Origin of the sequence: uncultured Fibrobacter sp., assembly GCF_900316465.1 — a bacterium.
Lineage (GTDB): Bacteria > Fibrobacterota > Fibrobacteria > Fibrobacterales > Fibrobacteraceae > Fibrobacter.
Map to the genome: position 1 here is coordinate 1 of NZ_ONDD01000014.1, position 57671 is coordinate 57671.

General features: G+C 52.2%; 47 protein-coding genes, 1 tRNA gene and 1 pseudogene (1 of these 49 running past the window's edge). 16 read left to right on the top strand and 33 right to left on the bottom strand.

Going from position 1 to position 57671, the window contains the following annotated elements:
- From QZN53_RS06765 to QZN53_RS06775, 3 genes are all read right to left on the bottom strand, one after another.
- On the bottom strand, positions 1 to 428 hold a 428-nt coding region (locus QZN53_RS06765; protein WP_163438200.1), incomplete at its 3' end, for a hypothetical protein.
- Positions 421 to 1506, bottom strand: a complete 1086-nt coding sequence (locus tag QZN53_RS06770) for a hypothetical protein (RefSeq protein WP_163438202.1) — start codon at positions 1504 to 1506, stop codon at positions 421 to 423. The genes QZN53_RS06770 and QZN53_RS06765, both read right to left, overlap by 8 nt.
- Entirely contained in the window at positions 1503 to 3257 is a 1755-nt protein-coding gene (locus QZN53_RS06775) for a type II and III secretion system protein (RefSeq protein ID WP_294652159.1), read from the bottom strand. Before QZN53_RS06775 ends, QZN53_RS06770 begins: the two co-directional genes overlap by 4 nt.
- A 249-nt stretch (positions 3258 to 3506) precedes the next feature.
- On the opposite strand from QZN53_RS06775, the gene metK reads away from it, so the two are divergent.
- Positions 3507 to 4697: a methionine adenosyltransferase gene (gene metK / locus QZN53_RS06780; protein ID WP_163438204.1), complete on the top strand. Its 1191-nt coding sequence runs from the start codon at positions 3507 to 3509 to the stop codon at positions 4695 to 4697.
- Positions 4698 to 4804: 107 nt separating this feature from the next.
- Here the strand turns inward: metK and QZN53_RS06785 are convergent, their stop codons facing one another.
- The 5 genes from QZN53_RS06785 to QZN53_RS06805 all read right to left on the bottom strand — a co-directional run bounded on the left by QZN53_RS06785 (position 4805) and on the right by QZN53_RS06805 (position 13286).
- The gene (locus QZN53_RS06785; RefSeq protein ID WP_163438206.1) at positions 4805 to 6541 is read right to left on the bottom strand and encodes a carbohydrate-binding protein; all 1737 of its coding nucleotides are present in this window, start codon (positions 6539 to 6541) and stop codon (positions 4805 to 4807) included.
- 123 nt (positions 6542 to 6664) lie between these two features.
- Entirely contained in the window at positions 6665 to 7531 is an 867-nt protein-coding gene (locus QZN53_RS06790) for a hypothetical protein (protein ID WP_163438208.1), read from the bottom strand.
- Positions 7532 to 7533: 2 nt separating this feature from the next.
- A complete protein-coding gene (locus tag QZN53_RS06795) occupies positions 7534 to 11637 on the bottom strand; it encodes a C25 family cysteine peptidase (protein ID WP_294652162.1) in 4104 nt (1367 codons plus the stop codon).
- A gap of 39 nt (positions 11638 to 11676) precedes the next feature.
- Positions 11677 to 12552, bottom strand: a complete 876-nt coding sequence (locus QZN53_RS06800) for a hypothetical protein (RefSeq protein WP_163438210.1) — start codon at positions 12550 to 12552, stop codon at positions 11677 to 11679.
- An 8-nt stretch (positions 12553 to 12560) separates the two neighbouring features.
- The gene (locus tag QZN53_RS06805; RefSeq protein ID WP_294652164.1) at positions 12561 to 13286 is read right to left on the bottom strand and encodes a hypothetical protein; all 726 of its coding nucleotides are present in this window, start codon (positions 13284 to 13286) and stop codon (positions 12561 to 12563) included.
- 21 nt (positions 13287 to 13307) lie between these two features.
- Between QZN53_RS06805 and QZN53_RS06810 the strand changes: the two genes are divergently transcribed.
- The gene (locus tag QZN53_RS06810; protein WP_088628157.1) at positions 13308 to 13799 is read left to right on the top strand and encodes a peptide chain release factor-like protein; all 492 of its coding nucleotides are present in this window, start codon (positions 13308 to 13310) and stop codon (positions 13797 to 13799) included.
- A gap of 141 nt (positions 13800 to 13940) precedes the next feature.
- Positions 13941 to 15179, top strand: coding sequence for a lamin tail domain-containing protein (locus QZN53_RS06815; RefSeq protein ID WP_163438214.1), 1239 nt, complete (start codon positions 13941 to 13943; stop codon positions 15177 to 15179).
- Here the strand turns inward: QZN53_RS06815 and QZN53_RS06820 are convergent.
- On the bottom strand, positions 15176 to 15631 hold the full coding sequence (locus tag QZN53_RS06820; RefSeq protein WP_163438216.1) for a hypothetical protein: 456 nt from the start codon (positions 15629 to 15631) through the stop codon (positions 15176 to 15178). The two genes, QZN53_RS06815 and QZN53_RS06820, sit on opposite strands and share 4 nt — an antisense overlap.
- Before the next feature lie 100 nt (positions 15632 to 15731).
- Here QZN53_RS06820 and typA point away from each other — a divergent pair, with 100 nt between their 5' ends.
- Positions 15732 to 17564 carry a translational GTPase TypA gene (gene typA, locus QZN53_RS06825; protein WP_088628160.1) on the top strand — a complete coding sequence of 611 codons (1833 nt, stop codon included), beginning with the start codon at positions 15732 to 15734 and terminating at the stop codon, positions 17562 to 17564.
- Positions 17565 to 17994: 430 nt separating this feature from the next.
- Here the strand turns inward: typA and QZN53_RS06830 are convergent, their stop codons facing one another.
- The 8 genes from QZN53_RS06830 to radC form a co-directional block, all read right to left on the bottom strand.
- The gene (locus tag QZN53_RS06830) at positions 17995 to 18738 is read right to left on the bottom strand and encodes a hydroxymethylpyrimidine/phosphomethylpyrimidine kinase (protein WP_163438217.1); all 744 of its coding nucleotides are present in this window, start codon (positions 18736 to 18738) and stop codon (positions 17995 to 17997) included.
- Positions 18739 to 18751: 13 nt separating this feature from the next.
- Positions 18752 to 20059, bottom strand: a complete 1308-nt coding sequence (locus QZN53_RS06835) for an MgtC/SapB family protein (RefSeq protein ID WP_163438219.1) — start codon at positions 20057 to 20059, stop codon at positions 18752 to 18754.
- A 70-nt stretch (positions 20060 to 20129) separates the two neighbouring features.
- Positions 20130 to 21845: a GGDEF domain-containing protein gene (locus QZN53_RS06840; RefSeq protein ID WP_163438221.1), complete on the bottom strand. Its 1716-nt coding sequence runs from the start codon at positions 21843 to 21845 to the stop codon at positions 20130 to 20132.
- Positions 21846 to 22331, bottom strand: a complete 486-nt coding sequence (locus QZN53_RS06845; protein WP_163438222.1) for a dihydrofolate reductase — start codon at positions 22329 to 22331, stop codon at positions 21846 to 21848.
- 20 nt (positions 22332 to 22351) lie between these two features.
- Positions 22352 to 23164: a thymidylate synthase gene (locus QZN53_RS06850; protein WP_073317779.1), complete on the bottom strand. Its 813-nt coding sequence runs from the start codon at positions 23162 to 23164 to the stop codon at positions 22352 to 22354.
- A gap of 19 nt (positions 23165 to 23183) precedes the next feature.
- The gene (locus QZN53_RS06855; RefSeq protein ID WP_163438224.1) at positions 23184 to 23423 is read right to left on the bottom strand and encodes a hypothetical protein; all 240 of its coding nucleotides are present in this window, start codon (positions 23421 to 23423) and stop codon (positions 23184 to 23186) included.
- 81 nt (positions 23424 to 23504) lie between these two features.
- On the bottom strand, positions 23505 to 26186 hold the full coding sequence (locus QZN53_RS06860) for an OmpA family protein (protein WP_163438226.1): 2682 nt from the start codon (positions 26184 to 26186) through the stop codon (positions 23505 to 23507).
- Positions 26187 to 26349: 163 nt separating this feature from the next.
- On the bottom strand, positions 26350 to 27054 hold the full coding sequence (radC, locus tag QZN53_RS06865) for a DNA repair protein RadC (protein ID WP_294652174.1): 705 nt from the start codon (positions 27052 to 27054) through the stop codon (positions 26350 to 26352).
- 111 nt (positions 27055 to 27165) lie between these two features.
- Here radC and QZN53_RS06870 point away from each other — a divergent pair, with 111 nt between their 5' ends.
- Entirely contained in the window at positions 27166 to 27999 is an 834-nt protein-coding gene (locus tag QZN53_RS06870; protein ID WP_163438228.1) for a S1-like domain-containing RNA-binding protein, read from the top strand.
- Between the two features lie 31 nt (positions 28000 to 28030).
- Here the strand turns inward: QZN53_RS06870 and QZN53_RS06875 are convergent, their stop codons facing one another.
- Positions 28031 to 28762: an OmpA family protein gene (locus tag QZN53_RS06875; RefSeq protein WP_294652176.1), complete on the bottom strand. Its 732-nt coding sequence runs from the start codon at positions 28760 to 28762 to the stop codon at positions 28031 to 28033.
- 85 nt (positions 28763 to 28847) lie between these two features.
- On the opposite strand from QZN53_RS06875, the gene QZN53_RS06880 reads away from it, so the two are divergent.
- The 4 genes from QZN53_RS06880 to QZN53_RS06895 all read left to right on the top strand — a co-directional run bounded on the left by QZN53_RS06880 (position 28848) and on the right by QZN53_RS06895 (position 33978).
- On the top strand, positions 28848 to 29906 hold the full coding sequence (locus QZN53_RS06880) for a hypothetical protein (protein ID WP_163438232.1): 1059 nt from the start codon (positions 28848 to 28850) through the stop codon (positions 29904 to 29906).
- A 48-nt stretch (positions 29907 to 29954) separates the two neighbouring features.
- Positions 29955 to 30905, top strand: a complete 951-nt coding sequence (locus tag QZN53_RS06885; RefSeq protein WP_294652178.1) for a YihY/virulence factor BrkB family protein — start codon at positions 29955 to 29957, stop codon at positions 30903 to 30905.
- Between the two features lie 95 nt (positions 30906 to 31000).
- Complete coding sequence (locus tag QZN53_RS06890; RefSeq protein WP_163438236.1) at positions 31001 to 31582, top strand: hypothetical protein; 582 nt, start codon at positions 31001 to 31003, stop codon at positions 31580 to 31582.
- Positions 31582 to 33978 carry an ABC transporter gene (locus tag QZN53_RS06895; RefSeq protein ID WP_163438238.1) on the top strand — a complete coding sequence of 799 codons (2397 nt, stop codon included), beginning with the start codon at positions 31582 to 31584 and terminating at the stop codon, positions 33976 to 33978. The genes QZN53_RS06890 and QZN53_RS06895 overlap by 1 nt, the downstream gene beginning before the upstream one ends.
- A 20-nt stretch (positions 33979 to 33998) precedes the next feature.
- Here QZN53_RS06895 and QZN53_RS06900 read toward each other — a convergent pair whose 3' ends face one another.
- The 4 genes from QZN53_RS06900 to argJ form a co-directional block, all read right to left on the bottom strand.
- On the bottom strand, positions 33999 to 35015 hold the full coding sequence (locus QZN53_RS06900) for an SDR family oxidoreductase (protein ID WP_163438240.1): 1017 nt from the start codon (positions 35013 to 35015) through the stop codon (positions 33999 to 34001).
- A 179-nt stretch (positions 35016 to 35194) separates the two neighbouring features.
- Positions 35195 to 36370, bottom strand: a complete 1176-nt coding sequence (locus tag QZN53_RS06905) for an iron-containing alcohol dehydrogenase (RefSeq protein ID WP_163438242.1) — start codon at positions 36368 to 36370, stop codon at positions 35195 to 35197.
- Between the two features lie 96 nt (positions 36371 to 36466).
- A complete protein-coding gene (locus QZN53_RS06910; RefSeq protein WP_163438244.1) occupies positions 36467 to 37003 on the bottom strand; it encodes a hypothetical protein in 537 nt (178 codons plus the stop codon).
- A gap of 375 nt (positions 37004 to 37378) precedes the next feature.
- Positions 37379 to 38596 carry a bifunctional glutamate N-acetyltransferase/amino-acid acetyltransferase ArgJ gene (gene argJ / locus QZN53_RS06915; protein ID WP_073317811.1) on the bottom strand — a complete coding sequence of 406 codons (1218 nt, stop codon included), beginning with the start codon at positions 38594 to 38596 and terminating at the stop codon, positions 37379 to 37381.
- A gap of 100 nt (positions 38597 to 38696) precedes the next feature.
- On the opposite strand from argJ, the gene greA reads away from it, so the two are divergent.
- Together greA and holA are read left to right on the top strand one after the other, a co-directional pair.
- A complete protein-coding gene (greA, locus tag QZN53_RS06920) occupies positions 38697 to 39161 on the top strand; it encodes a transcription elongation factor GreA (protein WP_163438246.1) in 465 nt (154 codons plus the stop codon).
- A 3-nt stretch (positions 39162 to 39164) separates the two neighbouring features.
- Positions 39165 to 40142, top strand: coding sequence for a DNA polymerase III subunit delta (gene holA / locus QZN53_RS06925; RefSeq protein ID WP_088628179.1), 978 nt, complete (start codon positions 39165 to 39167; stop codon positions 40140 to 40142).
- A gap of 86 nt (positions 40143 to 40228) precedes the next feature.
- Here holA and QZN53_RS06930 read toward each other — a convergent pair whose 3' ends face one another.
- The 9 genes from QZN53_RS06930 to pyrR form a co-directional block, all read right to left on the bottom strand.
- Positions 40229 to 41737 carry a secretin N-terminal domain-containing protein gene (locus tag QZN53_RS06930; protein ID WP_294652243.1) on the bottom strand — a complete coding sequence of 503 codons (1509 nt, stop codon included), beginning with the start codon at positions 41735 to 41737 and terminating at the stop codon, positions 40229 to 40231.
- A gap of 5 nt (positions 41738 to 41742) precedes the next feature.
- Positions 41743 to 43653 (bottom strand): hypothetical protein, encoded by a 1911-nt coding sequence (locus tag QZN53_RS06935; RefSeq protein ID WP_294652183.1) that lies wholly within the window; start codon positions 43651 to 43653, stop codon positions 41743 to 41745.
- Positions 43650 to 44249: a type 4a pilus biogenesis protein PilO gene (locus tag QZN53_RS06940; RefSeq protein ID WP_163438248.1), complete on the bottom strand. Its 600-nt coding sequence runs from the start codon at positions 44247 to 44249 to the stop codon at positions 43650 to 43652. The genes QZN53_RS06935 and QZN53_RS06940 overlap by 4 nt, the downstream gene beginning before the upstream one ends.
- Positions 44242 to 44865: a PilN domain-containing protein gene (locus QZN53_RS06945; protein ID WP_163438250.1), complete on the bottom strand. Its 624-nt coding sequence runs from the start codon at positions 44863 to 44865 to the stop codon at positions 44242 to 44244. Before QZN53_RS06945 ends, QZN53_RS06940 begins: the two co-directional genes overlap by 8 nt.
- Positions 44865 to 46010, bottom strand: coding sequence for a pilus assembly protein PilM (gene pilM / locus QZN53_RS06950; protein ID WP_163438252.1), 1146 nt, complete (start codon positions 46008 to 46010; stop codon positions 44865 to 44867). Before pilM ends, QZN53_RS06945 begins: the two co-directional genes overlap by 1 nt.
- A gap of 98 nt (positions 46011 to 46108) precedes the next feature.
- Complete coding sequence (locus QZN53_RS06955; protein WP_163438254.1) at positions 46109 to 47170, bottom strand: PilZ domain-containing protein; 1062 nt, start codon at positions 47168 to 47170, stop codon at positions 46109 to 46111.
- Between the two features lie 21 nt (positions 47171 to 47191).
- Positions 47192 to 48478 carry a dihydroorotase family protein gene (locus QZN53_RS06960; protein WP_163438256.1) on the bottom strand — a complete coding sequence of 429 codons (1287 nt, stop codon included), beginning with the start codon at positions 48476 to 48478 and terminating at the stop codon, positions 47192 to 47194.
- Positions 48465 to 49424, bottom strand: a complete 960-nt coding sequence (locus tag QZN53_RS06965) for an aspartate carbamoyltransferase catalytic subunit (protein WP_163438258.1) — start codon at positions 49422 to 49424, stop codon at positions 48465 to 48467. Before QZN53_RS06965 ends, QZN53_RS06960 begins: the two co-directional genes overlap by 14 nt.
- Before the next feature lies 1 nt (position 49425).
- Complete coding sequence (gene pyrR, locus QZN53_RS06970) at positions 49426 to 49986, bottom strand: bifunctional pyr operon transcriptional regulator/uracil phosphoribosyltransferase PyrR (RefSeq protein WP_163438260.1); 561 nt, start codon at positions 49984 to 49986, stop codon at positions 49426 to 49428.
- Between the two features lie 179 nt (positions 49987 to 50165).
- Between pyrR and QZN53_RS06975 the strand changes: the two genes are divergently transcribed.
- The 4 genes from QZN53_RS06975 (at position 50166) to mqnE (ending at position 54064) form a co-directional block, all read left to right on the top strand.
- Entirely contained in the window at positions 50166 to 50711 is a 546-nt protein-coding gene (locus QZN53_RS06975) for a peptidylprolyl isomerase (protein ID WP_073055679.1), read from the top strand.
- A gap of 87 nt (positions 50712 to 50798) precedes the next feature.
- Positions 50799 to 50871: transfer RNA gene (locus QZN53_RS06980), tRNA-Ala, on the top strand.
- Positions 50872 to 50982: 111 nt separating this feature from the next.
- Positions 50983 to 53022 (top strand): M23 family metallopeptidase, encoded by a 2040-nt coding sequence (locus QZN53_RS06985; RefSeq protein ID WP_294652191.1) that lies wholly within the window; start codon positions 50983 to 50985, stop codon positions 53020 to 53022.
- A gap of 1 nt (position 53023) precedes the next feature.
- The gene (gene mqnE, locus QZN53_RS06990) at positions 53024 to 54064 is read left to right on the top strand and encodes an aminofutalosine synthase MqnE (RefSeq protein ID WP_163438262.1); all 1041 of its coding nucleotides are present in this window, start codon (positions 53024 to 53026) and stop codon (positions 54062 to 54064) included.
- A 134-nt stretch (positions 54065 to 54198) separates the two neighbouring features.
- On the opposite strand, the gene ettA is transcribed toward mqnE, so the two are convergent.
- Positions 54199 to 55893 carry an energy-dependent translational throttle protein EttA gene (gene ettA, locus QZN53_RS06995; protein WP_163438264.1) on the bottom strand — a complete coding sequence of 565 codons (1695 nt, stop codon included), beginning with the start codon at positions 55891 to 55893 and terminating at the stop codon, positions 54199 to 54201.
- A gap of 67 nt (positions 55894 to 55960) precedes the next feature.
- On the opposite strand from ettA, the gene QZN53_RS07000 reads away from it, so the two are divergent.
- Positions 55961 to 57040 (top strand): BamA/TamA family outer membrane protein, encoded by a 1080-nt coding sequence (locus tag QZN53_RS07000; protein ID WP_163438267.1) that lies wholly within the window; start codon positions 55961 to 55963, stop codon positions 57038 to 57040.
- An 81-nt stretch (positions 57041 to 57121) separates the two neighbouring features.
- On the opposite strand, the pseudogene htpG reads toward QZN53_RS07000, so the two are convergent.
- Positions 57122 to 57671: pseudogene (htpG, locus tag QZN53_RS07005) on the bottom strand (molecular chaperone HtpG) (it continues 1324 nt past the right edge of the window).

Consider the following 57671-nt stretch of genomic DNA (forward strand, 5'->3'; position numbering starts at 1 on the left):
CGGTTGCCCGACTTGATTTCAAGCTGGAGCGGGGGCTTGACCAGCATGATTTCTTGATTCAGCCGTTGCTTGAAGCCCTCATAAATTTCGCGCCGGAGCTTGGCGGACTTGAGCATGTTGCAGGCGCTATCGCAGGCAATTCCTGCCAGCACATGAACGCTCCGGCTAGAATCTACCGCCGCAGACAAATCGGCCCACGGGCCATGCCGCGAGCGCTTGACTTTCGGGAGTTTGAAATAGTCCTCAGGGAAGCCCTCCAGGTGCGCAATCAAAGCAGATTCCGCATCATAAATCTGCTGTTGCATTTGCGCTCGCCGCAAGGCCACTCGTCGCAGGCCTCCAGGCGTTTGCAAAAGCGAGGTCAGCAATAGCGTCACCGCCAAAAGGATCCCTAACACAAGCGGCAAAACGGCACCACGCTTACTCATGAGCGCCCACCTTTTTCACGATGCTAGAATCACCGCAGGTCAAAGTAATTTGGTCGCGCCCGATTGCCCGAACCTCAAACGAGCCCAAGGAATCTCCGACCAAAATTTCTTTAGACTCCCCCGCCATCGCAATCACAGCCAGCTCTTCGCCCACGACTCCCTTCAAGAAAATCTCCGGCAAAAGGCACTGGGGTTTCCGCACCTGCGGAACACTAGATTCCGACACATCCATTACCTCGTTCCAATCCGGCGAAACCTCCAGCAACGAAATTTCTGGCATTGACAATTCCGGCGGCATCACATCTTTCAAAATCGAAGGATGAGCCGGATTCCAAATTTTCCCAAGCAATAACGCAAACGCAAGTATCGCTAGCCAAAAAAGCCTGTGACCAAGCAATGCGCTAGCAAATTCTGCGAATTCCTTCGTCTCATTCACTTCGGGCTTTCGCAAGTCACGCCCTCGCCAAAAGGAATCTCGCGAAGCCCGCTTGAATAACGCCTGCGAAAAATCGCCTTGCAGCGGAATTTCTTCAAAATGATTCGCCCGCGAAAACAGCGCATCGCTTTCTAAAAAACGCCGGAACCGCGACAACGCCAAATCCAATTTTGCACGCGGTCCCACATCGTCTTCGGACCAGTGACACAAACGGCCTTCAAAGAATACAAGCACAAAAAGCCGACCTTCTGCGTGAGCATAGCACAAATAATTTCCGGCGTTATCGCTTTCGGGCAACGCGCGAATTATTTGGTCTGCCGCCGCCGAAAGCCAAATCTGTTCAGGCAGGACACGCCGACCGTTTTTTTCAATAGGATTTTCCACCAGCGCCACCAAGAATCTGGAGCGCCGTCCATCAGCAAAATTGAAAGAGACCAAGTGCCAAATCCGGTAAAAGCCACCGCTTTCCTGCAGGCGCATACACGTACGCGGGAACTCTTTTTCAAACAATCGCTCAAGTTCAGCTTGCGCCGGGATTTCATCAAACGTCGTCGTACATTCCCATGTCAAGAACTTTGCCTCTACAGGAACCACACGCGCAAAGCTCCATTTTCTAAACATCGTCGTCATATTCAAAATCATAGTCCCGCCTTTACCACATGTGGTGTAATGAAAATTGCCAGTTCATTTTCTTCTTCCTCTTCGGAGGTGTAGCTGAACAAGCGCCCGATTACAGGGATACTCCCGAGGAATGGCACCGCCGACCGCACCTCGGATTTACTCTTACGAATCAGGCCTCCCAAGCAAAGTGTTTCGCCATCTTTCAGCACCACCATCGTCTTCAAGTTTCGCGTACTGATGTCGCGGGGGCCATCGCCGGAGCTACGCCCCGCCGACTTAATTTCAGGCGAGACGTCCAACGTAATCCGGCCCTCTTGCGTAACCGACGGCGTAAGTTCTAGCGAAATGCCATCGTTAAAGGAGCGGTAGTCTGTTATCGGGTAACCGTCGGCAGACACTTGGCTTACCAAGTAGTAGACGGTGTTTGTCACATTGAGCTCCGCCTTATTGCCGTTGAGCGTGGTCAAGCGCGGGCGCGCGAGCACCTCGGCCTGATTATTTTCTTCGAGCGAGGCTAGCTCCAGTTCAAAGCGGTCGGGCAAGAGCCCGATTTTACCGAAGGCGCCCGCCACCGAAAAGTCCTTGTCCATAAAATCGAAGTAGCCTCGCGCGCCAAGATCGCGTTCCGCGGTCTTACGCGTGGCACCGCTATGCAGCCCGATTTCAAAGCCACGCCCGCGCTTAAATTCTACCACAATGCAAGAGAGTGTCACCTGCAACGCCGGAATATCAATCTGCTTGAGCAAGTCTACCGCCATCTGGATTTCAAAATGCGAACCGCCCAGCAGCAGTGCATTCTGTTCTTTAATCTCGGTCGCTACAAAGTTCGGGCTGGGCGCAAACTTGCCCAAGTATGCAAGCGCCCGCTCGCTATGAACATGCCGCAGCGGGTAAAGTTTGCTCGCCGAAAGCGCCTTGTGCGTACCGCCCTCGCTCACGTACAAGGTCTTGCCCTCAAGCGCAAAACTGTACCGCCGCCCCTTAAACAGCGACTCAATCAAACAATCAAGCGTCACCGCATGCAACTTAAGTCGCATACTTTCGCGGATATCGCCATACAGCGCCAAGTTCAAATCCGCAACCTCGGCAAGTACGTTCAACGCCTGCGCCAAATCACCATCGTTCACCTCGGCGCTGAACAAGTCTCCATCTCTGAAAATCCGGATTTTATCGTTCGCTTCGCTTGCGGCCTTACTCCCGGCGCTTACCCTCAGGCATCCGCCTTCACGCCAAACCCGAAAACCATGTACAGACATGATCGAGCGAAATGCCGCCTCGGCAGGCATGGAGCGAAGCTCGCCCGTAATGCGGCCTTCAAGCCCAGGTACCGCCAAAATATTCAGGCCCGAATTCAAGGCAAACTCGCGCACGAATTCGCCCACCTCTTTATCCTTCACCGACAGCGAGACAAGCGAATCGCGCAGGGTAAATTCATGCTCGCCGCGCTCCCTCGCACGCCGCACATGGAACACGGATTCCCGCTGCACCAATTCAAGCCCGTGGGCCGAACAGAGCGCCGTCAAGGCTTCCAGCACGCCCACGCCATCTAAATGAAACGTCACCTTCAAATCGAGGGCGTCATCCACCAGCACGGGGGTCTTGTACGCAAGCGAAATCAAGCGCACCACCTCGGCAATTGGCGTGTCTACGAAATCCAGCGACACCGGTTTTTCGGCACGCACAGGAGCAAAACAGAGTAACGCCCCCAAAAGCACAGGGGCAACCAACGCAAAGGCTCGCCTTGCGGGTTCAAACAACAATGTACGGGACAATATTCCCTCGGGAACGGCAATAACCCTGCCCGGGATATAAAAAAGATTCCCAATTTGGCGAATCGACGCAAAGATACAAAAATAATCGCAAAAAGAACAAATTGGTCGCGACAAAGCTATTTGGAGTTGTCAGAGTTTATGCATTTTTGTACATTTATGCATAGAAAAACACAAACCCGTTTTTTCAGCGCTTGGGAATGCTCAAAAACGCGACATTCTTTTTGGTGCTGAAAACATTAAGGAGCCTACATGGCACATTATCTCTTTACTTCTGAATCGGTGTCCAAGGGACACCCGGACAAAGTTTGCGACCAGATTTCTGACGCTATCCTCGACGCCTGCCTTGCGCAGGACCCGAATAGCCGCGTCGCTTGCGAAACGCTCGTGAACACGGGCCTCGTCGTGATTTCCGGCGAAATCACCACCAAGGCAGTGATTGACTACCAGCAGATTGCACGCAAGACCATCAAGGGTATCGGCTACGTGAATCCGGAACTCGCCTTCGACTACAAGGGCTGCTCCGTGCTCGTCGCTATGGACAAGCAGTCTCCGGACATCGCTCAGGGCGTGGACGCCAAGGCCGCAGACGGTAAGGAAGATGACAAGCAGGGTGCCGGTGACCAGGGCATGATGTTCGGTTACGCCGTCAACGAAACCAAGGAACTGATGCCGCTCCCGATTAGCCTCGCCCACAAGCTCATGGAAGAAATCCAGAACCTCCGCGAAAAGGGCAAGATCAAGTGGCTCCGCCCGGACGCCAAGTCCCAGGTGACTGTTGAATATGACGAAAACGACAAGCCGGTCCGCGTGGACACAGTCGTTATTTCTACCCAGCACGACGAATTCGTGAACGGCAAGGAACTCAAGCATGCCACGATCGAAAAGGAAATCATCGAAAAGCTCATTAAAAAGGTGATTCCGGCCAAGTTGCTCGACAAGAAGACCCGTTACCTCGTGAACCCGACCGGCAAGTTCGTGGTCGGTGGCCCGCACGGTGACTGCGGCCTCACCGGTCGTAAGATTATCGTCGACACCTACGGCGGCATGGGCCGTCATGGTGGTGGCGCATTCAGCGGTAAGGACCCGTCCAAGGTCGACCGCAGTGCCGCTTACGCCGCTCGCTATGTGGCAAAGAACATCGTGGCTGCTGGCCTCGCCTACCGTTGCGAAGTCCAGCTCGCTTACGCTATCGGTTACTCCAAGCCGGTGTCTGTTCTCGTGAACACCTTCGGCACGGGTAAGATCAGCGACCGCGAAATCGAAGCCATTGTCGCCAAGACCTTCGACCTCTCTCCGGCCGGCATCGTGAAGATGCTTGACCTGAAGAAGCCGGGCTACCAGTCTACCGCCGCTCTCGGCCACTTCGGCCGCACGGGCGCACGCTTCACTTGGGAAAAGACCGACAAGGCCGCCACGCTCAAGAAGCTCGCCAAGATTTAGGCTGCGGAGGTTTAGCAACCGCTAAACGGCGCAGGCCTAGCGCAAGATATAAAAACGGCCCCGAGATTTTCGGGGCTGTTTCTTTTACATGCCGAAGCGATTCGCGTTTATTTCACTGCGGTAAAGTAGCTTCTGCTTACGCCCGGAGCGGTAACGCGTACCAGGTACACGCCCGCGGGGAGGCCTGCGGTCAGTTCACGCGTGTTACGGAGCATCGACTGCGAGACATTTTCCGTTTTACGGACAAACTTTCCGTCGGTCGCATAGACACTCACGGTGTATGCACCTTGCTGGAGCGACAAGCCCGAAAGCATCGGGATGGCCGTCTTGGATGTATCGCCCAAACTCGTGTCGCGGACAGTCGTATCCTTCTTCGAGGTATCCGGCGAAACCACCTGCGCCTTCACAAGCGTTACATCGAACTGGTCGATATTCGGGCCGTCATTGCCGCCGACGGTTGCGAACTTAACCGCATTTTCGCCCGCGGCAAGACTCACGAGAACTTCCTGCGTATTCCAGGTCGTCCACGCCCCCGTCGCCTTGAACGACGCGGTCGCGGTGTCGAGGCCCGCACTTACAGCAAGACTGCGCGCCTCGCCAGAGCCGTTAGCGAAATCGATTTCGAACTTATACTGGCCCGCGGTATCCACTTTCACGGGCACGACCACGTTTCCGCCCTTGTCAAAGTTCACGTATCCGTCACCGTGAAAGCCCGAGTTGCTGCTTTCAGAAACGCCGCCCGTAATGGAGCCCTTTTCTGCCTGATACTGCTTATCGGGAGTCGGAGGCGGCGGTTCCACATAGTCCGCATCACATTCCGTAGGGCTCTTGAGGGTCGCTCCCGCATTCACCTTCACGGCGGCCTCCACCTCGCTTGCCGGCAGCATGAATCCCGTGTAGTCGTAGGGCGGCGTAAACGACGTTCCCGTGCCTTTCGTATTGCCGGAGCAGTTCGTAAAGATATTGTCGATAACCTCGTTCACGCCGGTGCCGTTCGCATTGCCGGTATAAATCGGGTTCGCCTCGTTGATAAACACGTTCCGCTCGGTGCGCACACGACACATGTGGCCCGCCGAGACGCCCAGCACATCGGTCCCGTTCGTGACGCTCGCATCGCCGGTGAGGAGGTTATTCACCACGTGCACGTTCCCGTAACGGCAGCGCGGTTTGCGCTGGTTTGCGGCCTTCCACCAGTTGAACATGTAGGTCACGTTCAACTTGCCTTCGCTTTCGGGTTCGTTGTCGGAGCTACCGATAAGGTTCGAGAGGTTATGCGTGCTCTTTTTCTTGTAGCCGAAGATGCACCAAGTAAACGTTACGTTGTCTGCACCCTTCACCACGTCGGCGTTGCCGTCCTGGCCGTCCCAGAATTCGCAGTGGTCAATCCAGATGTTCTTGGAGCCGTTGTTTTCGATGGTCAAGTTATCCCACGCCTGTTCGGCATTGCTGCCCGGGCCCTGGATGACGATGTTGCGGATGATGATGTTCGAAGCCTTGCTGATGTGGATGGGGGCCTTGAGAACGGTTCCCGGCCTGAGCCCGATAATCGTCTTGTTGGAGCCGGTGATGTTCAGGCGGTCTCCCGTGCGACCGCTCCAGCCGCTACCGAGCACGCCATCAATGTAGATGACCCGCGGCGAGGAATCCTTCGCGTATTTTTGCAGGTCGGCGAATGTCGTAACTGTAATGGGGGCCACGTTACCGCCGCCCGTCACCTCGAACGCAGTCGACGTACGGCCCGAACGGGTCGCCCAGCCGATGGGCTTACACTGGTCCACCGCGGCGGACGCACAAACCGCGAGCCCGCACAAGACGGCAATAATTTTGGAAGGTACTTCAAACATCCCGCATACTCCTTGCGTCACCAACGCTTTTTTATAAATCTACCCTTTTTTCGCGCAAAAAGGGCGTTCAAGGCATAAAAAAGCTTTTACAAGTTGTCCACGACAACGCTTTTTTTGAAGGCTTTACTTCTTCTTCTTGCCAGCGCCTTTTTTCTTCTTGTCCTTCATTTCGACGCGACGGCTTCCGGAACGCAAGCGTTCCCACGGGCCAAAACTCGAAATCGAAAAGAAGAACACGAAGAACCACACGAGGTATGCCACAAACTGGAGCACGGCATAAGCCCAGTTGCGTTCACCCATGTCAAAAGTCATGGCAGAAACCAAGAGCAAAGAACCGATTACGACCGGCGCAAGCAACTGCTTGGCGGCTTTCACAAGCGCACCCGCCTGCGGCACGCCTTCGCTCAAGTGTTTGCCCGCAACCACGGCAAATGCCATAGCGCAAGCAAAGGCGAATGCAGAATGCACACCCCACATGAAGCTTGCCGCGGCATCGAACTTTGAAGAAATCACTTCAAGGATTCCGCTCAAGAACAGCCAAGAAAGCACAAACGGGAACAGCGCGCAAGCGACCGAAAGTTTCACGAAAATGAACATGACAACCGCCACCAGCGCAAGGATTCCAAACATCGGGAGCGGCATGCTTTCGGCACCGCCCAGCACATACAAGGCCGCAAACGAAAGCACGGCAGAAACAGCCGAGGCAATACCCGCACGCACGCCGCCAAATACCACGAACATCACCACGCAGGCAATGCTTGCAACGCCAATGTAGCGGGCCGATTCCCACAATGCCTTTGCAGATTCCGTTTCAGCAAGCCACATTCCGAGAGCTTCAGAAGAGCCCAGCGGCAAAGAAACAATTTCTTGCCAGCCAGTCGCCACAAATGAAACAGTCGCAATCACCATGACCACCAAAGCGATCAAACGAAAACGCAACATCAATTCCAAAAAAGTCTGAACTTTACCAGGCTTTTCACGCAAATCCATAATTACCTCGAAATCAATAATTTCTGTTTTTTAGTCCAAGTTTTCTTGCCAAACTTGTCGTTAGCAGACACGGTGCTGCGCACCACATAGTGATACAGACCGTTTGCAAGCAGGCGCCCGTGATTGTCGTGGCCGTTCCAGTGCGTAACGCCCGAAACTGCATTCTTGATCACGCGAACCAGTTTGCCATTCTGGTTGTAGATAAAGATATCGACCTTGCTGTCGCGATCTACAGCCAAATTCTTGAAGTAGAAGGTGGTGCCTTTTTTGCCCATCGGGTTCGGCACGTTGAACACGTCGGCAAGGCCAGATTCCATGTCGTCCGTAATTTCAAGATTCAAAGACTTGATTGCAAAGTTATCCAAAACGTCTTTTGCAAACACCTTGAATTCGTACTTGCCTGCAGGATACTGTTCCGCGCTAAAGTTCATGCGCAACTTGGCACGCTTAGAAGTCTGTTCCAAATAGGGCCACGGGTGGAACGGTTCCTGCACACCCACGATTTCAAACGAAATACCTTCATCAGCCTGTTCCCTAAAGTCAAGCGCCGTAGAATCTTCCACAATCACCTGCAAGCATGCGGGCGACTGCAGCTTGACAGTTTCGCCGTCGGCAAAATCGGTAGCCAAACCTCCTGCATAGCAGGATTGAATCTGAATCGTAGGCGGAACCGTGTCATTCAAGGAATCGGCGTAGTTCGAAACTCCGCTAATGACCAAATTTCTGAGCCACTCACGGCCAACAGCACTTGCATTCGAGGAATAAGCCCAAGCGCTGAATTCTGCCGTCGTATCGCCAATCGAAATCTTACGCGGCGTCACAAAATCAGTTGCAAAGCGTCCGCCCCTCACAGGCACCTTTTCGGAATAAATCAAACCACCATCGTAGAACACGTTAATGGTATCATCTTGCACCTGAAGGTCCATTACCTTGCTCGTGCGGCCTTCACGAAGAATCAAGTCCACATAGCCATCGTCAATACCTTCGACAGAACCCGAAATTTTAACGTGATCAAGTGCCTTGATAGAATCAATCGGATTATCCAGCGTGAGCTTGAATTCGCCACTCGGCATACGAATCACCGGTTCACCCAAAAGAATGTAACGTTCATTATTGTAACGCTGGCGGTCATAATTCATGCTCACGGCCCTCTTGGTCTTCAAGAATGCCCCACCAAGAGTTTCACCATGTTCGCGCAAGGAATTCAACAACAAGTTCGTACCGAAATTGGAATTGTACTCGGCAAAGGTTTCGCGAGTCGCACCAATCGACGCAATAGAACCTGCACCAGCCTTAATCAAGAATTCTTCAGAAAGGGAGCGGGCATTGCCTTCGTCAAAGCGGCCCACCGTGCAAGAGAACGAGCCTAGAATCGTGTAACGACCCTTGTTTGAAAGCTTCGGAATGTAGCTAGGCTTGAGCAGGCCTTCGCTTGCCCAGTCCGTCTTGGAACCATGCCCAAAATAAGTGGTAAACAAAGCTCCCTGATTCAAGATATTCAAGAAGTCTTCGGCAGCGTCCTTCTTCTGGCCCGATGCATCTTCAGTGTAATCAAGCAAGTAGACCTTTCTAAAGTTCCAGCGTTCATTCTTGTGGGCTGCCACACTGTCAATAGCACGCACCAAGTTTTCTTGGTACATGGTATGCTTGGTCACGTCATTCATGCCGCTATTTTTGGCATCGTCTGCCGCATGCAACAAAGTCGCACGCCAGTCGGAATAGTCCATGACGCCTTTCTTTTCGTAGTCCTTGACCTTTTCGATGTAGCTTGCGAATTCAGCCTCTGTCGCCACCGGAAGTCGACCGACTGCGACATCCAAATCATACGTACCGTACTGGACGACTTCACCAGAGTCAAGAACACCAAAGAAGTCTTCAATCACGGCATCTTCTTTTTCGAACGGAGGCATCAGCGGGACGCCATACTTCTTGTTGATATCGCGGTAATCAAAGTGACCTGCGCCCACAAGCAATACATAGCGGAAATTCGGGCACACGGAATAAACGTAGGCAATGTAGTTACGGATTGCCACAGGCGACATACGGCCCGCCGTATAGCGGTTGTAAATGTCTTCCACAACTACGACCGAAGTCGCAAACGTTGCAACAGCAGATCCGTCATTGCGGAATTCGGCAAGCTTTTTCGCCTGATTCACGAATTCGGCCGGCGTAATAATCAGGTATTCGAGTTTGGAATTTGGCTTCGAAAGATCCTTGAGTACACCGTCGCCATAGTTGGCAATGCCCTCAATCTTCAAGCCCGGGCGGAATACATTTTCTTTAACGGCAATGTAGCGCACGTCTTCACCAAGGGTAATACTGTCTTTGGCAACGCCACCGGCAGCCGAAAGGAATCCGACCGGGCGCATGTTCGAGAACTTGAGCACCTTGGTATTTGCAGGAACAGGAACATTGATAATGCCCGAAACAGCACCACCTGGCAACAGCCATTCGGCAGAATCAACAACAGGCGTCCACTGGTACGCAACGGAATAGCCGTCAAAACGGTCGTACTGTCTTTCAGCCGGCAACATTTCAAGCACATACTGGTTATTGTTTTCGACAAGACCAGGATTGTCCATGCGGAAGTTACCACCCGGCAAAAGTTCCATTTCTGCATTATCTACGCGCAGGCCATTGACTTCGAAAGCAAAGTTAATGGAATCCATGCGTCGACTGTAAGAACTATCCGAAAGGGTCAGGTTTGCACGCTGGTCGCGGTCCACCACAGCAGCACTCGCCCACACGGAGCGATGCGGGAAGAACGTCACCGCCGCATATTGCTTGCCGCCCGGAACAAGGCCCGGCAACTGCTTGGTCGATTTCATTTCAAGTTCAGAAGACGGAACCGTCATCGTTTCCAAACGGCTATGCCACAACCAGTACCATTCCTTACCGGTCGCCTTTTCCCAGTCGAGTTCCTTACCGAAGTAAGTATCGCGCAAGTCTGCATCCTTTTCGGCGCGCGCATAGCGCAACCAGGTTACATCCTTGCCATTGCCGGCAGGTGTCGCCACCGTCTGGTTAAAGCGCATTCCCTTACCGTTCTGCTTGTAGCCCAGCAAGAAATTCTGGTAGAACGAATACGGGGAATAAGAATGGTAGTAGTCCATCTTGCCATTTGCAAAGAACGGATCTTCGCGGTCGCAACGTTTCCAGAAACCGCTTCCGTAACCGATAAACACAATGGTGTCACCACTGTTAAACAGGTTGTCAGGCGCGCTGCTTGCAGAGCCGTATTCCGAAGACGGCGTATGGTCGCGAATTTCGATGGGAATTTCAAAAATCTGGTTCGGAAGGCGGTCGCTCACACCGGGAGCCATGTCGGCAAGCGTATCGGGCGACGCACCATAAAGGCGGATCCATTCCACCGGAATGCCATCCAAATCCTTGGGGTTGGGCAAGGCATTGCGAATTGCAGTATAGCTTACCGCATACAAACCGTCTTCACTGTTGGTCGACACATTTTGGTCGCCCACGCGGAATTTCGCAACAAATGTCGGCAAGTCACCGTCTGACGCCTCGGAACGCAGGGCCTTAATGGCCTTCGCCTTCGAAATACCAAAACGCGAAGCCGCCACCGGGTTCTGCACTCTAGAAAGGGCGCGCTGACCCGGATTGACTCCGTTTATAGAACCATTAAATTGAACCTTTAAGCGGAAATCCTTGCGCAGCGACACCGACGAACCGTTCTTAACATAAAGCGGCACGCGAATATTGGTCATCCAAAGTCCATCGCGCAGCACAGGTTCAGAAACACTAATCGAATAAATCCAAGCGGAATCCGTTCGAATATCGCGATGTTCGGCACACAAGGGTGCTCCCAGCGGAACAGTCTTGGTATCGCTTACAGAAACAGTCGGTTTCTTATTGGCGGGCAATGCAACCCAATAATGCCTAAAAGGCATATCGTGCTTTTCCAAGAAGGTCGCATTTTCGGGCTTGAATTTTGCCCCAGGCAAACCGGTGGAATCACAAGGATGAATACTAGATTCAAAGACAGTGTCATCCAGAACGTAACGCGTCCTGGAATCTTCGACCACGCGGGCAAACGAGCAGATTGCCCCCAGGGCCACAAAAAGGGTAATAAGTACTTTAGGCTTCACAATCCTAAAATAGCAAATAACGAATGCCCAGATTACAGATTATTTGCGAATTTCTAATTCCGAATAGCCATTTCCATTCGTTCGGAATTCAATAGATTCTCCGGCAGGCGTTGTCGCCTTGAAAAGCCTAAAGAACGAGGGTGCCACGCCGCGCATCAGGATCGATTCAAGCTCGGCGCGCTTAATCATGAATTTGGCGTTCCAGGCCGGCATATACCAGTGCCACGGCTGCCAATTGAATACTCCCCTGACCGACTGGACAAAGGCTCTGAGCATCAACGAATATTCGTACTTAAAGTAGTCCTCGTAATCGGTCAAAATCGAATTCTTTTCGGCAGGCTCCTTAGTCGCGTAGTCAGCCACCATGTACAACGGATCTTCGCCCTTCTTTTCGTAAGTAAAGAGCATGCCCGACTGTAAAAGCTTCACTTTCAGGTTATCCTTGTCGCGATGCACAAATTCCTTGTCCGAAACCTGCTTGTAGTCGCGGAAAACCACCTCGGGGTCAAGCACCGGATTAATAGAAAGCGGAACAGGCTTTGCATCAAGCGATGGAACCTCATAGAAGAGTATAGTTTCGCCCTTACCCTTGGGCAGCAACACGGCAACCAACGGCTTAGCGCGTTCGGTAATCACCCACACCATTTCGGGCTTGTTCGTTCCCTTGAGCATCGGGTCCAGAATTCCCATAAGTGCAGGGTCTTTCACGCCATTCACATCCCATTCCATCCAGGTGCCTGTACCACCCACAGAATCGAGCGTTGCAAAAAGGCGTTCACCGCTAAAAGCAGTCTTTGATTCTACCGCGCCCACCACCTTGGCGGAGCCCGCCGTATAAGGCTTACCCTTGGGAGCAGCCCAAAGCGCCGAGTACAAACAAACTAATACAGAAACAAGAATCTTCGAAAAGTTCATCTTCACCACTAGAAGCCAATGGGTTCGCAAAGGGAATCATCGAGCCTCGAATACGTCATGTGGTATTCGCGGTCGAGCCAGTAAAGGGCCAGTTTCTTGTTACTCCAGCTCTTCTTGACAGCCGTGGCTTCAATGCCCTTGGTAATCAGGGGCACCGTTTCGACAAGATCCAGTTTCCAGGACTTGTCATCCCATTCGAAAATCATGATCGGCACTTCGGGGCTCTGTTCCAGGCCAATGCTTCCGCGGTCGTTCTTGATTTTCATGGGGCCCAGTTTCAGCTTGGTAAAGTTATGAATGATTCCTGCCTTGGACATATAGAGCCAAAGCATGCGGTCTTCGGGCACCTGCCACAGGTGTTCGCGTTCATAAAGGCGATACAGCAGAATCGAATAGATTTCGTAGAACTGGCAGGTATCGAGTTCGGCGGGGCCATAGGTCATAGCGTGGCGTTCCAAAGTATCGAGCCAGTATTCCGAAGAATCCGTCAACATGGCGTAAAGGTCGTCGGCCGGCGTATCTTCGCGAATGGCAACCAAAAAGTTCTGGAACATGGATTCGAGCATAGCCTGCTTGTCATATTCGCGGTGTCCCACCTTTTCGTTCTTGATTTCGGCCGATTCGCCAAGAGTTGCATCTACCAAAGATTCATTACGCGGGTCGCCCGGATCTTTTGCTTTCGAAGAGCCCGCACAGGCAGAAAAGAACACGCTTGCCCCAATTGCAAGGGCCATAACAATTGTATTTTTAAGAGTATGCATCGCGATACCTATTTAAAAATGACGCTTGACGAACTGCTCCGCGCTTGTTCCCTCAAGGGGTTCCAAGGCTCTGGCCCTGGCGGACAGCACCGCAACAAGACCAATACCGGAGTTTTGCTCACCTTACGGGATTTTAATTTAGAAATCAAATCGTGCGAAGGAAGGTCCGCCCACGAAAACAAGGTGCATGCATTACACCGAATGCAAATGGCTCTCGCCCTGCAAGTCCGCGAAACCCCGGCAAACCCCGAAATGCCCTTCCCCGGCAGCAACGGGCACCTGCAACCATCCAACCCCCTGTTCCCGCTATTCGTGGCCCACGTTTTTGACATCATGGCCACCAAGAATGGCGACACCAAGGCTGCAGCCGCCGCATTCAACCTGACACCGAGTGCTCTCGTGAAGATTTTGCGCCAAGACAAGGCATGCGCCACCAAGCTACAGGGCAACCGCAAGCAAAACGGCCAGAAAGCTCTAAAACTCTAGGGTTTCCGGCTTTTTCCCATCCGGCAGTTTTGGTTAATAAAGTTTTACAGCAAAAACCCTCAAAAAACAGGGGTTAAATCAGACACTTTTATCAAAAATGGCGTGTTAGTAAATAGGACCACTCAACCAAATGGAGGTATTATGAGTCCTATTAAAACAAAACACGCAAACATCGCCACCGCATTCCTGTGTGCTCTCGCCCTTTGGAACTGCAGCAGCGATACCCACGAAACAAGCGCCGCCATCAGCAAGTCGGGCACGGCATCGGTCGCACTCCGCCTGCAGTACAACACTCCACCCCTGCTCGACAGTCTGGTGCTGGACTGCTACGGCGCCGACACGTTGCACTACGTGCATTCCGCCGACAGTTCGCTCTTTAACATGGACTTGTTCCCCAGCGACAACTGGACGTTCAAGGCCAAGATCTATGCGAACGGCGCCCTCATGCAGATGGGTGAACTCTCGACCAAGCTCGAGGCCGGTGCCGTCGTGGACATTCCCATCCAGATGCACCCCATCGTGGGCTTCGTGGTGGTCGAAGTGCCTATCGGCCTCAGGAACGAAAGCGGTATCGAAAGCGGAACCATGACGCTTGTTTCCGAAGACGAGCGCTACGAAATCCCCATGGAAGAATCCACGGGCAAGCTCCTTTTCAAGAGCGGCATGCTCAAGCTCGGCGTCGAATACGAAGTACAGATTTCCCTGTTCGATGCAGACGGCAACGCCATCTACGACTTGAGCGACAGATTCCTGCTCACCGAAGACAGCCCGGTGCCGGACCTCTCGCTGAATTCGCTCCGCAGCAAAATCGCCGTCTCCGTAAAGCCCGCCGACGAGCGCAACGTATCCATTACGCTCGCCCTCCGTGCCGCATTCCGCAAGCCCAAGGCCGATGACTTGCTGATTACGGAATACTACTCTGCGCCCAACGCCAAGGATAGCACGCAGTATGAATTCGTTGAAATCTACAACGGGAGCATCGACACGCTTATCCTCGACGACTGCACGCTCGGACTCGGGAGCGCCACTAGCATCAAGCGCTACGCCCTCACCGCAAGCGAAATCTTGCCGGGCCAGGTGCTCGTATTAGGCGATGCCGCCTCCGAAAACACTCCCGCCCTCCACATCAATACCGATGGCTGGAGCGCCATGTCCAACAGCAAGGGCGCCGTGGTGCTGCAATGCGACGGAGAAACCCTCGATTCCCTGTACTACGCAAGCGCTCCTGACTCGCTGCATAGCAACGTGGTACCCGCGGTCGGTTCGGGTAAATACAATCAAAGTGGCCAACTGAACGTTGACCACTGGAACATGCGTTCGGATTCCTCGGCGTGGTGCCTTACGACTCCCACTCCGGGCGAACTGAATTTCTGTAATTAAGCGTGAATCTGCGTATTAGCGCGTTCAACGTCAAACAGCCTGCGCAGTAATTCTGTGCGGGCTGGATCGCGTTCTTCAGCAAGAGTCAACGGACCCATGTTCAGGGCCACCAGAATGGAGCCCGGATAGTTGTTTGCGCTCTTGATGAAGTCGCTTGCGGAAACGCCTTCGGTGTAGAAATCGACAACGAAAGTGTCCCAGTCATCGTTTTCCAGCTGTTCCTGGGCTTCGGCCTCGGTTTTTACAGCCTTGATGGTTGCACCCACCAGAAGGTCTGTCAACACGGTCAGGCAAGCTTCGCGATGGGAATCGTCTTCTTCCCAAATCAGGATACGGCGGTCGCTATAATCACGGACCACAGGAGTCTGGGCAAGGGAGTCCTCGGAATCAAACTTCTCGAGGGCGGCTTCGTCCATTTCTTCATCGTCAAAATTGTCGAGTTCTTTTGCCATAGTAGCCCAAATATAGTAAACTTGACCCCAAAACATTGCCATAATCGGCTATAATTTCTAAATTTGCGCGCAAAAATAAACGTCAATCAAAAGAGCCATTATGGATACATCTAAAATCAGAAACGTCGCCATTATCGCCCACGTTGACCACGGTAAGACTACCCTGGTGGACCAGCTCCTCAAGCAGTGCGGAACCTTCCACGAAAACGAAGAAGTGAACGAACGCGTGATGGATAGCGACAACCTGGAACGCGAACGCGGCATCACCATCCTCTCCAAGAACACGAGCGTCATGTACAAGGGCTATCGCGTGAACATCGTCGATACCCCGGGGCACGCCGACTTCGGTGGCCAGGTGGAACGCGTGCTCGGCACGGTGGACGGCGTGATTCTGGTGGTGGACGCCTTCGAAGGCCCCATGGCTCAGACCCGCTTCGTGACCCAGAAGGCCCTTGAAATGGGACTTATTCCTATCGTGGTCGTGAACAAGATCGACCGTGACGGTTGTAACCCGCACGGCGCCCTCGACAAGGTGTTCGACCTGTTCTGCGAACTCGACGCCAACGAACAGCAGCTCGACTTCGACAAGGTGTTCGGTTCTGGCCGTAAGGGCATCTGCAAGGCCGAAATGGAAGACCCCGATGGCGACTTCCACATTTTGATGGACAAGATTATCGAACGTATTCCGGCCCCGAAGGGCGATCCGAATGCAGAACCGCTTCTGCAGATTGCCTCCCTCGAATACTCGGGCTTCCTTGGCCGCTTGGCCGTGGGCCGCGTGCAGCAGGGTACCTTCAAGCCGAACATGACCGTTGCCCAGGCTATGACCGACGGGAAGGTCAAGAACATCCGTATCCAGAAGATTCTGCGCTACGAAGGCCTGACTCCGCAGCCGATCGAAGAAGCCGGTCCGGGCGACATCATCTTGATCGCCGGTCTCGACAACTTCGACATCGGTGATACGCTCTCTTCTACGAACAATCCGGTGCACCTCCCGCGCATCCACATTGACCCGCCGACCATTTCTATGCTCTTCACCGTGAACACCTCGCCCTTGGCCGGTAAGTACGGTGGAAAGTTCATGACGGGTAACCAGCTCCAGGAACGTCTGGAACGCGCCCACATGGCCGACCCCGCCCTCTTGGTCGAAAAGGTCGATGGCGCTTCTACCTTCAAGGTGTCTGGCCGTGGTATTCTCCACTTGACCATCCTCGTCGAAAACATGCGTCGTGAACTTTATGAATTCACCATCGGTTCTCCCCAGGTGATCTTCAAGAACGACGAAAACGGCAAGCTCCTGGAACCGATCGAAGAATTCAAGGTCGAAGTGCCGAGCGAATTCAGCGGCGCCTGCATTCAGGAAATCAACACCCGTAAGGGCGAAATGGTCAACATGACCACCGACGAAAACGACCGCGTCACTCTCGAATACCTCGTTCCGAGCCGTGGCCTTATCGGTATCCGTCCGAAGCTCCTTTCCCTCTCCAAGGGTTACGCCATCAGCCAGTCCATCTTCAAGGACTACGAACCGTACAAGGGCGAAATTCCGGCCCGCGTGAACGGCGTGCTCATCGCAAAGGAACCGGGCGAAGCAGCAAGCTATGCTCTTTCCAACTTAGAAGACCGCGGTTACCTCATCATCGGACCGGGTGCCGAAGTTTATCCGGGCATGATCGTGGGTGAACACAACCGCGACGTCGACATTATCGTGAACGTGACCAAGGGTAAGCACCTTACCAACATGCGTTCCAAGTCTGCCGACGACATGATTCAACTGACTCCGTACCGCCGCCTGACTTTGGAAGAATGCGTCACCTTCATCAACGAAGACGAATGCATCGAAGTCACGCCGGAAGTGCTGCGCCTCCGCAAGACCGAGCTCGACCCGATCAAGCGCAAGCAGCTCTCCAAGCGCCCGGCCGAAGAGGATTAATACTTACTTCATAAAAAATTTAAGGCACTCAACCGAGTGCCTTTTTTGTTTTTATAAAGGGGGAAGCATCCCCCTAATTACAGCCCCGACTCAGCCGGGTCTTCCATTACCCTCACTGCGGGGACACCCCGCAACGCCCCGATAGCTGGCAGCTCACGGCTCCAGAGATATACGAAACTTGAAACCTCCGTTTTTTAGTTGAGTTATGCTCTATGAGTATGAGCTCGTCTCGCTCACATGGATTCGGCCTTCGGCCTCTAATGTTCGCTCAACGACTCATCTTCTTCCGCCTTAGGGCAACACTTCCACTGTCTTGCCGCACCCGATGCAGCACCACCTATGGATATCCCCAAAGTCAATTACTTTAAGGCAACAACTAGGAAAAGCGTTAGCTTTTCCCAATCCGTGAGGCACCTTAAAAGAATCTCGCCTACACCAAGAACCCGAGGCGGCCTTCGCCGGTTTTGAGGTATTCGTTCATGTACTGCTTGGCGATTTCGCAGGCGGTAGGCACATCTTTGCCGAGCGCCACGTTCGCAAGGATTGCAGAGCTGAGCACGCAGCCGGTGCCGTGCTTGCCTTTGCCGGGGAGTCTCGGGCTGATAAACTTGAACTGTTCTTCGTTATACCACAAGGTATCGATCGATTCCTTGCCGCGGGCATGGCCACCCTTCAGGAGTACGGCAAAGTCGCGACCCATCTTGATTTGTCCGCGGGATTCAGCAAGGCCCAAGCCCAGGTACGCAAATTCATCTTGGTTCGGCGTCACCAAGTCAATGGACTTCATAATCGGCAAGAATTTTTCGGCATCACGCATAAAGTGGAACCCTGCGCTCGCGCTTGCAATCGGATCCCACACGATGAAGGCGTCCGGAGACTTTTCGCGGACAAATTCCACAATGCGCTTCAAGGTGCGAGCCTTTTCCACAAGGCCGATTTTCACGAACTTGAACTTATGTTTTTTAAAAAGCGTTTCCAGCTGCGCCTCGATGCGATCCCAGATAACCCAGCCGGGCGCCACGAATTCTTCTTCGTTCTGCTGTGTAAGCGCCGTACAGACAGCCTGGCCGTACACGCCAAAATGCGCCATTGTCTTGATGTCAGACACAAAGCCTGCACCCGCCGAGCCGTCAAAGCCAGCCACTGTCAAAGCGTGAACCAGTTTTTCACCCATACCCTATCCTTTTTTATAAGACCGCGTAATACCCAATCAGGCCAGCCGTTACCAAGCAAATCAGGATTACAGCAGGCAAAATCGGACGACGCATCGCCTTTGCACCCAAGAAAATCACCATGCCACCCTTTGTGATTGTATTGGCGAGGCTAGCAAACAACAACGCCAGCACCAATTCACGAACCGGGAGCCCGGCTTTCAAGTTCATATCAATTACCGAGAACGCCACCGCATCCATTTCGGCGGCGCCTCCCAAAAAACTACAGGCCAACAGCGCGCCGGCGCCCAAATACACGCGTGCCGCATTGGCGATAAACATCACGCAGGTAAAAATCACGCCAAACTTAATCGCCGGCAAAAGCTTGAACGGGTTCGAAAAGTCCGAAGACTTTTGCTTGTGATCGCGGAACTCGCGAATCTTGAGGAACAGTGCATACCCAAGCGCAGGCACCACGGGCAACAACAGCGGCAACGCAAGCGGTTTCGCAAGTGCACCACTCAGGAAAATGCAAATCAGGTATAGGCGCACATACATCACCGCCCAGCTCAGCACAATGCCAAGCGTAAAGTCCGACGCGTAATCCTCATTTTCTCGGCTGCGCCCGGCCAAATTCAAGGTCAAAGCCGTACTGCTGGCAAGGCCACCCAGCAAACCCGTAAGCCAAATGCCTTTGCCCGGGCCCACAAGCTTAATGAGCACATAGCCCACAAAACCGATACCGCTGATAAAAACGACAAAAAGCCAAATCGTGTGCGGGTTCAAGACTTCAAGCCCCGCAGGGCCGTAAGCCTGGTTCGGCAAGAACGGTAAAATCAAAGCCGAAATCACCGCAAACTTGACCGTCGCCAAAATATCTTCTTTCGAAAGTTTTTGCGCAAAAGTATGCAACTGCTCCTTCGCCGAAAGCACCCAGAGAATCACTACCACAATCACGCAAGATTCTAGCAAGCGCCCGTACCAGCAAATGCCTCCGAGCAGGTACACAATCACAACCGCGACGCTTGTGGTAATGCCATCGCCACCGGGCAAATGACCCGCAATAGAATCATCTTGCTTACGGTGACCAATCGCAAAAGACACATGCATAGCCATCAAAAGCATGCCCACGACAACAAATCCGGTAATAAAAGGCGCTACGCCACCCATCTGGTCCGAAAGGAGTGCTGCCATGGCACCCGCCAACCCCACAAGGGTAAACGTACGAACACCGGCCGGATGCCTATCCGACTGGTCATAATAAGTGTGCTCGCGCTGCAGGCCAATAATCAGGCCAATGCCAATCGCAGCCGCCAAACGATAAAACACGTTAAAGTCAAGCATGTCTTTAATATATATTAAAGACTCGTAACGGGAATCAACCTATTTGTGAAAATAAGCAAAAAAGTGAGATTTACAGCCTTGCGAGTTTTGACTTCATCTTCGCCTTCATGGCGTACATGCGTTCGTCAGACAGGTGGTAAACCTTTTCGGCATCGATATGGGTTTCTTCGGCCATGCTAAAGCCGTTCTTCAAGAATTCATGCTTGTAAGCCACGCCGTAGGCCACTTCGAGTGAAATCGGCAAGCCTTCGCTACGTTCTTTCTGCAAGTCGGTCATCTTCTTGACAGCATCGTTCACGTCGGCCACGTGTTCGCTGCGCACAATCGCCAAGAATTCGTCGCCACCCACGCGAATAGCGGTACCCACCCCCGCAAAAGCCTCATTGAAAAGGCCTGCAAAGATTTTAATGAGTTTATCGCCTTCGTTATGGCCATACTTGTCGTTCACAGCCTTCAGGCCATTCATATCGATACTCACAAAAGCGTAGTCGCCAAAGCTCTTGTCCAAAATATCAAAAATCTGCTGGCACTTGGCACGGTTATAAAGCCCCGTCAAGGCATCCAGATAGGCCATCGTAGCGAGCGCCCCCTTTTCGGCGCGGTCTTCTAAAATGTAGACCAAGTAAACGACATAGCTCTGAACTAGCGAGAATACAAAGCCAAGCGTACCCAACGGAATCCAGGACGATTCCAGCAAAGGGTTGTCGATTGCGAGATGGCGGGCAAAATTATAGCGAAGCATGTCCGCTATCACCATCACCACAAAGAACAAGACGCCGCGAGAAAGAATCTTTCCGGACTCGTCCATTTTTTTGTTGTAGAGAATGCCGGAATAGACAAAGTATACCAATCCGGCAAAAACGACCGCATGGAAAAACACCAGCATTTGCGGGTAGAACAGCAATCCAGTAAAATGAAGAACCGAAGAGACAGCCAAGTAAGCGACCTCGTAGGCCACCAGGAACTTCATGACCCAAGTCTTGGCTTGGCTGAGACGCGTCTTCTGCATGTTCCAAAGCAACAGCGTAAACGGGATCGGCGCAAAATAAAGGCAGATATATTCAAGTGTCGTATTGAACGTCAAATTGTATGACACTACCTGGATCAGTTTCGTATAGCACATGGTCCAGGTGCCAAACGTAAACGACAAGAGCCCAATCATCAACAGGCGGAAATAATTGACACCGTAAATGCGCATGACGGCGCCCACCATAACGGCAAGCAACCCAAAAAGAATCAGGAATATTCCGATGACAAGCGCAAAAATATGGCGCGAGGAATAATCGCTCACGGAGTATTCTTCGGGCAAAAGTTCATATTTCGAGAAGGTGATTTTCCGGTTGTCTATTTTTTCGACCAGCACAACCTTCAAGCTTTGATGTTCGCCATGGTTCAAGTGGACATAATGGTAACCGCATCCCGGAAACATGCGATCTTTACCATACTCATAAACGCTTTTGCCGTTTTCAAAAACCTCGACAGCGCTATGCACCGTCCGGAATCTGAAAATCGGGTGCGAAAGCGGGTTCGCAGAAATCCTGCCTTCCAGGATCAACGAATCACCACTCATGAGTTTTTCGGGGAACGTATAGTTCACCAAGGACTCTACCCCGGTCTTTTCGCCCTTGTATGTAACGGTCCAACCTTTATCCAGGCGGACACTTTGCGGAGCGACGCCGTTGTAACGAACGGCAATCAAAAAGACGACAAACAGCAAGATCAAAACGACAGTCGAAACTGACGTGACCCAAAGATATTGCTTATGAATTCTATCCGGTTCTACCAATTAACGCTCCCACACCTCGAACACTGTCGGGTAATCGTTCTTTTCGTCGGCTTCGAATTTTTCTTCGCTTACCTTGTGCCAGCCATCGCCCCATTCAGGGAACAAGACGTCGCCATCGACGTCAGCAAGCACGCGCGTCACATACAGTTTTTGCACCAGGGGCATGGCTTCGCGGTAAACGGCCGCGCCGCCAATAATAAAACATTCTGTTTCGTGGGCGGCGCGAGCAGATTCTATAGCCTGAGAAAGATTGCCGCAGACAACGCAGCCCGGAGCTTCAAAAGCCGGGTTACGTGTGAGCACGTAATTCGTGCGGTTCGGGAGTGGACGTCCGATATCGTCGTAATTCTTGCGGCCAAGCACAATCGAATGCCCGGTCGTAATCGCCTTGAAACGCTTGAGGTCGGCGGACAAATGCCAAGGCAAGTGCCCGTCACGCCCAATCACGTTATTCTGAGAAATCGCGACAATTGCAGAAATCAACATATCTTTGTCCTCCCCTTTGATTACACCGCGATCGGCGCCTTAATAGTCGGCCACGGGTCGTAATCAACCAGTTCAAAATCTTCAAACTTGAATTCGAAAAGGTCCTTGACAGCCGGATTCAGCTTCATGGTCGGCAACTTGCGTGGCGTACGCGTCAGTTGTTCACGGGCCTGTTCAAAATGGTTCGAATACAGGTGCGTATCACCCAGCGTATGAATGAATTCACCCGGTTCATAGTCGCAGACCTGCGCAAGCATCAAGGTCAACAGCGCATAAGACGCAATGTTGAACGGCACCCCGAGGAATGTGTCGGCACTGCGCTGGTACAGCTGGCAACTGAGCTTACGCTTGCCAGAGGCGCCAACACCGCCCACATAGAACTGGAACAGACAGTGGCAAGGCGGCAAAGCCATCTTGTCGACTTCGGCCACGTTCCAGGCGCACACTAGGTGGCGGCGGGAATCGGGATTGTTCTTGAGACTATTCACCAAGTTCTTGATTTGGTCGATGTGTCCACCATCGGGGGTCGGCCAGCTGCGCCACTGGTGTCCATAGACCGGACCCAGGTCGCCATTTTCGTCGGCCCATTCGTCCCAAATGGTCACCTTGTTATCGTGCAAATACTTGATATTCGTATCGCCCTTCAAGAACCACAACAATTCGTGAATAATAGAGCGCAAATGCAGTTTCTTGGTCGTGAGGCACGGGAATCCTTTAGAAAGGTCATAACGGCACTGACGGCCAAAAACGGAGCGCGTTCCTGTACCCGTACGGTCAGAACGATCCACCCCGTTTTCCAAAATATCCTTGAGCAGGTCTAAATATTGTTGCATATAGCCAATTTAATAAAAGTTATTCCCCAAAAATTTCGACGCGCTTGTACTGCTTCACCTTTTTGTCTTCGGTGACCGATTTTTCGCGTAAAAGGGCATTAACGGCCTGCAAAATGAGGTCCTGGGTATGCTTGGGCACGGGCTTTTTGCCGAGGCGCGCCTTCTGCACCATCTTGTGATTCAAATTGGCCGGGAGCATTTCCACGAGGTCGTGATTGGAGGCTTCCAGGGACTGCAAAATTTCGTCGAGTTTAGTCATAATCAAATCTTCTTTTCATAAAATATAAAAAACCTCGACCCACAAAGGGCCGAGGTTCTTGGTTAATGATTTACAGACCGATTACTGCACCAGGTTGCTTTCGCAGCTCGTACCGTCGTTATCCGGCGTTACGAAGTGCATTTCGATACGGCGGTTCATTTCGCGGCCTTCGGCGGTGCTGTTGTCATCCACCGGGCAGCTGGAACCCATACCGATAGCCTTGATGCGATCTTTCTTGACGCCCGCCTTGGTGAGCACCTTCATCACTTCCTTAGCGCGGTTTTCGGAAAGCTTCTGGTTGGTCTTTTCCTTACCCACGTTGTCGGTGTGACCCTGGATCACGATCTTCAGATCCTTGTAGCTGTCTTCTTCGACAAGCTTCTTAGCCACGTTCTGGAGAATCTTCTTGGCGTTGGATTCCAAGGTAGCCTTGCCGCTCTTGAAGGTCACGCCATCGAGCTTTTCGACAGCCTTCTTCGGGCAGCCATGGCCATCGTCACCCGGTTCATCCGGGCAGCGGTCGATTCCAGTACAGACTTCAGCAAATTCCTTCTGGAGCTTCTTGGTGGCAACCCATTCAGAGCAGACGCCGTCCTTATCCGGGTCCGGATCGTCTTCAATCGGGCAGCCCTTGTTCCATTCAGGACCAGCTTCGAGTTCGCAACGGTCGTAGCCGCGGCACATATCCTTGAACTGGTCAAGCATCTTCTGCTTGGTAACCCACGGAGAGCAGAGGGAGTCTCCATCCGGGTCCGGGCTTTCCATCGGGCAGCCCTGAGCAAATGCTTCACCGGCTTCGGTCGGGCACTTGTCAACGCCAGCGCAGATACCATCGTACTGTTCAAGCATGTTCTTTTCGGTGACCCACGGATCGCAGAGGCCATCCTGGTCAGTATCCGGGTTGCCAAGCGGGCAGCCTTCGTTAGTAGCCGGGCCGAGTTCGGTCGGGCACTTATCGATACCCTTACAAGACTTGTCGATGAACCATTCCTTGGCCATGTTCTCGTCTTCAGCAGCCTTTTCGAAGTAGAAGCCCATCTTCTTTTCGGTCACCCACGGGTCGCAGAGGCCGTCATTATCGGCATCCGGATCATCCCAGGCGCAACCCTTATTGGCAGCAGAACCAGCTTCACCCGGGCACATGTCGTAACCCTTACAGATGTCAGCGAATTCGTTCATGGCACCTTCGTCAGTCACCCACGGAGAGCAGAGACCGTCACCATCCGGGTCCGGCTGCTTAGTCGGGCAACCGTTGAATGCCGGAGAACCAGCCTGAGCCGGGCAATCGTCAATGCCTTCGCAAACGTTAGCAAACTTCTTGAGCATCTTCTTCTGAGCAACCCACGGGTCGCAAACGCCGTCGCCATCAGCATCCGGATTGTCAAGCGGGCAACCATCGTCGCCTTCGCCAGCTTCGTTCGGGCACTGGTCAACGCCTTCGCAAACTTCAGCAAATTCAGATTCGAATCCCTTTTCAGCAACCCAGGCATCGCAAACGCCGTCTTCGTCAGCATCCGGATTACCCAGCGGGCAGCCCTGATTCAGACGGTGACCGATATCGTCGGGGCACTTGTCTTCGTCATCCGTAACGCCATCGCCGTCGCGGTCCTGAGCCAGCAGGAATCCGCTCCAGGTGATACCGCCGTAAACGGTGTATTCGGGGTTCACGCGAATGCGGTCAACCCTCACGCCACCCGGACGTTCGCTAGATTCAAGAGCCTGGGCGGTAATGTAGCTGTCGTCGCCCAGGTAGTAAGAAGCACCCATATGCAGGTCAACACCGACCGGCAGGTGGAACACCAAGGCACCCGTCAACTGCTTCATGTCGAGTTTGCCGCTACCATTCTTGATAGAAAGGTTGCAGTTTTCATTAATGAGTATACCGGCTTCATCAAAGATGGGCATGCAGCGTTCAAAGTCATCCAGCTGGATATCCCAATAGTATTCCACGAAGATGGACATGAAGTCCATAAAGTAGATTTCGGCAGCAGCACTCATGAACGGGAGCGACATATAGTCACTGTTCGTGCTGTAGCGGTAACCGCCGTTCAAGTGCAGCAAGAACGGGAATCCGTCGCCGCCATCGAGCTTGCTTGCGTCCATCGTGACAGCAAGACCGCCCTTGACCGTGGTGCTCTTGGTACCGAACGGAAGTGCGGATCCATTAGACTTGTTGATATATTCAGGTTCGCGAATCCAGAGGCCCTGCTTTTCGGCATTGGCCGTACCCATTGCAATACCACCGAACACGGCGATATCGAACACCTGGTCTTCCGGCAGCGGGAAACGAGCCTTCAAGTCAATCTTGAGGTTACCCACATAGCCAACCTTCGTGTTCGGAATGGTTGCCGGACGGTTCATGTCCCTGGAACCCAAAGTCGGGTCAACATAGTAGCCTTCAGCAGACAGCTGATCGTAGTAAACAGGGATTGTCACACCCAAGTCAAAATAATGCCAGATACCGATGGCAAAGCCGATATTAGCGCTTCCGCCTACGAAGTCCGCCACAGCAGCATTTTTCAACGCTCCAGTCGCTTCGACTTCATTCAAGGCACCAAAGCCCGTGGCATCGTCAGCCGGGAACATGTCGTTACCGAAAGTAGCATCACCTAAAAGGGTAAAAACCAGTTTGGAATGACCAAGGGATTGGGCAGACTGGGTCTTATTCACACCAACGAAGCCTTCCTTGTTGATTGTCTGGGGATGTCCTGCAAAGGCGGAAGCCGCCAAGGCCAGGACTAAACCCATAGCTACCTTATTCATAGCATCTCCTTATAGTGGTAAGCTGACCAAACACGGCTTACCGATTTAACTATTGTAAATATAACTTATTAGTTCAAAAATCAACCCAAAAACGTGCATTTTTTTTGAAATTTAATCAATATCACACTTTGCCTGGCTTGTAGCATTTTTGTAAGAAACAGGTTTAAGCAGGGCAAAACGTCTTTTCGAACATGCCGGGGTCCATCCGGCAAATGCTGGTAAGCCCCCCTTTACCCACAATAATATGGTCCAAAACGGGTATTTGGAGCACCCGCCCCGCGGCACAAAGCACCCGGGTAATCGCCATGTCCTCAAGGCTGGGTTCCAGCGAGCCCGAGGGGTGATTATGGGCAAAAACAACCGAAACAGCGCGATCTTCGATAGCCTTGGCAAACGCTTCGCGGGGGTGAACCGGGGTCTTGTTGACAAGGCCCGTGGTCAATTCATGGATCCGAATCACGCAATTGACCGAATTGAGCGTCACAATCACCAAATGCTCCTGCGATTCATATTTGAGGAACGAAAGCCTCGACAAAAGATCTTCGGGCGACACAATCGGGTTAGATTTATCGCTCAGAATGTAACGGCCCGAAAGTTCCAGACAAGCAAGCACCTGCGCCGCCTTCACCTTGCCAAGACCCCGAATTTCGCGAATTTGGGCAAGCGAGGGCACCTGAGTCTGGTTCGAAAGAAAATCCGAAAGGCGCCTCGACAGCTCAAAAACATTGCAATCCTGGTTTCCGCTCCCTAAAATCAGGGCCAGCAGTTCTTCGTTTGTAAGGGCGGCTGCCCCGAACTTTTCAATCTTTTCGCGGGGCAAGTATTTGGAAACCGCTCTGTCATTCAACATCATCACGTTATGGTTCATGAAGTATCCTTTTTTGGAGGGTTATACTCTCTATACGCCAAATTCAGAAAAAATGTCTGATTTTGCCCCTTACTTTTTCTAATTTTGGTTCAAACTGAACGGAAGGTCCCCATGGAATTAGGCAAATACAATCACGCCCGAGTAGAAGAAATCATGCCCCAGGGCTATTACCTGGAACTTGAAACCGGCGGTCGCGTGCTGCTCCCCGGCAAAAAAGAAGAATTCAGCCTCCAAGAAGGCGAAGTGCTAGACGTATTTGTCTACATGGATTCCGAAGACCGCCCCATCGCGACCCTCGACAAGCCTTACGCTACCGTCGGTGAATTTGCCGTGCTCGAAGTCAAGGACGTGAACCGCATCGGCGCTTTCCTGGATTGGGGTCTGAATAAGGACCTGTTCCTCCCCTACAAGCAGCAGCTCGGCGAACTCAGGCGCGGTGACCGCTGCGTCGTGTACATTCTCGAAGACGACAAGAGCAACCGCATTGTGGCCACCGAAAAAATCAAGAGTTTCTTGGACCCCGACACCTCGGAACTCCACCTGGGTCAAAAGGTCCAGCTCGCCGCTTACGAAGTCACCCGCGACCATATCGATTTTCTTGTAGACTACCGCTACACGGGCCGCCTCATGGTCACTCCTAACACGCCACGCATTTACATCGGCGACACCATGGCGGGCTACATCCAGCGCTTTACCGCTGACGGCAAGATTACCCTGAACCTCACTCCCGTGGGCTACAAAGGAATCATGAAGAGCGAAAGCCCCGCCGCAATCATGCAAAAGCTCGAAGAAGCTGGCGGATTCCTGCCCTACGGCGACCACAGCGATCCCGAAGAAATCCGCCGCGAATTCGGCATGTCCAAGAAGACATTCAAGAAGATTCTGGGCACGCTATTCCGCGAAGGTCGTATTGACCTTTCTGACGACGGCTTCCGTAAAATCTAATTAGATTGCCGAGCTTCGCTCGCAATGATGTTTATTTATATTCCACCGGGACTTCGTTGTCGTTTAAGACACAAAGTTCAATGCGGCGGTTTTTCTTGCGACCGGCCTCAGTCGCATTCGAGGCCTTGGGCTGGCTAGAGCCATAACCACTTGCCGAAAGGTGCCCACGGTCAACGCCATGGTCGACCATGTAAAGGAACACCGTGTAGGCGCGCTGTTCTGAAAGCGTCTGGTTAAACTGGTCATCACCTTCGGAGCTGGTATGCCCCTGGATTTCAATACGGGCATCCGGGTTTTTCAATATGCCGGCCACCGCCTTGTCCAAAATCGCCATGGATTCCGGTTCCAGTTCGGCACTGCCTGCCTTAAAGTTCACTCCGGTCAATTCAACACGCGTGTCGTCGAACACCACCGTAAGGCCACCCGTGCTTGCCGTGGGCGAAACATAAGGAGTCGTACCGCATTCAAAGGGGCCCGTCACGCTTTCGCAGTAAATCGTATAAGTATCTTCGCGTGCAATATGGAACGTCACTTCGCCTTCGGAATCGGTCGTAACCGTGAACTTGTTCTTCGGGTTGTTCTGGCCCACGAAAGAAAGCTTCTTATGCGCTTGCGGTACATCCTGTTCGTTGGTGTATGTCACTGTAAGCACAGCATGAGTCTTGTTGGGCAATAAGTCGCGAGCATTTGCAGGCGCAACCAAAAGATTTACACACAAAACAGCGCTAAAAACGGGCAAAATGCCGAAACTGGACAATTTCACGGAATACTCCTCAAAAAGCGGGCCGAAAAATAGAAAAATATTTCTAAATTTGGACACGAAAAACAACACTCTCAAAGGAGCAAACATGAAGTTCGGAAAAATCGCAGCGGCTGCGCTCGCCATGAGCATTTCCGCATTTGCAGCTGACGCCACTGACAACATGACCCTCAAGGGCAATGTTCAGACTCAAGTCACCAAGTCCATCAACGACGAAGACAACAACTTCAGCAGCGGCTGGATTCGTGCCAACATCGGTGGCCAGTACAAGAGCGACAACCTGGACGGAACCATCATGCTCCGCATTTTCGCCCCGGAATTCGGCAACAAAATCAAGGACGGCGACGGCAAGACCACGAGCTATGACAAGATTCTGGCCGACCTCTACTGGGTGAACTACAAGTGGGCACTCAACGACAACAACCTGCTGAACCTGAAAATCGGTCGCTGGAAGACCGACTGGTCTCAGTCTACCCATTTCGGTACCTATGTCGACAAGGACTTGACCAAGCGCGGTCTCTGGATGCGCGATTACAGCCATAACGCTGTTGAACTCGGCTGGACGAACGGTCTCAACCAGTTGAACGCCATGGTTGCCGCCAAGAATGGTACTGCCAACCAGGGTTACGTACGTATCGAAGACGACATGAAGTTCACCTTCCCCCTGGAAGTCAAGGTCGCCTACCGTGCAAACTTGGTCGACGTAGTGCAGAACACCGCCTACATCACCCACCGAGTGGCCGCCTACGCCAGCTATGAATTCCTCCCGATTCTCCGTGCCTACGGTGAATACGCCTGCATTTACACTCAGGATGACGACCTGAATCCTGAAGTTGCCAACTACCTCGCCCCCGAATCCAAGTATTTCCAGCCGGGCATTTACTACCAGCCGTTCTACCTGGGCTTGGATCTTGCCCCGAAGAACAAGTTGGCAAGCACCTTCATCAACCACTTCATGGTGGAATGGGAATACATCAACAAGCGTGACAACCTTTACGGCGCCCCGAAGGGCACCTACGACGACTGGGCATGGACCGTTGCCTATGTCAAGAACGTTGGCAAGTCTAAAATTCAATTCAGCGTCTACAGCGAAAACGAAATGAGCGATGTGGGTCTCGCCTTCCGCCTGACCAGCACCATCAAGTAATTTTTGATTGTAATGCCAAATTGGTTTAAAAATTTTTCTTGGGAGAGAATGTTCGACTATATTGCCGAACGTTCCGTTACCCCCGTGAAGGTCGCGATCATCGCCGGAAAGTCGTTTCTGTACTTCCACGGACTGACCCGCGCGGCCGCACTCACCTACACGACTTTCTTGGCCGTGGTCCCGCTCCTGATTTTGCTGACATCGATTACGCTTGCAGTCGGATTCGGCAATTTCTTCTCGGACTACCTGCCGCACCTACTCAGTTTCTTGGACCTCGACTGGCCCGTCGACCCGATTATCACCATCGTGCAGAACGCCGAACACGTGCCTATCGGCAAGCTCGGGTTCATCGGTGCCATGGGTCTTTTCATCACGTTCATTCTCGCCTTCGGTAGCCTGGAGTCGAACTTTAACGTGGTGTGGGAAAACAAGGTGTCCCGCCCGCTCCATAAGCAGCTTCGAATCTATACCCCGCTCCTGCTTATCTTTGCAGGCATTATCGGTCTCTACGCCGGTTTCGTGAACCACATGCAAAGTGCCCTTTCGGTGATTGTCGTCGATGGCCTGCACTTTGACCCGTCGGTACTCAAGAGACTCATCAACGCGTTCTGGTACTTGACTTTTCACGGCGCATTCCTCTTGGTTATCTTCTTGACCCTGTACGCGCTGCCCGCCAGACCAGACCCCAAGAACTACACCAAGAAAAAGTTGCTTGTCTCTTCAATCGGCATTACCGTTCTCGCATGGATTTGCATTATCATCTACGTAAAGATCCTGATGCTTATCCAGACCATGCTCGTGACCCGTATGTCTATTTTCTACGGTTCGCTCGCCTTTATTCCTCTCATCCTTTTCTTGGTATTCGGCATTTGGACCATCGTTCTCTGCGGCAATTCCGTGGTGTGGACGATTTGCACCTGGCCCGAATCCAAGGACCGTATATGGAACTGGGAAGGAAGCCCTGCCGAAGGTCTGAACATGACCAAGGACCGGTTGTAATTCGGCTTCCGGATTTCAGAATTAAGATAGCGGCAATCTGGCCTAGAGCCATTTGCCGCTTTTTTTTATACATTGTATAAAAAAGGACTTTGCTTATGAAAAAGATTCTATTGCTCATCGTGGCCCTGGTGGCCTTCGCAAACGCAGAACTGCAGAGCGTAAAGTATTCGCCCGAAGAAAAGTCGAACGACGGCCTGAAGGCATTTATCGGCGTGAGCGGTGGTAACGTGCTCGTGGCCGATGATGGCGCCATTTTCGCGAACCTCCGCATCGGTCTGGACATTAACCCCCTGTTCTCCACTGGCGTGTGGGTGTCTAGACTACTGAGCGATGTGCGCAATTATAACGTTGCCGAAAAGCAGATGATTAAGTACATGTCCGTGGGCGGTTTCGTGGAACTGTTCCCGGTGCGCATCAACGACTTTTCCATTTCCGTGCCGATTGAAATCGGTGGCGGCGCCCTCTATGTAATGGAGCCGGACGACGAAGCTTTTGAATCCGAAGACTATTTCTTTACTGCCGACATGGCCGTACATTTCAACTACCGTGTCACGAAGATGCTTGAAGTGTCTATCGGTGGCGGCTACCGCATGTTCAGCGGCATTGAATCCAACAACCTCGAGAACTTGGACTTCTGCACTCCGTTTGGCGAACTGCGCTTTACGATTAGGGAGTAATGCCCGACTTTATTTCCATACGCGGCTGCAGGCTGCACAACCTGAAGAATATCGACGCCCAGTTCCCGCTGGGCAAGATAACGGTGGTATGCGGGCCTTCGGGCTGCGGAAAGTCAACGCTTGTGCTTGATACCCTGCACGGGGAATCCAAGCGCCGCTACTTGGAAACGCTTTCGCCGTTTGCGGCCGAATTGCTGGGCGGCAGGCGCATTATTCCGTTGGATAGCGCCGAAGGTTTGCCCGCAAGCCTTGCCGTGGGCCCGAGCCATGGCGAAACGCCCGCGAAGGCTTACGCATTGAGCATTTCGGAATGCGATTCGACTTTACGCGCCTTGTTTGCGGCGTACGCGAAGCCCGCCTGCCCCATTTGCGGAAAGCCCATGGAAAGCTTGAGCCGCGAAGACATGATTCGCGAGATAGCAAGTCTGCCGCAAGGGAGCAAACTGCAATTTTTTGCAAGAGTTGACGCCGAGAAGCGCGCGAATCTTGATAAGTTGGCAGCGGTATTTCTGGCGCAAGGTTTTACGCGAGCCATGGCAGATGATGTCAGCTATTCGCTTGCCGACTTGACTGAAAACGAAAAGAAGATTGTCCCGAAGGAATTCTTTATTGTCGTGGACCGCGTGATTGTCCGCGAGAACACGCGCACCCGCATTGCCGAAGCAGTCGATGGAGTCTTGAAGCTCACGCACGGCGAATTGATTCTAGACATCAACGGGAGCCGCAAACTTTTCAGCACGGTGCCGCGCTGCCCGGAACATGGAGCGCAGCTTTCGAGACCGCTCGCACCAGAAGACTTGTCGCCGTATTCCCGCACGAGCGTTTGTGAAAAATGTGGCGGCACCGGAATCATCGAAGACGGCGACAACAGCGAAGAATGCCCTGATTGCAAAGGACTTAGACTCAAGCAGAATTTTTTGAATGCGGCGATTGAAAGTAATTCAAGTGAAAATGAGCCGCGTAAAATCCGTACCACTTGGCAAGACATTTTAAGCACGCCTTTCGCGGAACTCGAAAGCCGGCTGCACGCCCTGTTTGACAATCGACTGTCGGCAAAGCAGCAACCCGCATTCCGCACATTGATTGACCGCATCCAGGCGATTGTCGACCTTAACATCGGTTACCTCACAGCAGGGCGTGCAGGCGCCACCCTATCGGGTGGCGAAGTCCAGAGACTTCGTCTTTCGAGCCTCAGCACCGGGCACCTGAACAATCTCTTGATTGTTCTCGACGAACCCGCCAGCGGTTTGCACCAGAGCGATGTCGAAGCCCTCTGGAAAGTTTTAAAGAAGGTGCAGTCCCGCGGCAACACGCTTGTCCTCATCGACCACAATCCCGCCCTCATCAAGAAAGCCGACTGGATCATTGAAATGGGTCCTGGCGCCGGCGAAAAGGGCGGCGAAATATTGTTGCAAGGAACCGCGAAAGAAGTTCTCGGCAATCCGGTATCGCCCACAGGGAATTGGATCCGCTTGCTCGACGAGAAAAGGAGATTCCCGGTCGAGCCGGGAATGACAAAGGGCAAGTCGGGAAAGACATCCGCAAAGAAAGCAGCGACTATCGATGTCGAAGACTTCGCAATGTTCGACATGCAGCCGGTCACCGCACATTTCCCGGTGCAAAAGTTCAGCGTCATCACAGGTCAGAGCGGTAGCGGCAAGTCCACCATTTTCTTCAGGAACCTCGCCCCACGTGCATCCAAGGGCGAATTCGAAAGTCTCGGCATCCAAGCTCTATCGATTCTTTCGACAGGTGATTTCCACGGAAACCGCCGCAGTACCGTCGCCTCGGCCATCAACCTGAACACGATTCTCCGCGACCTTTTCGCGAAGCTCCCCGAAAGCAAGGTCCGCGGCTACACCGCTAGCAAATTCGCGACGCACGCCCCCGGGGGCCGCTGCGAAAACTGCAAGGGCGAAGGCGTTATCCTCGACCCCGCGGGCTACGAAGAGTCCGAATGCCCCGTATGCCTCGGCAGACGCTTCAAAGACGAAATTCTCGAAGTCCGTTTCAAGTCGCTTTCCATTGCCGACATCTATGACCTAGAAGTCGGCGACGCCTACAAATTGTTCATTAATATGAAGCCTTTCGCCGACAAGCTCAAGCCGCTCGTAGACACTGGCCTCGACTACCTGAAACTCGGACAAACCACGTCGCACCTTTCCGGCGGCGAACGCGCCAGGCTCCGCCTTTCCATTGCGCTCGCCCGAGCCAAGGCGCCGAATACGCTTTTCCTTTTCGACGAACCCGCCCGCGGCCTCCATCAAAAAGACATCCAGCATCTACTCAACCTGATTCGCGGCCTCACCGAAGCGGGCCACACCGTCATCGCCATCGAACATGCGCAAGACTTCGTGAACGCCGCCGATTACGTGGTTGAACTTTCGCGCAAGTAACGCGCGATTTATTTTCGATTTTACTTCAGAGATTTCTTCGCGGTTTCCAGCGTTTCAATCACCTTGTCGCACCAGGCGTCGAATTCGGGATCTTCTTTCTGGAATTCCGGATGGGCTAGCACGTTTGCGATAGTGCGGCGGATTCCCTCATCAAAGCGGACTTCGGCGCGAAAATTCGACACGGCACGCTTGAGTTTGGAATTGTCAAACACCACGGAGTTCGCCTTGTCGCCGATGAGGCTCCCAGTCAAATCGTAGTCACTTACATCCGCAAGGAACTGCGAAGACACGTAGTAGGGCTTGAGTTCAACACCCAGCGCATCGGCAACCGCCTTGTAAATCTGGTTCCAAGTGAGCGTTTCGTCACTCGTAATCTGGAACGATTCTCCGATGGCATGGACGTTACCCATCAGGCCCACAAAGCCCCGAGCAAAGTCAGTATTGAAAGTCATTGTCCAGAGGCTGGTGCCGTCGCCGTGAATAATCACGGGCTTGCCTTCGAGCATGCGCTTTGCCACCTGCCAGCTGCCGTTCTTGCCGTGAACACCCAGCGGGATGCTGCGTTCGTCGTAGGTATGGCTCGGGCGCACAATCGTAATGGGGAAACCTTCTTCGCGGTACTTGCGCATTAGGAATTCCTCCCCCGCAATCTTGTTGCGGGAATATTCCCAGTACGGATTCGCGAGAGGCGTGCCCTCGGTAATGCGATAATCCGAAAGCGGTTTCTGGTAAGCGCTCGCAGAACTGATGTACATGAACTGCTTGGTATTTCCCTTGAACAGGCGGTAGTCGCGTTCCAGCGCACTCGGATGAAATACGATGAAGTCGCAGACGACATCGAACTGCATGCCCTTGATTTTTTCAGCAACAGCAGCTTCATCGTAGATATCCGCCTGAATGATTTCAACACCTGCGGGGATGTCTTCTGCAGGGCGATTTCCGCGATTAAGCAGGTACAGTTTCCAACCCTGAGCCACCGCAAGGCGCGTAATCGCCATGCTGATGGTTCCTGTACCGCCGATAAAAAGTGCGTTCATAAGAAAACAAATAGTAATTAGGAATTAAAAAGGAATGTGTGATGTGAAATGTGAGATGACAAATCCAAAATTATTCATTTCACACTTGTACTCTCACTTCGCTCAAGTACCAAATGCTAGGTTCGGCCATGTTCAAGCAAGCTTGACCGCGGCACTCACCTTACGCATTTTTCACATTTTTACAGTTTTGCATGTGCGGCGATGGTGTAAATCGCGGTCACGTCCTTTGCCTTGAGAGGCACGAAACCCCAGCCGTCACCCGGATTCAGCTTTTCAACCAGCTTCGGGATATCTTCTTCTTTTGCGCCGAGTTCAGCAAAGTTGATGGGCATACCGATAGAATGCAAGAAACGGCGGAAAGCCTTGATGCCCTCGAGGGCGGTCGCCTTCGGGTTCTCGAAATTCATCTCGCAACCGAACACGCGGGTGGCCATCTGGGCAAAGCGCATCACGTTGTGGTCCACCACATATTCCATCCAGGCGGGCATAATGACCGCAAGGCCCGCGCCATGGGCGCAGTCGTAAAGCGCCGAAAGTTCATGTTCGATGGCGTGGCTGTTCCAGTCCTGACTGCGCCCGCAGCCCACAACACCGTTGTGGGCTACCGTCCCCGCCCACATGATGTTCGCACGGACCTGGTAGTTGGCGGGGTCGGCAATGGCGCGCGGGCCCTCCTTCACCATCGTTAAAAGCACCGCTTCGCACAGGCGGTCGGTGATTTCCACTTCGAGCGTATTCGTGAAGTAGCGTTCAAACACATGCGCCATGATGTCGGTGATGCCGCAGGCCGTCTGGTAGGCCGGCAACGTGCAAAGGAGTGCCGGATTCTGTACCGCGAACTTCGGGCGAATATGTTCGCTGCTCGCCCCGCGCTTGAGCATGCCGTCTTCCTTGGTAATCACGGAGTCGCCGCTACCTTCGGAACCGGCCGCCGCAATGGTCTGCACCACGCCAATCGGGAGAGCCGCTGCCGCCGAAGCCTTGCCCTCGTAAAAATCCCAAAAATCGCCCTTGTAGGGAACACCCATCGCAATGGCCTTGGAGCTATCAATCGTGGAGCCGCCGCCCACCGCCAAAATAAAATCAATCCCATTTTCGCGGACAATTTCAATACCCTTGTACACGAGCGAATCGTGCGGGTTCGGCTTCACGCCGCCGAGTTCCACATGCGGGATACCAGCCGCATCGAGGCTAGCCTTAACGCGGTCAATCAAGCCCGAACGCACCGCAGAACCCCCACCGTAATGAATCAGCACCTTGGTGCCGCCATACTTTTTCACGAGTTCACCGCATTCATTTTCGCGGTTCATACCAAATACGAATTCTGTGGGGCTGTAAAAGTTGAAATTATCCATGTTTATCCTCTTGTTTCTCCTAAAAATACAAGAAAATCCCGCCAAAAAGCGGGATTTTCACAAGAATTCCGTTCACAAGCGGAACCATTCCCTTTATTACCAGAAATGAACGCCAACTCCCAAATAAACGCGATGATACCATTCTTTTTCGACCGAAGGTTTTTCTTCTGAAGGATTATAGCCTATCGTCTCGATATCGGGAGCGTAATAAATTCCCATATACCGAAATTTCAAAGTCATGTAAGTGGCTCCTTGGAAATCGCCGGGCCTTTTAGACATCCAAAAACGGAAATCCACTTGCAAGCCAGTCGTAAAAAGATCATACCAACCCACAAACGGCTGAAACTTTAGCCACTTGTTTTCATACACATCTATACCGGCTGTAATGAAAAACGCATCCGAGAACTTTCCTCCCACAAACATTGATGGCGTCACAATGAGTCGCGATATCTGTACGGGAACACCAAATAACGTTTCACCAAGCAAAAACGCCTCTATACCAAATCCACCAGTATAAAACTTTTCCTCATAATAATTGCTGAATTGATTATCTTCATACAGGTCAAGTTCTTTATCTTGACCAAGAACAACCACACAAAAACAAAGAATAGCAAGAAAAACATTCCTAACCATACACATTAAATATAAAACAAAAATCCCATAAAAAAAAATCCCCGGCACAAAGCCAGGGAATTTTGAAAGAGCTTTCTTTCTACGCGTTAGAGCCGAGCGCTTGGATTACGTCGTGCCGTGAGCAACAAACGCCTCGTATTGCGATTACATCGCATAAACTGGAGCCTCAACAATAGAAACAAGTAAACTTGTTTCTGCTGTACTCGGCTTAGGTTTATTTAACGAGGCGTGGTTGCGAGATAATCGGCTCCTGTATAAGGATTCTGTTGAGTTTAGCCATCCCGTGAGCCACAAGCGACTCGTCCTAACGAGTCGTGGTGGCGAGAGCGAGGCGATATCACATTCTTGTTTATGCGATAGAGCCGAGCGGTCTTATTAGGTCGTATATTCGGCGTTGATCTTAACGTAGTCGTAGCTCAAGTCGCAAGTGAATGCGCTAGCGCTAGCATGACCGATGTTAAGAACGAGCGTTACTTTGTATTCACGCTGGCGGACTACCGCACGCAGAGCCTTGGTCTGTTCTTCGTCGAGCTGCACCGGGCGGCCGTTAGAAAGCACCTGCACGTCGCCAAAGAAAAGGTCCGTCTGTTCGGCGATCATGTTGCAGCCACTGCTACCTGCGCTGCTCAAAATGCGGCCCCAGTTCGGGTCTTCGCCGAACATAGCGCACTTGGCCAAGTTAGACGTACCAATGAAGCGAGCCATGCGCAAAGCCTCTTCGTGGCTTTCGGCCTTTTCGATGCAAAGTTCAATCAGCTTGGTTGCACCTTCGCCGTCGCGAACGATATCCTTGGCCAGTTCCTTCATCACAAGCATCAGTGCGGCGCGGAATTCGCCCTGTTCGGAGAGCGTTAAATCTTCGTACTTGAGGCCGCTCATGCCGTTAGCCAGGAGAATGCAAGTGTCGTTCGTGCTGGTGTCGCCATCGACCGTAATCGCATTGAAGGAATCGGCGATATCGGCGCGGAATTCAGCAAAGAAATCGATCGGCAAAGCAAGGTCAGTAGTAATAAAGGCAAGCATCGTAGCCATGTTCGGGTGAATCATGCCCGAGCCCTTGCAGGCGCCACCAATCGTCACCACACCCTTTTCGGTCTGGATTTCAACGGCATGGCTCTTGAGCGCAAGGTCAGTCGTGAGGATTGCGCGGCCAAATTCTTCAGAAGCGTCGGCATGGAGCTTTTCGACAAGCTTCGGGATACCGGCTTCAATCTTGTCCATCGGCATCAGGTGGCCGATCACACCGGTGCTGCAAACGAGCACGCTCTTCGGAGTAAGCTTCAAGGCTTCTTCGGTAAGGACAGCCATGCGTTCTGCATCGCGCAAGCCCTGTTCGCCGGTACAGGCGTTTGCGTTACCGCTGTTCACCACAACAGCAGAAGCAAAGTGGGCATGTTCAAGAGCAGCTTTGTCATAAAGCACCGGAGCAGCCTTCACCTTGTTCGTTGTAAACACGGCAAAGCAACGTGCAGCCTTTTCACTCTTCAAAAGAGCCATGTCAGCGTTACCGCTGGCCTTAATGCCTGCACAAATACCAGATGCGGTGAACCCCTTCGGGGAGCAGACGCCGCCTTTTTCCAATACAGTGTACATAGAATCTCCTATTGTTTTTTACCCCCTAAATTATAGCAAAAAAGCGACTATGTTGAACAGCCCCCGCTTCTGCTCCACAAAAAAATTCTAATTTAAGGTCATGGCTAAAACACCCTGTACTAAAGAAACTTACGATAAGATGGTTGAACGTTACACCTTCCTCAAGAAGGTCGAACGTCCCCGTGTTGTAGATGAAATGGAAGAAGCCCGCAAGCAAGGCGACCTGAGCGAAAACGCCGAATACCACGCCGCCAAGGAAATGCTGGCTCATATTGACCTGGAACTTCCCAAACTGGAAGACCAGATTTCCAATGCAATCATCGTTGAATTTGACGCTAACTCCGACACCGTCCGCTTCGGCGCCACCGTCACCGCTAAAAACCTCGCTACCAAGAAGGAAGTGGTCTATCAGCTGGTGAGCCCCGAAGGCGTTGATCCGATGAACGGTAAAATCAGCTTCAAGAGCCCCATGGGTTCCGCTTTCATGGGCAAAAAGAAGGGTGAAATCGTCGAAGTCGTCACCCCCAAGGGCAAGAACCGCTTCGAAATCGTCGACTTCAAGTAAGCTATGATTCTAGCCCTCATCGGCAAAGACCAGTTTTCCAAGGACAAGCAGGTCGACAAGTTCCTGACCGATGCCCTTGGAGACCGCAAGAACGACCCGCTGTCTAAGCAGGTCGTGTATGCCACCGACACGAACATTCCGTCGGTTGCCGGGCTCATTATGGAAAGCTGCGGCGCCGTTTCGATGTTTGCTCCGGAACAGGCGGTGGTCGTCCGCAATGCCGACGCCATGAAGGCCGATGAATCCAAGGCACTCGCCCGCTGGCTTAAAGACGCCCCCGATTGCAAGCTGTTGCTCGATTTTGACGAACTCCGCGCAACTTCGGAACTCTACAAGATTCTGCAAAAAGTCGGCAAAATCGAAAAGTACGAAGAACCCAAGCAGTACAAGATGCAGGAATGGATTGCATCGAACGTACCCGCCCACTTCGGAAAGCCGATCGAGCCCGCCGCCAGCCAGTACCTGGCCGACGCCTTGGGCACCGACACCAAGCTCGTTTGCGAAGAGTTGGAAAAGGTCCTTACCTACGACCCCGACTGTGCCAAGTTCACCTACGATCTCGTGAAGACGATGATTATGCCCCGCCGCGAAATCCCGCCTTACGAAATCCTGAATTTCTTCGGCATGCGAGACGCCGTGGGCTTTACCCGCAAGCTTCACGAATTCCTTTACAACAACAGCAGCAAGAATGCCGACGCCATCAGCCTCGTGAATGCGCTTTACAGCCATTCCATCGACCTGCTGAACTTCATGTCGCTCACCGCCAAGAAGATGAGCGCCGAAGACGCCGCCAAGGCATTAGGCAAGAACTATTTCTTGTTCTGCAAACAGGGCAACGCTGCCGAATGTTGCCGCCGCTGGGGCAAGCCGCTCCTCTGCCGCGTAATTCGCCGTCTTGCCGACCTCAACTACGAATTCAAGAGTTCGAGCTGGACTGTGACAAGTCAGGAACTTGCCCTCGCCGCATTGGTGGTGAGATAGCCCCGAACTTTGAACTAAACAATTCTCTACTATATGAAAAAAGCATCGGCATTGCCGATGCTCTTTTTTAAATGCTGTAAACTAGATTAATTCCAACCGCCTTCATCTTCTTCGATATCCGGAGCGGCCGGAGCATCAGACGATTCAGACTTAGGCTGTTCCTGAGCAGGCTGCGGCTTGGGTTCCACAATCGGAGTTTCACCTTCGCCCGGTTCAGTCGTGGTCTGAGTCTTCTTTGCAGCCGGGGCACCCTTGACATCGGGAGAGGCTTCAGAAAGTTCGACAGAGCCCACATAGTTACGAATGATACGCGGAGTCACGAAGATAATCAGGTCTCGCTTAGTGACAGCCTTACGGCTGTACTTGAAGAGGTTACCGAGCAGCGGGATATCCTTGAGGAACGGAATACCGGATTCACTTTCGGTATTTTCGTTACGGGTAAGACCACCGATCACGACCGTTTCACCGTCAGCCACCACGACCTTGGTCTTGGCTTCCTGAGTACTGATCACCACCTGGCCCTTTTCGTCGTAGCCGTAAGAGTTGTTTTCCGGGTGCAGGTCAAGCAAAATGCGGTTGTCGCCAGAAACGTGCGGAGTCACAGTCAGCTTGATACCGGTTTCCACGAGCTGCGTCGAAGATTCACCACTATCGTCAATCACGCGGATAGACACCTTGTCGCCCATGAACACCTGAGCTTCGGTATTGTCGAGAGTCGAAACCTGCGGAGAAGCGAGCACTTCGGTAGAAGCGTCACCCATGATGTTCGAAATAGCAATCTGCAAGTTGTTATCCAGCAAACTTGCGGTAATAGCAGTCGTAGCATTGCCCACTGCCGGCGAAGCACCGCCATTCGGCAAAGAATGAATTGCAGCACTGGTACGGGTATCGCCCGAGTTGCTACCCGTCGGAGTAGTAACCGTTCCCGGAGTAAGGGTCTGTGTACCCATTCTTGCGGTCCAGTCCACACCGAGTTCGCGAGCACGTTCGCTATTCACGACCACGAGCTTAGCCGTAATCATAATCTGGAGCGTTTCGACATCGAGTTCGGTCAAAGCCTTTTCCATCTGCTCAATCTTGCCATCGGTATCGTACACAATGATCGAGTTCGTGCGTTCCACCGTCGTAATACGGCCGCGGCTAGACTTCATACTTTCGAGCACCTTCACCAATTCTTCAGCCTTGGCATGGTGAACCTGGAAGTTCTTACGGACAAGCGGAGCATTCTGTTCGGCCTGGGCTTCTTCATCGGCAATCTTCTTCTGCTTTGCCTGGTAAGTCGCAGAGCGCTGAATCAAGATGTACTTGTCTTCGATGATCCAAGTCAAGTCGTTCATGCTACAAACGATGTCGAGCGTTTCTTGCCAAGTCTTCTTGGTCACCTTGAGGCTTGTCTTACCCTTGACTTCGGGAGCAAGGATAATGTCCACACCGGCAATCACGGAGACAGAGCTGAACACGGCTTCGAAGTTCATGTCGACGAAACTGAAGTCATACAATTTCTTGTTGGGGGTTTGCACCGAACCTTCGGCAGGAGCGCTCCATGCAGTAGTGAGACCCACCACCAAGAGAAGAACAGTAAGGATTTTTGTCATCTTTTTCACTTTTGACCCCCAAGTTTATCGGGAAGACCCATGGAGTAGCGACGGCTCACCCCGAATTCCTGGATCAGGAAGAGAACGTCAGTTTGTGTGATTTTAAGTACTTTACCGTTGAGAATCTTGTCGCCTTCTTTGACGGTGTACGAAATAGACGGATTCTTGGATTCAACAAGAATGGCTACCGGCACATCCGATTCCCAAATGATACCCACCAGTTCAACCTGGTCAATATTAATACCTTCTTCGACTAGGCCATCGACTTCGACGAACGGGTCGCGACGGCCAAAGGAACTGTAAGTCACGCGATCTTCATAGAGACCATCGAGCTGACTACCAATCTGCTGGGCGTTGGTCGAGAGATTTGTACCACGTTCCTTGTCAACCTGTTTCAGGCGTTCTTCCTGCACAGAAGAAAGTTCATCAAAGAATCCGACGGCGCGACGGTCGACGTAGCCGACCTTGTTGCCGGACTGCACCTTGCGATACAGGCCCTTCATGTCGAGGCTCACGAGACGGTCGCCAAACACAAGGCGCTGCATCACCTGAGAGTTTTCATTCGGGGCGGCGTAGAATTCCGTTTCGTCGGCAACCACAATCAGTTCGCGAACAACAGGACGCAGGTGGAATGTCTGCGACCCAGAAATAATCTTCTTGCTACCCTTGTCAAGATTCTTGACAAAGGCGTCGAAATTCGGCTTGTCTTCAGCAGACTTCATCCAGTCACGAATGAAGATGCCCTTGGGCTGTGCAGACCAGAACATAAAGCCATCCCTGTTGATTCCCTTCTCGGAAATCTGCAAGACGAACACGCCATCTTGCACCAAGATAGCCGGCTGCACAGAGTTCTTCAGCTGCACCTTGAGACCATTAGCGCCCCAAGTCACAGACTTAACGATAGAGCCAGCACCGATTCTAAACACGGGCGATTTCTGCGGTCCAGCAAGACCAATCGTAATGGTGTTATTCTTGTCGATGCTAGAAACATTCTGCATGACGATATTTTCGTCGGCGACAATGCGGAACTGTTCCAAGCCAGAGCCAATGAGCACCGTCATTTCTTTAAGCTTCGGAAGCAGAGCCGAAATAGCACCGCCTTCGGCAATCGCCTTGTCAATTTGCTTCTGCTGTTCAGCAAAAAGCTTTTCCTGTTCCTTGGCAGCCTTTTCGGCGGCCTTCTTTTCTTCGGCAAGGCGTTTCTTTTCTTCGAGAGCAGCCTTCTGGGCAGCCTTCTTCTCTTCGGCCAAGCGCTTCTTTTCTTCGAGGGCAGCCCTTTCGGCAGCCTTCTTATCTTCGATAGCCTGCTTTAGAGCGGCCTTCTTGTCGAGAACAGCCTGCTTTGCAGCAGCCTTTTTCTCTTCAGCCAAGCGTTTCTTTTCTTCGAGGGCGGCCTTCTTTGCAGCCTTCTTTTCTTCAAGAGCAGCCTTTTCAGCGGCCTTCTTGTCAAGAGCGGCTTGCTTATCGGCAGCCTTCTTGCGGTCAGCAAAGAGCTTCGAAAGCGTCCAGGACTTACCGCCCTTGCTCTTGAGCTTGATCAAGAAATTCGACTTGTCCAAGGCGATTTCATTCTTGTCAGAAGAAATCGAGGCGCCCACATCCATTTCAATTTTCAGGAACGGAACACCCTTGTAGGCATCCTTGAAAACTCTCATGGACTTCACGAACTTGGAGCTAGCATCGACATCGTAGCTGCCTTCGCCAAGAGCGAACGACGTTTCAGAGAAACCGACCGTCAATTTCTTAGAAGAAGCATCGTACTTCTGGAAGAATGTCGGCAAGTTCTGTGAAGACGCAAAGGCGAATACCACTTGGCAGCCCTTTGCATTGCAATCGAAACGCACATCCTTAATCTGGGCGGCGCTAGCAAATGCGGTAAAGGCAAGCAACAAAAGAAGAATTTTCATTTTCATCATTTGCCTACCTTTTTCGACGTGTACGTTGTCAGGTTGAACGTGACCGACATAGTAATCGGCGTCCAGCCGTGAGTTTCAGACTTTTCGATTTCGGCCTTGATACCCGAATAACGGTTCAAGCGAAGGTTCGTAATCGCAGTCGGGTAATTGAAGTTTGCAATTTCTGCAAACAGGTAACCCAGCATGTGGTAACCCGAATTGACCGCGATAGAATAGCGGTTTTCAATATAGTGTTCCTTTTCGGCACGGCCTTCAGGATTAAACTTCTGAATCTGCACCATGGAACTACGAATCACCGCGTAAAGGTCCTGCAAACGCAGCGGCACCTTTTCTTCTTCAGGGAACATTTCCTTCAGCTTTTCGAAATCCTTTTCGGCCTGAGCGAGTTGCATTTCGAGTTCAGCCACACGATGCTTCTTGGCGTTAATCTTGTCCAATTCAGCCTGAGCCGACTGGAGATTGCGTTCCAAGGATTCTCGCTGAGCGGTAAACGGATCCCACACATAGTTATATACCATGTGCGCGGCAACCATAATCAAAAGGCACACGACTATGGCATATACGTTTCGTTTGTCTTTAAGATCTATCTTACCCATTATCACCCTCCCCAAGGCCAAGGTCCCTATTGAGGATTACCTTGATGGTGAAATTATAGGCTTCTTTCCCGTCCTGTTTCGAGGTCGAGATGGTCACCAACGAAACTGACTGAATGCTCGCCTGTTTCTCGAGTTTCACCATGTATTCGGCGACTTCCGAGAAGTCATAAGTGACGCCACGCATTTCAAGATCGAATTCACCCATCTGGTTAATGCTTGTGATCCACATGTTAGGAGGAAGCACCGACGAGATATTTTCGAACAAAATAACCCAGCGTTTCTTGCTGACCTGGATAGACTTGAGCGCGTTGATCTTCGTATTGATCACGCCCTGTTTCTGTTCGAGGTCGCTAATCTTGGAAAGCAACGGACGTTCGCGCTCCACTTCTTCTTGAACACGCGACAGTTCTTGGCTCAATCCGTTAATGGTTTCAGTAACGTAACCTTGCAACATGACCACAGCTACAATTGCAACAAGCAGTGCAACTGTAGGCCAAATGATGCGACGGTCAGTTACCCATGTAAAGTCTTTCTGCTTCTTGCGGTATTCCGGAGGAAGCAGGTTAATGGAAATGGCCAAGGCATTTCTTGTGGGTTCTTTTTTCGTAGACGCCATTAGAATTTCCTCATAGCCAAGCCCAACGCAGGGGCGTAAATATTAGACAAGGCAATAGAGAGTCCGCCTTCGCCAAACACCTTGGAATCACAGGGCACGAGCCTGAACGGGTTCACCGTATCAGTTTCAATGCCAGCGTGTTCCGAGATAAATTCCCTCAGACCAGGGGCGGCGGCTCCACCTCCACCCAACAAGATTTTGTCGAGCGGTTTAGAATCTTCAGAAGACGAGAAGTAGCGGATACCGATATCGATCTGCGCCATCAGGTCCTCGTATGCCAGTCGGAGCGCGGCTTCGACTTCTGCTTCAGAGAAACCGTCCACTACGGACAAGTCTCCCTTGCTTAAAATTTCATGACATTTTTCAGAATCAATACCCAAGTTCATGCAGGTCTTGCTGATGACCATATCAAGCGAACCACCGGCCATGGCACGCATGGAGTGGAACTGGCCATCTTGAACAAAGGCAACACTCATCTTCTTTTCGCCGATATTGAAAATTGCAACTGTCTTGTCTTTTTCGGAGTCTTCCACCGTTGCAATGTAAGCATTTAGCAAGCCAAAAATATCGACATCCAGCGCCGACAGTTTGAGCCCGCGGCGATTAAAAAACTGCGCCCAGGAGTCCAAAAGCGCGCTCTTTGCGGCCACCACGTTCACTTTAACGTCGTCACCTTCACGAGAAAAGATTTCATAGTCGATCACGTTGTCCTGGTCATCGAAGGGAGGACGGGACTGGGCGGTCTGAAGAATAATAGCGGCTTCGTTACCGTTTTTCGGAACTTTGACAGAGACTCGGTCCACCAGCACACCACCGGCGCCAGCTCCACAGTTTACCGAGGCGACAATATCGCAGGAATCGTCGATCGGGTGACGAATCAGAAGCTTCGCCATTGCTTCGGCGAGCAGTTCGGCACCATCTTTTTCGCGTTTGCCGTCCTTATCGGTCGGCGCGTCCCCTTCGCGAACCTGGATTTCACCGTTTACGATGCAGCCATCCGGCACTCGTTCCAAGTCGGCATCCAAAACAATCTTGTTTCCGCTCGTGCCATGCAAAACTTTTACGTACTTGATGCTGTAATGACCAACATCAATACCGACGGTTTCGCGTAAGCCACGGATTTTAGAAATCAATCCTAAAGCCAAAGTTAACTCCGATTGTAAAACATTTCCTTACTAATTCTACCTTTAAAATGGCCGAATGTCAAGCGAAAAATTCATCTAAGTCATTGAAAATGAACTACTTAGACCTGTTTTACCCACTTTTTTGACTCTTTTTTGGATTTACTTAGTTCAAAAAGGTACTGAAGCACCCTTTCCTGGGTCCAACCGAACTTACCACGGAAAGAGGCTGTAAGGCAATAATAGTTGGGGAAATCCTTGTTTTTCTGCCCCAAATTGCGCAAAATCTCAATTTCCACGTCTTCGTCACCGAAGCTCGGGAGCTCAAACTGGATACGCATGTGCTGTCCCGGATAGCACTCCTTGGGCAGTCCAATCATGATACCGCCAGCAGAAAGATCGAGCAAAGTCCCATACAGGGTTTCGCCGTTTTCGAATATGGCAGTCACAGGGAACGCAACCTGTTCACGAACCCAGCGACGCAGCTGGCGCTTATCCAGATCCGCAGAATGATGTAAAACAAAATTTGCAGAATCGTCTAAACGGCGGATTTGAAGCGTGGTCGAATAAATGGCATCGTCCGGGCGAGTCCAGCGGATGCGGATGTCTCGTCCGACAAAAGACTTGGCAGGGCCGTCACTGCCATCGTAAGTGATAGCCCATTCCTTTTCGGTACGCCAGACAATCTCGGACCTCTTGATCAAGGTCCCGTTTTCCGGAAACAAGTCAATTCGGTCACCCACATTAAATTGTCTTGTCGAATAAATTTCAGACAAAGGATTAGACGCCGTAAAATTCATCTTGTTGCGCAAGCGCTCTACAGCTTCCACGGTCTCATCGCGCACATCAAACACGTTTCGAACATCGTAGAACGTAGTAACAGCCTGTTCAAAAAGACCCGACGAATTCAGGATGGCATCCTTATTTTCAAAGGACGACATTCTGATTATTTTGTCCAAAGTCCTTTTTTCTTTGTCAGAAAAACCGAATGCAGCGACCTTGACATCAAAAACCTGGGTTCCAAACATTTCTTCGTGTTCACGACGACGATTAATGCAATGAACTTCCCACAGTGCAAACAAAGCAAAGAATAAGAAAATGATTAACGCCGCCCACACCAAATAAAGCGGGTCGGGCGGGAACTTAGGCGGCCATTCAGGCAACCATCCAGATAACCATTCCATTATTCCGTGCATCTAAGATCCTTAGAGTTTTGTCCACACTCCGCTAACGAAGGTAGCCAAAATCGAAGACGGAAGAGTCTTGCCAAGCAACGGAGAATTGCTCACGTGGCCGGCGAAATCCTTCTTGGAAACTTCGTGCGGCTTGTTCGGATCGAGAATCACGATGTTCGTCATCTTTTGAGTATTCGCATCAAAAGCCGACTTCGCGCCAACCAGCTTTGCAGGGGCAAGCGACAGGAGTTCAATCGCACGAGCCTCGCCCACTCTAGAGCTCAGTTCCTTCCAAATGGCCGGAAGAGCAATTTCAAGAGAGAGTGCACCCGGCACAGAATCTTCAAAGTTCACTTCGGTATCCTGTCCAAGCACCGGCGTGTGGTTCACGCTGATTGCATTCACCGTTCCGTCTTCGATACCCTTCCACAAAGCTTCGCGATCTGCAGCAGAGCGGATCGGCGGCAGAATGTGGTATGCGGAATCCAAAGTTTCCAGACAGGAATCATCCAGAAGCAAATGGTACAGGCCGACATCGCACGTGACATCGATACCCTTCTTACGGGCTTCGCGTACAAGGTCAAGCGTTTCGCCGCAAGTCACCTGCTTAAAGTGCACCGGCACCTGCAAGAAGCGAGCCATTTCAAGCACCGTATGGGCTGCAATGGTTTCTGCAATACGCGGAATGCCCTTCATGCCGAGCATGTCGGAGTAGGCACCTTCGTGAACGCAGCCATGCTTGCGCAACGACTTGTCCATGGGCTGGAAGAAGAAACGCTTGCCCGTCATTTTGCCGTATTCCATGGCAAGGCGAATAAAACGAGTCGAAGGAATCGCTTCGCCGCCATCACCAAAGCCGGCAACGGATTCGTCTTCGGCAAGTTCCATCATTTCGGCGAGGCTATCGGAACCGAAGCCCTTGCTGTAGGCGCCCAGGAACTTGATGTCGAAACGGTTGGCGAAGTTATATTCCAAATCGGGAGAGTTCACGCGGAACTTCATTGCCGAAAGTTTGTCAGCATCGTCAATCGGATTGGCGGCACTTTCGTACAAGGCGCCGCAAAAACCGCCACGGTGCAAGGCATCGAGGCCATCTGCAAACGTGTAGACATCATCGCGGAGTGGTTCCATAAAGTCAACGCCCAAACCAAACAAGGCCGGCATTACCAAGGCGCCGTTGCAATCAAACTCTTCTGTAGCTAAGCCCTTTCCTTGTTCAAAAGAGACTTCTTTTCGATCTTCAAAAGACTTGCCGTTCCAAACTTTCGCATTCTTGAGGACGAGATTCTTGACATTCAATTCCTTATGCATTTTCATTTGCACGACCTCCAGCCAAAAGGTAAAGCACTGCCATACGCACGGCAACGCCGTTAGTCACCTGATCCAAAATCACGGAATGTTCACCGTCAGCGATATCGCTATCCAGTTCAACGCCGCGGTTGATCGGACCCGGGTGCATCAAAATGACCTTGTCCTTGGCTTCAGAAAGGACCTTTTCTGTGATACCGAAGAAATTGCGGTATTCGCGCATGCTCGGGAGGAGAGCATCGTCCATACGTTCCTTTTGCAAGCGGAGCGCAATCACGGCATCGGCATCTTCGACAGCCTTATAGACATCGGATTCCCAAGAGACGCTACCAGCGAGTTCCTTGTACTGCAGAAGTTCGGTATTGCGCGGCACCAGCGTGCTCGGACCGCAAAGCGTTACGTGAGCACCCATGGTGGTCATGCCCCAGATGTTGCTGCGGGCCACGCGGCTGTGGCGGATATCGCCTACGATAGCCACCTTCTTGCCTTCGAGCGTTCCAAGCTTTTCTTCGACCGTGAGCATGTCCAAGAGGGACTGCGTCGGATGTTCGTGGGCGCCGTCACCGGCATTCACGATAATGGCGTTGCTGTGTTCGGCGAGGAACTTGGGCACCCCAGTCCCCTTGTGGCGGACCACAACGATATCAATCTTCATCGATTCGATGTTGCGGAGCGTGTCGACCAGCGTTTCGCCCTTCTTCACACTGGAGTTCGAGCTCGCGAAATTCACCGTGTCGGCAGAAAGACGCTTTTCGGCAAGTTCAAAACTGGTGCGGGTGCGGGTACTGTTCTCGAAGAACAGGTTCACAACGGTCATGCCGCGAAGGCTCGGAACCTTCTTGACCGGGCGTTCCAAAATTTCGCGGAACTGCTTGGCGTTATCCAAGATAGTACGAATATCGGACTTGGATACTCCCTGAAGTCCGAACAAATGCTTGATCTGAAGTGCGCTCACGTTATCCCTCCACCTCTACGAGGTATACAGAATTTTCTTTGTCAATCGGTTCGATTTGCACGCGGACTTCCTGGTCCTGTGCGGTCTCGACCGTAAGTCCTACGCAATCGGGCGCGATCGGAAGTTCACGGTGGCCGCGGTCCACGAGCACGCAAAGGCGAATCGCCGCCGGACGTCCGAGGTCGAGGATTGCCTGCATGGCTGCACGCACCGAGCGACCCGTGTAAAGCACGTCGTCCACAAGGATTACCGTCTTGCCTTCGACTGTAGCAGGCATTTCGGTAATGCGCATTTCGCTAGAACCCATGTGGGTGCGATAATGGAAGTCGTCGCGGTAAAAAGTCGCATCGAGGCTTCCCATCGGGACGGTCTTGTTAAACTTTTGACTTAAGCGCTCGCAAATCTTTTTCGCGAGAGGGATTCCGCGGCTTGCCATGCCGAGCACCACCATGTCATCGGCAGTCGGATGCATCTTGGCAAGCTTTGCTGCCATTTCGTCGAGGGCGAATTCCATCGCCTGCGCAGACAGCAATTCTCTGATCTTTTTGCAGTTGTCTTTCATATAGGTATCAGGTTTCAGGTAACAGGTTTCAGCCTTGCCTTAATTTTCACACTTGAATGTAGCATTTTTTATGGTTTTTCGCCTTTAAGTACAGAAATTGACCCCCGTTTTTTTGTATATATAAGAAAAGAAACATTAAACCCCGGCAGCGCCCTGTCGGGACATTAATAGGAGATTTTATGTTCAATCAGCTGGGTAAACCGGAAGCAGGCGAAACCATCGCCATCATGAAGACCAACCACGGCACCATGAAGCTGCGCATTTTCGAAGATATCGTCGGCGAATGCGCTACGAACTTCGTTGAACTCGCCAAGCAGGGCAAGTACGACGGCGCTCCGTTCCACCGCATTATCAAGGATTTCATGATCCAGGGTGGCGACTTTACCCGCAGAAACGGCACGGGCGGCCACTCCGCCAAGGGCCCCGGCACCACGATCGGTGATAAGTACGATCCGCGCCTCACCCATATGCGCGGCGCCCTGAGCTGGGCAAAGACCGCCATGCCGAACTCCATCGGCAGCCAGTTCTTCATTGTCCACGGCGACAACGTGCATTTTTTGGACCACGAACAGGTTGGCCCCGGCCCGGCTGACGGCTACTCCGTATTCGGCCAGCTCTATGAAGGTTTCGAAGTCCTCGACGAAATCGCTGGCGTCAAGACCGACCGCCGCGACGCCCCATACGAAGACGTGATCATCGAATCCGTGACAATCGAAAAGGCCTAAAAATATCGGGTCGTAAAAAAATTTCACTTTTTTTATGACCCACCCTTGACAAGTCAAATTAGTTCTTCTATATTTGGCTCGTCCTTCGGGGTTATAGCTCAGTTGGTAGAGCGCCTGCATGGCATGCAGGAGGTCAGGAGTTCGACTCTCCTTAGCTCCACTAGACATGAACCGTTTGCTCAAGCAAACGGTTCTTTTTTTTGCATCACATAAAACCTGCAAAACAAACAACCTCGCCCGCTAGTTTGTAACAATTTTGTATTTTTGTGGTATGGATACTACAATCTTGAACAAACTCGCTAAAATCACCCGCAAGGGTATGTTCTTGGGCACAATGGCCGGCATCGCCTTAGTGCCTACCACCTTCGCCGCCGAATGCAATGAAAAGACCATGGATGCCTTCGCTTACGAAGACTGCATCAAGGCTAAATCCGGCGAAACAGTATCTAACGACAACTTCGGCGCAAGCGCCGAGGCGAACAAAGTCAACAACGCCGACGGCATGGCAGAAAAGAGAGTTCTCAAAGCAGCAGAACCGACTTACCGCCCGTTCAACCGCGACGCTTACTTGACCTCGAGTTTTGGCGAGAACCGCGGCACGCGTTACCACGCAGGCTTTGACTATTCCACCCAGATGGAAGAAGGCTGGCCCATTTACGCCCCCGAAGACGGCAAGGTTGTAGAACTGCGAGTTTCTCCGTTCCACTACGGAAAGCTGATGCTCTTCAAGGGCAACAGCGGCAAGACCTGGGCATTCGCTCACCAGAGCAGCTTCGGCAAGCTCGACGACCAGATTATCAAGAAACAGTATGCATCCAAGAAGAACGACGTCACCATCAAGACTAACGCAAGCTACAAGAAGGGCGACACGCTGACCTTCTCGGGCAGCACCGGTATCGGAAACCCGCACTTGCACTTGGAAGTTCGCCTGGACAACGACCGTATTGTGAACCCCGTGCAAGCCGGTGTCGTTATCTCTGACACGCTCGCTCCGCAAATTTTTGGCGTTGCTGTCTGGCAGGGCAACCACATGGCCATCACCAACCCCGAAGCTTTGAACAAGGGTTGCGTCGAAACGCCGGTGAAAAACGAATTCAACTTGAGCATGGCCGTAAAGATTGCAGACTACAGCCGCGAGCCCAAGGACAATCCGATGTCCGTACGCCGTCTTACAGTGTGGCGCTACGACGAAAAGATTTTTGAAGAAATTCTCGACACTCTGCGTTACAGCAAGATGGCTCTGATTCGCGACCAGCTCTTGTGGGCCGAAGAAGCCGACACCGCTGGCGACTGGCACTTTGTGAACGCCAAGCTCGCTCCGCTTTCGACTTACACGATCGAAGCCGAAGACTATAGCGGCAACAAGGTGAGCAAGAAGTTCACGTTCCACCCGCGCTGCAAGAGCGACAAGCCCATGCAGCTGTACAAGGATCAGGCTTCCCCGCTGTTCACATTCCTCAGCCGTCCGATGCTCGACTTGTTCCGTTGCAAGAACGGCATGAAGTTCACTGCCATGGCTGGCGACCATATTATCGAAGAAGACATGTGTAAGGCATTCAAGCCGGCACCGATCACCATCGGCCGCCTCCTTGAAATCTACCCCGAAATGACAAGCATCCACTACACTGCTGACTCTCGTTCTACGGGCGACGGCGTCGCAGCCGATGCAAGCATTGAACTTTACGCCTTCAACCAGTACCAGAGAAGCGTGAACTGGTCTACCAAGCTTGGCAATGTGGGCATCACGCAGAAAGTGACCGGCATTCCGACGGGCCGCGACACCACCAAGAAGATTTTGGCAGTCACCCGCACGCATACCGACAGCCTTGACTACTTTGAATTCCACCCGAAGGGCATGCAGCTCGGCAACTGGACCGTTTGCATTGACAATCCGGAAAACAATCAACCGCTTTACTGGCTCGGCGAAACGACCCGCAACTGGTTCTACTTCAGCAAGCAGACCAAGGGCAAGAACCGCTGCGCTACCATGAACGAAATTCGCGACATTGCCAACATCGAAAATACCGAAGCTCCGACTCTTGGATTCCCCTACTGGTCTGACATGATGATCAGCGGAGTTCGTCAGCCGGCCCTCAAGATTCCGGTGTTGTTCAAGTACGCAGGCATTCCTGACGGCAACGCCATTACGGTGATGGTCGGCAAGAAATGGGTTGCTGCCGAATACGATTCTGAACCTCGCGAAATCGTGATTGAAGGCGCACAGATTCCTGAAGAAGGATCTATCACCATCAAACTCGTTGACGAAGCCGGTCACAAGGCAAGCTATAACGTAGACATCCCCGAGATGTAACATGGCGCGTCTGACCGAAGCCGAAGCTCTAGACTTATTTTTAAACGCCCCGCTTGACGAACTCTGTGCCCGCGCGAATGCCGAAAAGGAACGCAGGCACGGCAAGTCCGTGTATTGGGTGAACAACCGCCAGATCAACTACACCAATGTGTGCGTGTTGCACTGCAAGTTCTGTGCGTTCTCTAAAATCAAAAAGGATAGCCCCACCGCTTACGACTGGGACTACGATACCATTCGTAACAAGGCCGCCGAAGCCATTGCAGGCGGCGCCCGCGAGCTGCACATTGTTGGCGGTCTGCATCCGGATCACCCGTTCGATTATTACATCGAAATGCTGCGCAAGCTGCGCGTGGAATTCCCGAAGGTGAACTTGAAGGCGTTTACTGCCGTGGAAATTTGCCACTTCGCGAAAATTTCGGGACAGACTCCGCTGCAAATCATGAGCACGCTAAAAGAAGCGGGCCTTGATGCTCTGCCCGGTGGCGGCGCCGAAATTCTGGTGCAGAATGTCCGCGACCAAATTTGCCCGGGCAAGGAAACCGGCGAAGAATGGCTCGACGTTCACCGCGCGGCCCACAAGATTGGAATTCCGACGAATGCGACCATGCTGTTTGGGCATATCGAAAAGATTGAAGACCGTATCGCCCACATGAAGATGCTGCGTGACTTGCAGGACGAAGCTCCGGGCTTTTTCGCCTTCATTCCGCTGGTGTACCATCCGGAACATAATGCGCTGCATAAAATCGTTCCGAATATCACCAGCGAAGAAGACATTTTGCGCACGGTCGCTGTCGCAAGACTTTTCCTCGACAACTTCCCGCACATTAAAGCGTACTGGATTCAGATGGGAATCGAAACCGCGATGAAAGCGCTCCACGCCGGCGCGTCGGATTTGGACGGTACGATTATCGAAGAGAAGATTACGCACGCCGCCGGCGCCACGGTTCCCGTGGGCATGAGCCCCGAGCGCATGAAGAGCCTTATCTCGAACGAAGGGCTCACGCCAGTGGAGCGCGACGCGTTGTATGAACGATTTTCTTAACGAAAATCGTTCTATGACAAGGAGAGGCTCCGCCCCTCCTAACACCTTCCTTTCCCCAATGTGACATTAATTCTCTTAATGAAAAGGCCCCGAATTTCTTCGGGGCTTTTAAGTTCTGATTATCGTCGCAAGAATTACTGACGCGTGAGCGTCTTGTACTTGATGGGCTTCGGATTATCCGCATCTTCGCCGAGGCGCTTGCGGCGATCAGCTTCGTATTCACTCCAGTTGCCTTCGAACCACACCACCTTGGAATCGCCTTCGTAAGCGAGGATGTGGGTTGCGATACGGTCGAGGAACCAGCGGTCATGGGAGATAATCACGGCGCAGCCTGCGAACTTGAGGATAGCCTGTTCCAGAGCCTGCAGCGTTTCGATATCGAGGTCGTTGGTCGGTTCGTCGAGGAACAGCACGTTGCCCGGCTTCTGCAAGTTCTTGGCCATGAGCACGCGGTTGCGTTCACCACCGGAGAGCGCGGTGAGTTTTTTCTGCTGAGCAGCACCGGTGAAATTGAAGAGTCCGCAGTAGGCGCGGCCATTCATCTTGCGGTCGCCCACCATGATTTCGTCATTACCGCCGGTAATTTCTTCCCACACGGTCTTGGAATCGTCCAAGCTTTCGCGGCCCTGTTCCATGCTGATGATTTCGACAGTTTCGCCAATCTTGAGCGTACCTGCATCGGGCTTTTCCTGGCCCATGATCATCTTGAACAAAGTCGTCTTACCCGCACCGTTCGGACCGATAATGCCCACGATACCCGAGCGCGGCAAGCTGAAGTTCAAATCGTCGAAGAGCACCTTTTCGCCAAAGGCCTTCTGCAAATGTTCCGCCTGAATCACGATATCGCCAAGGCGCTTGCCGTTTGCGATGTGAATCTGGGCCACCTTGATCTGTTCGCGAGAATCTTCGGCGAGCAAGTCTTCGTAAGCCTTCAAACGGGCCTTGCTCTTGGCCTGACGAGCCTTCGGAGAAGCCTTCACCCATTCCTGTTCGCGAGCGAGGCGCTTCTGACGGTCAGATTCACCCTTTTCTTCGTTCTTCATGCGTTCAAGCTTCTGGTCAAGCCACTGGGCGTAATTGCCTTCCCAAGGAATGCCGCGACCGCGGTCAATTTCCAAAATCCAGTTCGTCACGTTGTCAAGGAAGTAACGGTCATGGGTCACGAGAATCACGGAGCCCTTGTATTCGCGGAGGTGGCGTTCGAGCCAAGCAACCGTTTCGGCATCCAAGTGGTTCGTCGGTTCGTCAAGGAGCAACAAATCCGGTTCTTCGAGGAGCAAGCGGCAAAGAGCCACACGGCGCTTTTCACCGCCAGAGAGGTTCGTCACCGGCCAGTCACCCGGCGGGCAGCGGAGAGCATCCATTGCAATTTCAATATTGCGGTCAAGGCTCCACAAGTCCTGAGCGTCGATGATATCCTGAAGCTTTGCCTGTTCGTCGAGGAGCTTGTTCATCTCATCGTCTTCCATGGGTTCTGCAAACTTCATGGAGATTTCGTTGAAGCGATCAAGAATTGCCTGCTTCTTAGCGACAGCCTGCATCACGTTTTCCTTGACGGTCAGGTTCGGATCCAGCTGCGGTTCCTGCGGCAAGTAGCCTGCGGTGCGGCCCGGTTCGATCCAAGCTTCGCCCTGGAATTCCTTGTCGATACCCGCCATAATGCGGAGAAGCGTCGACTTACCGGCACCGTTCTGGCCGATAATACCAATCTTTGCGCCATAGTAGAAGCTCAAAGAAATGTCCTTCAGCACCTCTTTGTTAGGCGGATAGGACTTGGTCATTTTGTACATGTAGAAAACGAATTTTTCTGCTTTATTCTGTTCGGCCATATGAACTCACTTCAATTTTGTTTATTCTAAACAAATATAACAAAAATGTTTACTATACTTATGCCATATGAAGTTGTTCAACACCATTATCGTGTGCATTGCACTTACCGTTTTCGCACGCGCCGCAGACAGCACGGCCGTTTCTAGCGATTCGGCGGTTAACGACAACTTCCAACGATTCTCTGTTCTCCCCTTTGGTGCCTACACCGAAGAAACCAAAATCCAGTACGGCGCGGTATTCGTCTTGTTCTTCAGGCCGTTCCAAGAAGGCGAAAACATTTCTTCGATGGACTTTATCGCACGCGGAACCACGCGCGGACAATTCCAATTCCAGTACGCCCCGAGCCTGTGGCTATTCGGCGACCACTTGCACATTCCCGCAAAACTCAACTTGAACAAGTGGCAATACTCGCTGTTCGAACGGGGCGCCCGCGGAGATTTTGACCGCATAGACGAATACAAGAGCACCTTTGTCTACGGCAAGATTCCCTTTGAAATGAACTTCGGCATTTCGAACAACATTCCTCTGCGCTACGGAATCGTTATTGAAGGTGAAGCCCGCGACAACGAACTCGGAAGCGACATCCCCAAAAATTACCAAGACGGATTTTATTTGGGCGGCGGCTACCTTTTGGTTCTCGATAAAAAAGACAACGACAACTGGCCCACCAAAGGCTACTACGCAAGCTTTGAAGAAATCTTTTTCGGTGGCGACTTTAGCTACCACACCGAAACGCTTGACGCAAGATTCTACGCTCCCCTATTCTGGGAAACTTCCATCGCTCTCGGGCTTTACGCAAAGCAGAGCCGCGGCGACAACGTTCCGCTCGGCTGCCTCGCCGGCCCCGACGGCACCAAGCGATTCCGCGGCGTAGAATCGGGCATCTGGAGCGACACGCAAGCCTTAATCTGGCAAATGGAATTCCGCCGCCCGCTCTTCTGGCGATTCGCCGGCGTTATCTTTGGCGAAGCCTTGCAATCGGCCCCCTACTTCAGCGAGCTCTTCAAGCGGCAAGTGCATTACGCCGTGGGCTTTGGCGGACGCCTCGCCCTCAACAAAACCGAAAAGCTACACGCCCGCGGCGACCTCTCACTTGTCGACGGCAAGCATATCGGCATTACGATTGACTTGAGAGAATCGTTCTAACAACAAGTTTGAAATAAAAAAGGCCGCGATTGAATCGCGGTCTTTTTAATGTTTGCGGTGCGGTGTTTGTCGCGGCCCGAATTACTTCACGCTGGCTGTCAGCAACTTGGTAATTGCAGCCACATACTCGGCCGGGTTCGGCAGCGGAGAACCTTCGGCAAGCAGAGCCTGGCCGTAGAGGGCCTTCGGCCAATCGCCCAGGTCTTCCTTGGCTTCGGCTTTCTTCTTGAGCATTTCGCAAATCGGGTGCGTCGGGTTGATTTCCAGAATGCGCTTGCTCTTCGGCAAGTTCTTCTGGCCCATGGCCTTCATCATGCGTTCCATCTGGGCGCTCATGGCGTCTTCGCTGGTCACCAAGCAGCAGGGGCTGTCCTTCAGGCGGCTAGACACGCGGACTTCCTTGATGTCTTCGTCCAAGACCTTCTGCAGGTTTTCGCAGAGGCCCTTGAAGATACCCTTGTTTTCTTCTTCGGCCTTCTTTTCGTCTTCGGTCTTTTCGAAGTCCACGTCGCCGCGGGCGATGTCGTGGAACTTCTTGTCGCCGAATTCCTGGAGGCTAGACATCATGAATTCGTCGATGCCATCGCTCATGAGCAAGACTTCGTAACCCTTGGCCTTGAAGGCCTCGAGC

Excerpts from the sequence above, each read along its gene's own strand:
- QZN53_RS06770 (WP_163438202.1), bottom strand. The coding sequence starts at position 1,506 with ATGATTTTGAATATGACGACGATGTTTAGAAAATGGAGCTTTGCGCGT.
- metK (WP_163438204.1), top strand. The coding sequence starts at position 3,507 with ATGGCACATTATCTCTTTACTTCTGAATCGGTGTCCAAGGGACACCCG.
- QZN53_RS06785 (WP_163438206.1), bottom strand. The coding sequence starts at position 6,541 with ATGTTTGAAGTACCTTCCAAAATTATTGCCGTCTTGTGCGGGCTCGCG.
- QZN53_RS06790 (WP_163438208.1), bottom strand. The coding sequence starts at position 7,531 with ATGGATTTGCGTGAAAAGCCTGGTAAAGTTCAGACTTTTTTGGAATTG.
- QZN53_RS06800 (WP_163438210.1), bottom strand. The coding sequence starts at position 12,552 with ATGAACTTTTCGAAGATTCTTGTTTCTGTATTAGTTTGTTTGTACTCG.
- QZN53_RS06805 (WP_294652164.1), bottom strand. The coding sequence starts at position 13,286 with ATGGCCCTTGCAATTGGGGCAAGCGTGTTCTTTTCTGCCTGTGCGGGC.
- QZN53_RS06810 (WP_088628157.1), top strand. The coding sequence starts at position 13,308 with ATGCATCGCGATACCTATTTAAAAATGACGCTTGACGAACTGCTCCGC.
- QZN53_RS06815 (WP_163438214.1), top strand. The coding sequence starts at position 13,941 with ATGAGTCCTATTAAAACAAAACACGCAAACATCGCCACCGCATTCCTG.
- QZN53_RS06820 (WP_163438216.1), bottom strand. The coding sequence starts at position 15,631 with ATGGCAAAAGAACTCGACAATTTTGACGATGAAGAAATGGACGAAGCC.
- typA (WP_088628160.1), top strand. The coding sequence starts at position 15,732 with ATGGATACATCTAAAATCAGAAACGTCGCCATTATCGCCCACGTTGAC.
- QZN53_RS06830 (WP_163438217.1), bottom strand. The coding sequence starts at position 18,738 with ATGGGTGAAAAACTGGTTCACGCTTTGACAGTGGCTGGCTTTGACGGC.
- QZN53_RS06835 (WP_163438219.1), bottom strand. The coding sequence starts at position 20,059 with ATGCTTGACTTTAACGTGTTTTATCGTTTGGCGGCTGCGATTGGCATT.
- QZN53_RS06845 (WP_163438222.1), bottom strand. The coding sequence starts at position 22,331 with ATGTTGATTTCTGCAATTGTCGCGATTTCTCAGAATAACGTGATTGGG.
- QZN53_RS06850 (WP_073317779.1), bottom strand. The coding sequence starts at position 23,164 with ATGCAACAATATTTAGACCTGCTCAAGGATATTTTGGAAAACGGGGTG.
- QZN53_RS06855 (WP_163438224.1), bottom strand. The coding sequence starts at position 23,423 with ATGACTAAACTCGACGAAATTTTGCAGTCCCTGGAAGCCTCCAATCAC.
- QZN53_RS06860 (WP_163438226.1), bottom strand. The coding sequence starts at position 26,186 with ATGAATAAGGTAGCTATGGGTTTAGTCCTGGCCTTGGCGGCTTCCGCC.
- radC (WP_294652174.1), bottom strand. The coding sequence starts at position 27,054 with ATGAACCATAACGTGATGATGTTGAATGACAGAGCGGTTTCCAAATAC.
- QZN53_RS06870 (WP_163438228.1), top strand. The coding sequence starts at position 27,166 with ATGGAATTAGGCAAATACAATCACGCCCGAGTAGAAGAAATCATGCCC.
- QZN53_RS06880 (WP_163438232.1), top strand. The coding sequence starts at position 28,848 with ATGAAGTTCGGAAAAATCGCAGCGGCTGCGCTCGCCATGAGCATTTCC.
- QZN53_RS06885 (WP_294652178.1), top strand. The coding sequence starts at position 29,955 with ATGTTCGACTATATTGCCGAACGTTCCGTTACCCCCGTGAAGGTCGCG.
- QZN53_RS06890 (WP_163438236.1), top strand. The coding sequence starts at position 31,001 with ATGAAAAAGATTCTATTGCTCATCGTGGCCCTGGTGGCCTTCGCAAAC.
- QZN53_RS06895 (WP_163438238.1), top strand. The coding sequence starts at position 31,582 with ATGCCCGACTTTATTTCCATACGCGGCTGCAGGCTGCACAACCTGAAG.
- QZN53_RS06900 (WP_163438240.1), bottom strand. The coding sequence starts at position 35,015 with ATGAACGCACTTTTTATCGGCGGTACAGGAACCATCAGCATGGCGATT.
- QZN53_RS06905 (WP_163438242.1), bottom strand. The coding sequence starts at position 36,370 with ATGGATAATTTCAACTTTTACAGCCCCACAGAATTCGTATTTGGTATG.
- QZN53_RS06910 (WP_163438244.1), bottom strand. The coding sequence starts at position 37,003 with ATGGTTAGGAATGTTTTTCTTGCTATTCTTTGTTTTTGTGTGGTTGTT.
- argJ (WP_073317811.1), bottom strand. The coding sequence starts at position 38,596 with ATGTACACTGTATTGGAAAAAGGCGGCGTCTGCTCCCCGAAGGGGTTC.
- greA (WP_163438246.1), top strand. The coding sequence starts at position 38,697 with ATGGCTAAAACACCCTGTACTAAAGAAACTTACGATAAGATGGTTGAA.
- holA (WP_088628179.1), top strand. The coding sequence starts at position 39,165 with ATGATTCTAGCCCTCATCGGCAAAGACCAGTTTTCCAAGGACAAGCAG.
- QZN53_RS06930 (WP_294652243.1), bottom strand. The coding sequence starts at position 41,737 with ATGACAAAAATCCTTACTGTTCTTCTCTTGGTGGTGGGTCTCACTACT.
- QZN53_RS06935 (WP_294652183.1), bottom strand. The coding sequence starts at position 43,653 with ATGATGAAAATGAAAATTCTTCTTTTGTTGCTTGCCTTTACCGCATTT.
- QZN53_RS06940 (WP_163438248.1), bottom strand. The coding sequence starts at position 44,249 with ATGGGTAAGATAGATCTTAAAGACAAACGAAACGTATATGCCATAGTC.
- QZN53_RS06945 (WP_163438250.1), bottom strand. The coding sequence starts at position 44,865 with ATGGCGTCTACGAAAAAAGAACCCACAAGAAATGCCTTGGCCATTTCC.
- QZN53_RS06955 (WP_163438254.1), bottom strand. The coding sequence starts at position 47,170 with ATGGAATGGTTATCTGGATGGTTGCCTGAATGGCCGCCTAAGTTCCCG.
- QZN53_RS06960 (WP_163438256.1), bottom strand. The coding sequence starts at position 48,478 with ATGAAAATGCATAAGGAATTGAATGTCAAGAATCTCGTCCTCAAGAAT.
- pyrR (WP_163438260.1), bottom strand. The coding sequence starts at position 49,986 with ATGAAAGACAACTGCAAAAAGATCAGAGAATTGCTGTCTGCGCAGGCG.
- QZN53_RS06975 (WP_073055679.1), top strand. The coding sequence starts at position 50,166 with ATGTTCAATCAGCTGGGTAAACCGGAAGCAGGCGAAACCATCGCCATC.
- QZN53_RS06985 (WP_294652191.1), top strand. The coding sequence starts at position 50,983 with ATGGATACTACAATCTTGAACAAACTCGCTAAAATCACCCGCAAGGGT.
- mqnE (WP_163438262.1), top strand. The coding sequence starts at position 53,024 with ATGGCGCGTCTGACCGAAGCCGAAGCTCTAGACTTATTTTTAAACGCC.
- ettA (WP_163438264.1), bottom strand. The coding sequence starts at position 55,893 with ATGGCCGAACAGAATAAAGCAGAAAAATTCGTTTTCTACATGTACAAA.
- QZN53_RS07000 (WP_163438267.1), top strand. The coding sequence starts at position 55,961 with ATGAAGTTGTTCAACACCATTATCGTGTGCATTGCACTTACCGTTTTC.